This window comes from Streptomyces sp. NPDC002467, assembly GCF_042889825.1.
Lineage (GTDB): Bacteria > Actinomycetota > Actinomycetes > Streptomycetales > Streptomycetaceae > Streptomyces.
This window is the reverse complement of the sequence record NZ_JBIARJ010000005.1, coordinates 234,718-292,388: the sequence shown is the minus strand read 5'-3', so window position 1 is coordinate 292,388 and position 57,671 is coordinate 234,718. Positions and strand designations below refer to the sequence as shown.

Annotated in this window: 46 protein-coding genes, 2 tRNA genes and 1 pseudogene (2 of these 49 only partly in view); 43 read left to right on the top strand and 6 right to left on the bottom strand. The window is 71.9% G+C overall.

The genetic code is table 11. From position 1 onward, the window contains the following. Positions 1–74, top strand: the end of a protein-coding gene (locus ACFYYJ_RS13860; protein ID WP_385122534.1) for a valine--tRNA ligase. 2,548 nt of this gene lie to the left of the window's left edge; only the last 74 of its 2,622 coding nucleotides appear in the window; the start codon falls outside the window, past its left edge; it ends in the stop codon at positions 72–74. Between the two features lie 397 nt (positions 75–471). Continuing rightward, entirely contained in the window at positions 472–1,623 is a 1,152-nt protein-coding gene (locus ACFYYJ_RS13855; RefSeq protein ID WP_385122531.1) for a sensor histidine kinase, read from the top strand. A gap of 16 nt (positions 1,624–1,639) precedes the next feature. On the opposite strand, the gene ACFYYJ_RS13850 is transcribed toward ACFYYJ_RS13855, so the two are convergent. Continuing rightward, positions 1,640–2,689: a rod shape-determining protein gene (locus ACFYYJ_RS13850; RefSeq protein ID WP_389131927.1), complete on the bottom strand. Its 1,050-nt coding sequence runs from the start codon at positions 2,687–2,689 to the stop codon at positions 1,640–1,642. Between the two features lie 117 nt (positions 2,690–2,806). Between ACFYYJ_RS13850 and ACFYYJ_RS13845 the strand changes: the two genes are divergently transcribed. The 18 genes from ACFYYJ_RS13845 to galE all read left to right on the top strand — a co-directional run bounded on the left by ACFYYJ_RS13845 (position 2,807) and on the right by galE (position 27,631). Beyond that, the gene (locus ACFYYJ_RS13845) at positions 2,807–4,324 is read left to right on the top strand and encodes a bifunctional folylpolyglutamate synthase/dihydrofolate synthase (RefSeq protein ID WP_385122527.1); all 1,518 of its coding nucleotides are present in this window, start codon (positions 2,807–2,809) and stop codon (positions 4,322–4,324) included. A gap of 3 nt (positions 4,325–4,327) precedes the next feature. Then, positions 4,328–4,675 carry a DUF4233 domain-containing protein gene (locus ACFYYJ_RS13840; RefSeq protein ID WP_385122525.1) on the top strand — a complete coding sequence of 116 codons (348 nt, stop codon included), beginning with the start codon at positions 4,328–4,330 and terminating at the stop codon, positions 4,673–4,675. Between the two features lie 512 nt (positions 4,676–5,187). After that, positions 5,188–5,598: a nucleoside-diphosphate kinase gene (gene ndk, locus ACFYYJ_RS13835; RefSeq protein ID WP_384588392.1), complete on the top strand. Its 411-nt coding sequence runs from the start codon at positions 5,188–5,190 to the stop codon at positions 5,596–5,598. A gap of 296 nt (positions 5,599–5,894) precedes the next feature. Then, positions 5,895–6,914, top strand: coding sequence for a rod shape-determining protein (locus tag ACFYYJ_RS13830; RefSeq protein ID WP_008738981.1), 1,020 nt, complete (start codon positions 5,895–5,897; stop codon positions 6,912–6,914). Positions 6,915–7,060: 146 nt separating this feature from the next. Continuing rightward, complete coding sequence (gene mreC, locus ACFYYJ_RS13825) at positions 7,061–8,002, top strand: rod shape-determining protein MreC (RefSeq protein WP_376661165.1); 942 nt, start codon at positions 7,061–7,063, stop codon at positions 8,000–8,002. An 11-nt stretch (positions 8,003–8,013) separates the two neighbouring features. After that, positions 8,014–8,721, top strand: a complete 708-nt coding sequence (gene mreD, locus ACFYYJ_RS13820) for a rod shape-determining protein MreD (RefSeq protein WP_385363565.1) — start codon at positions 8,014–8,016, stop codon at positions 8,719–8,721. Positions 8,722–8,733: 12 nt separating this feature from the next. Beyond that, entirely contained in the window at positions 8,734–10,914 is a 2,181-nt protein-coding gene (gene mrdA, locus ACFYYJ_RS13815; RefSeq protein WP_385122520.1) for a penicillin-binding protein 2, read from the top strand. 12 nt (positions 10,915–10,926) lie between these two features. Continuing rightward, complete coding sequence (rodA, locus tag ACFYYJ_RS13810) at positions 10,927–12,126, top strand: rod shape-determining protein RodA (RefSeq protein ID WP_385122518.1); 1,200 nt, start codon at positions 10,927–10,929, stop codon at positions 12,124–12,126. A 101-nt stretch (positions 12,127–12,227) separates the two neighbouring features. Beyond that, entirely contained in the window at positions 12,228–13,751 is a 1,524-nt protein-coding gene (locus ACFYYJ_RS13805) for a CHAD domain-containing protein (RefSeq protein WP_385122515.1), read from the top strand. Between the two features lie 72 nt (positions 13,752–13,823). Next, positions 13,824–15,749: a TIGR03960 family B12-binding radical SAM protein gene (locus ACFYYJ_RS13800; RefSeq protein WP_385122513.1), complete on the top strand. Its 1,926-nt coding sequence runs from the start codon at positions 13,824–13,826 to the stop codon at positions 15,747–15,749. A gap of 63 nt (positions 15,750–15,812) precedes the next feature. Next, positions 15,813–17,135, top strand: a complete 1,323-nt coding sequence (locus ACFYYJ_RS13795; protein WP_389131920.1) for a hypothetical protein — start codon at positions 15,813–15,815, stop codon at positions 17,133–17,135. A gap of 110 nt (positions 17,136–17,245) precedes the next feature. Further along, a complete protein-coding gene (locus tag ACFYYJ_RS13790) occupies positions 17,246–18,025 on the top strand; it encodes a TIGR03936 family radical SAM-associated protein (RefSeq protein ID WP_385122689.1) in 780 nt (259 codons plus the stop codon). 234 nt (positions 18,026–18,259) lie between these two features. Next, positions 18,260–22,264 carry a ribonuclease E/G gene (locus ACFYYJ_RS13785; protein ID WP_389131916.1) on the top strand — a complete coding sequence of 1,335 codons (4,005 nt, stop codon included), beginning with the start codon at positions 18,260–18,262 and terminating at the stop codon, positions 22,262–22,264. Positions 22,265–22,641: 377 nt separating this feature from the next. Then, a complete protein-coding gene (gene rplU, locus ACFYYJ_RS13780; RefSeq protein WP_015033583.1) occupies positions 22,642–22,962 on the top strand; it encodes a 50S ribosomal protein L21 in 321 nt (106 codons plus the stop codon). 13 nt (positions 22,963–22,975) lie between these two features. Beyond that, on the top strand, positions 22,976–23,230 hold the full coding sequence (gene rpmA / locus ACFYYJ_RS13775) for a 50S ribosomal protein L27 (protein ID WP_030840805.1): 255 nt from the start codon (positions 22,976–22,978) through the stop codon (positions 23,228–23,230). A 197-nt stretch (positions 23,231–23,427) separates the two neighbouring features. Next, positions 23,428–24,873: a GTPase ObgE gene (gene obgE, locus ACFYYJ_RS13770; protein ID WP_385366623.1), complete on the top strand. Its 1,446-nt coding sequence runs from the start codon at positions 23,428–23,430 to the stop codon at positions 24,871–24,873. A 78-nt stretch (positions 24,874–24,951) separates the two neighbouring features. Then, positions 24,952–26,568 carry a glycosyltransferase family 2 protein gene (locus tag ACFYYJ_RS13765; protein ID WP_385122505.1) on the top strand — a complete coding sequence of 539 codons (1,617 nt, stop codon included), beginning with the start codon at positions 24,952–24,954 and terminating at the stop codon, positions 26,566–26,568. Positions 26,569–26,605: 37 nt separating this feature from the next. Continuing rightward, positions 26,606–27,631 (top strand): UDP-glucose 4-epimerase GalE, encoded by a 1,026-nt coding sequence (gene galE / locus ACFYYJ_RS13760; RefSeq protein ID WP_385122503.1) that lies wholly within the window; start codon positions 26,606–26,608, stop codon positions 27,629–27,631. A gap of 83 nt (positions 27,632–27,714) precedes the next feature. On the opposite strand, the gene ACFYYJ_RS13755 is transcribed toward galE, so the two are convergent. After that, positions 27,715–28,863 carry a glycosyltransferase gene (locus ACFYYJ_RS13755; RefSeq protein ID WP_389131909.1) on the bottom strand — a complete coding sequence of 383 codons (1,149 nt, stop codon included), beginning with the start codon at positions 28,861–28,863 and terminating at the stop codon, positions 27,715–27,717. Next, on the bottom strand, positions 28,860–31,748 hold the full coding sequence (locus tag ACFYYJ_RS13750) for a CDP-glycerol glycerophosphotransferase family protein (protein ID WP_389131906.1): 2,889 nt from the start codon (positions 31,746–31,748) through the stop codon (positions 28,860–28,862). The genes ACFYYJ_RS13755 and ACFYYJ_RS13750 overlap by 4 nt, the downstream gene beginning before the upstream one ends. 200 nt (positions 31,749–31,948) lie before the next feature. On the opposite strand from ACFYYJ_RS13750, the gene ACFYYJ_RS13745 reads away from it, so the two are divergent. The 7 genes from ACFYYJ_RS13745 to ACFYYJ_RS13715 all read left to right on the top strand — a co-directional run bounded on the left by ACFYYJ_RS13745 (position 31,949) and on the right by ACFYYJ_RS13715 (position 38,739). Further along, positions 31,949–32,953 (top strand): glycosyltransferase family 2 protein, encoded by a 1,005-nt coding sequence (locus tag ACFYYJ_RS13745; RefSeq protein ID WP_389131904.1) that lies wholly within the window; start codon positions 31,949–31,951, stop codon positions 32,951–32,953. Beyond that, positions 32,950–33,378, top strand: a complete 429-nt coding sequence (locus ACFYYJ_RS13740; protein ID WP_385122495.1) for a GtrA family protein — start codon at positions 32,950–32,952, stop codon at positions 33,376–33,378. Before ACFYYJ_RS13745 ends, ACFYYJ_RS13740 begins: the two co-directional genes overlap by 4 nt. Before the next feature lie 86 nt (positions 33,379–33,464). After that, the gene (proB, locus tag ACFYYJ_RS13735; RefSeq protein WP_384588496.1) at positions 33,465–34,592 is read left to right on the top strand and encodes a glutamate 5-kinase; all 1,128 of its coding nucleotides are present in this window, start codon (positions 33,465–33,467) and stop codon (positions 34,590–34,592) included. A 109-nt stretch (positions 34,593–34,701) separates the two neighbouring features. Continuing rightward, positions 34,702–35,106 (top strand): hypothetical protein, encoded by a 405-nt coding sequence (locus tag ACFYYJ_RS13730; protein WP_385364970.1) that lies wholly within the window; start codon positions 34,702–34,704, stop codon positions 35,104–35,106. Between the two features lie 504 nt (positions 35,107–35,610). Next, entirely contained in the window at positions 35,611–36,894 is a 1,284-nt protein-coding gene (locus tag ACFYYJ_RS13725; RefSeq protein WP_385122491.1) for a glutamate-5-semialdehyde dehydrogenase, read from the top strand. Between the two features lie 77 nt (positions 36,895–36,971). Continuing rightward, the gene (locus ACFYYJ_RS13720) at positions 36,972–37,526 is read left to right on the top strand and encodes a hypothetical protein (RefSeq protein WP_384757620.1); all 555 of its coding nucleotides are present in this window, start codon (positions 36,972–36,974) and stop codon (positions 37,524–37,526) included. 67 nt (positions 37,527–37,593) lie between these two features. Continuing rightward, entirely contained in the window at positions 37,594–38,739 is a 1,146-nt protein-coding gene (locus tag ACFYYJ_RS13715) for a hypothetical protein (RefSeq protein ID WP_389131901.1), read from the top strand. Here ACFYYJ_RS13715 and ACFYYJ_RS13710 read toward each other — a convergent pair. Further along, on the bottom strand, positions 38,723–39,859 hold the full coding sequence (locus ACFYYJ_RS13710) for a M48 family metallopeptidase (protein ID WP_385364962.1): 1,137 nt from the start codon (positions 39,857–39,859) through the stop codon (positions 38,723–38,725). The two genes, ACFYYJ_RS13715 and ACFYYJ_RS13710, sit on opposite strands and share 17 nt — an antisense overlap. A 140-nt stretch (positions 39,860–39,999) precedes the next feature. On the opposite strand from ACFYYJ_RS13710, the gene ACFYYJ_RS13705 reads away from it, so the two are divergent. From ACFYYJ_RS13705 to ACFYYJ_RS13640, 14 genes and pseudogenes are all read left to right on the top strand, one after another. Next, entirely contained in the window at positions 40,000–40,167 is a 168-nt protein-coding gene (locus ACFYYJ_RS13705) for a hypothetical protein (RefSeq protein ID WP_384757629.1), read from the top strand. A 41-nt stretch (positions 40,168–40,208) separates the two neighbouring features. Further along, positions 40,209–40,826: a nicotinate-nucleotide adenylyltransferase gene (gene nadD, locus ACFYYJ_RS13700; protein WP_365172146.1), complete on the top strand. Its 618-nt coding sequence runs from the start codon at positions 40,209–40,211 to the stop codon at positions 40,824–40,826. Between the two features lie 24 nt (positions 40,827–40,850). Next, positions 40,851–42,569: a LytR C-terminal domain-containing protein gene (locus ACFYYJ_RS13695; RefSeq protein WP_389131898.1), complete on the top strand. Its 1,719-nt coding sequence runs from the start codon at positions 40,851–40,853 to the stop codon at positions 42,567–42,569. Between the two features lie 108 nt (positions 42,570–42,677). Further along, positions 42,678–43,124: a ribosome silencing factor gene (gene rsfS, locus ACFYYJ_RS13690; protein ID WP_328925687.1), complete on the top strand. Its 447-nt coding sequence runs from the start codon at positions 42,678–42,680 to the stop codon at positions 43,122–43,124. Then, complete coding sequence (locus ACFYYJ_RS13685; protein WP_389132112.1) at positions 43,121–43,777, top strand: histidine phosphatase family protein; 657 nt, start codon at positions 43,121–43,123, stop codon at positions 43,775–43,777. Before rsfS ends, ACFYYJ_RS13685 begins: the two co-directional genes overlap by 4 nt. Positions 43,778–43,903: 126 nt before the next feature. Further along, positions 43,904–43,976, top strand: a tRNA-Ala gene (locus ACFYYJ_RS13680). A gap of 143 nt (positions 43,977–44,119) precedes the next feature. Further along, positions 44,120–44,353 (top strand): hypothetical protein, encoded by a 234-nt coding sequence (locus tag ACFYYJ_RS13675; RefSeq protein ID WP_384588474.1) that lies wholly within the window; start codon positions 44,120–44,122, stop codon positions 44,351–44,353. A gap of 131 nt (positions 44,354–44,484) precedes the next feature. Further along, a tRNA-Ala gene (locus ACFYYJ_RS13670) sits at positions 44,485–44,557 on the top strand. A gap of 295 nt (positions 44,558–44,852) precedes the next feature. After that, complete coding sequence (leuS, locus tag ACFYYJ_RS13665) at positions 44,853–47,717, top strand: leucine--tRNA ligase (protein ID WP_389131894.1); 2,865 nt, start codon at positions 44,853–44,855, stop codon at positions 47,715–47,717. Positions 47,718–47,846: 129 nt separating this feature from the next. Next, positions 47,847–48,566, top strand: a complete 720-nt coding sequence (locus ACFYYJ_RS13660) for a hypothetical protein (protein ID WP_385364931.1) — start codon at positions 47,847–47,849, stop codon at positions 48,564–48,566. Positions 48,567–48,945: 379 nt separating this feature from the next. Then, a complete protein-coding gene (locus ACFYYJ_RS13655) occupies positions 48,946–49,791 on the top strand; it encodes a DegV family protein (protein ID WP_385122476.1) in 846 nt (281 codons plus the stop codon). Positions 49,792–49,889: 98 nt separating this feature from the next. Continuing rightward, positions 49,890–50,849 carry a helix-hairpin-helix domain-containing protein gene (locus tag ACFYYJ_RS13650; protein ID WP_389131891.1) on the top strand — a complete coding sequence of 320 codons (960 nt, stop codon included), beginning with the start codon at positions 49,890–49,892 and terminating at the stop codon, positions 50,847–50,849. Positions 50,850–50,872: 23 nt separating this feature from the next. Beyond that, a pseudogene (locus tag ACFYYJ_RS13645) lies at positions 50,873–53,278 on the top strand (ComEC/Rec2 family competence protein); the annotation flags it as partial. A gap of 136 nt (positions 53,279–53,414) precedes the next feature. After that, positions 53,415–54,296, top strand: a complete 882-nt coding sequence (locus tag ACFYYJ_RS13640) for a YceI family protein (RefSeq protein WP_385122471.1) — start codon at positions 53,415–53,417, stop codon at positions 54,294–54,296. A gap of 23 nt (positions 54,297–54,319) precedes the next feature. Here the strand turns inward: ACFYYJ_RS13640 and ACFYYJ_RS13635 are convergent, their stop codons facing one another. Further along, positions 54,320–54,580, bottom strand: a complete 261-nt coding sequence (locus tag ACFYYJ_RS13635; RefSeq protein ID WP_385122468.1) for a hypothetical protein — start codon at positions 54,578–54,580, stop codon at positions 54,320–54,322. Between the two features lie 58 nt (positions 54,581–54,638). Here ACFYYJ_RS13635 and holA point away from each other — a divergent pair, with 58 nt between their 5' ends. After that, a complete protein-coding gene (gene holA, locus ACFYYJ_RS13630; RefSeq protein ID WP_385122466.1) occupies positions 54,639–55,634 on the top strand; it encodes a DNA polymerase III subunit delta in 996 nt (331 codons plus the stop codon). 277 nt (positions 55,635–55,911) lie between these two features. Here the strand turns inward: holA and rpsT are convergent, their stop codons facing one another. Beyond that, positions 55,912–56,178: a 30S ribosomal protein S20 gene (gene rpsT, locus ACFYYJ_RS13625; RefSeq protein ID WP_266788134.1), complete on the bottom strand. Its 267-nt coding sequence runs from the start codon at positions 56,176–56,178 to the stop codon at positions 55,912–55,914. Between the two features lie 198 nt (positions 56,179–56,376). Between rpsT and lepA the strand changes: the two genes are divergently transcribed. Then, positions 56,377–57,671 carry the 5' portion of a translation elongation factor 4 gene (gene lepA / locus ACFYYJ_RS13620; protein ID WP_385122463.1) on the top strand. Its footprint extends 571 nt past the window's final position, so only the first 1,295 of its 1,866 coding nucleotides appear in the window; its start codon is at positions 56,377–56,379; its stop codon lies beyond the right edge, outside the window.

Below are 57,671 nucleotides of genomic sequence, written 5' to 3'. Positions count from 1 at the left end.
AGGGCCGGCTGGCCAAGGCCGAGGCGGACATCGCCCGGCTCCAGGCCCAGCTGGACGGGCTGCCGGCCGCGTAACACCCCGTACGGCGCAAGGCGCGAAAGGAAGGGCCCCCGCACCACGGTGCGGGGGCCCTTCCCCGTTCACCCCGCCAGGCCCGGGCCGAAGCGGGTCAGGACCAGCACCGCCACCACCGCGTACCCGGTCAGCGGGACCAGCCGGTGGGGGAGTGCCCGCAGCCGGGAGCCCGGCGCCGACAGGTGCCGGGTGAGCCCCGGCCGGCAGCGCCGCGCCCAGCCCCGACAGGGCCGCGAAGCCCGGGATGCCGAGCAGCTACGGGCGCCTCACCGGGCCGGGGCAGGGCGCAAGGTCATCGGCGCAGGGACCTCCGACCTGTCCGAAGTGCCCTAGATCACGCCATGCGCGGCCCTCGTGGATCATCACCGGCGCCGGCCAGCACGGATGATGGAGGGCATGCACGCGAAGCCCGCCCTCTCGGCGCTCCACCGGGTCACGGCCCGCGGCGCCCGGCTCACGCGGGGCTGGTCCGCTTCGCCGCGTGCCATGGACGTGCTCACGGCACTGAGCTGCCTGGGCCTGACGGCCATCGACCTGCCGGGCCTGGCGGCCGCCGACAACTCGCTGACCGGCCGTTCCGCGGCCGTCGTCCTCGCGCTCGGCTGCTCCACCCTGCTGGTGCGGCGCCGGATGCCCTGGATCTCGTACCTCGCCGCGCTGCTCTTCATCGGTTGGCTGCACGAACTCACCCTGATCCAGTTCGCCCTGTACTCGGTGGGCCGCTACCGGGGGCGCCGGGCCGGTGTCCTCGCCACCCTCGGCTACCTCGCCTTCGCGCTGTTCCTCTTCTGTTGCGTGCCGGGGTGGCCCGAGACCGACCACGAGTCGCTCACCGGCTTCCTCGGCATCGTCGTGCCCATCGGGGTGCTCGCCTCGGCCGTCGGCATCGCCGCCTACCGGCACGACCTGGTCGCGGAGCTGACCGCGCGCCGGGCGGAGGCCGCCGTGCTCCAGGCCGTGCAGCAGGAACGCACCTCGGTCGCCCGGGACGTCCACGACTTCGTCGGGCGGGAGCTGACCCTGCTGACGGTGCGCTCCGAGGTGCTGTCGGTGCGCTCGCGCGAGACCTCGTACGCCAAGGACTTCGAGGAGCTCGCGGACACCGCGCGCCGGGCCCATCTGGTGCTGAACGAGATCATCGTGCAGCGCGGTGAACGGGCCTCGACCCCGGGGGTGGAGGGGCTGGCGGCGCTCGCGGAGGAGAGCGGGCGCGCGGGTTCTCCCGTACGCCTCGCCATGGACCCGGAGGTGAACGGGCTGTCGCCGCTGCGGCAGGCGGCGGTCTACCGGGTGGTGCAGGAGTGCCTGACCAACGCGGCCAAGCACGCGCGCGGCGAGACCGTCGAGGTGTCGATCGCGGCGGACGGGCCACGGCTGCGGATCGCCGTCAGCAACGCGCTGCCCGCCCGCACCCCGGGCCGGGCCCCGGTCTCGGCGGGCTCGGGGACGGCGAGCATGTCCGAGCGCGTGCGCAGCCTGGGCGGCACCCTGACGGCGACGCGCACGGAGGACTCGTACGAGGTCGTCGCGACGCTCCCGCGCGGGTAGTTCCCCTTCGTCCGGTCTAGGCCTTCGCCGGGGTGAGGAGGTCGCTCAGGGTGTCGAGGTCCTCGACGCAGCGGCCGGAGCCGAGGGCCACGCAGTCCAGCGGGTCGTCGGCGACGAAGACCGGGATGCCGGTCGCGGAGGCCATCCGCAGGTCCAGGCCGGGCAGGAGCGCGCCGCCGCCGGTCAGGACGATGCCGTGTTCCATCACGTCGCCGGAGAGCTCGGGCGGGCATTCCTCCAGGGTGGTGCGGACGGCGGCGATGATCGCCTCGACCGGTTCGTCGAGCGCGGCCCGTACGTCCGGGGCGCCGAGGACGAGGGTCCGCGGCATCCCGCCGACCTTCTCGCGGCCCCGCACGGTGAAGGTGAGCGTCTCCAGCTCGGGGCGGTCAGGCACGGGCCAGGCGGAGCCGATGGCGACCTTGACGTCCTCGGCGGTGCGCTCGCCGACCAGGAGGGCGTGCTCCTTGCGCACCCAGTCCATGATCGCCGCGTCGAGCCGGTCCCCGCCGACCCGCAACGACCGGGAGGTGACGATCCCGCCGAGCGAGATCACGGCGACCTCGGAAGTGCCGCCGCCGATGTCGACGACCATCGAGCCGCGCGGTTCGGCCACCGGTAGCCCGGCGCCGATCGCGGCGGCCATCGGCTCCTCGATCAGGTGCACGCTCCTGGCGCCGGCCCGGGTCGAGGCGTGGACGATGGCCCGCCGCTCCACCGGGGTGACGCCCGACGGTACGCAGATCACCATCCGGGTGCGGGGCCGGCGGCCGGGGACGGCCTTGCGGACGAAGTGCCGGATCATCTCCTCCGCGGCCTCGTAGTCGCAGATCACCCCGCCCCTCAGGGGGCGGATGGCGGTGATGGAGCCGGGGGTGCGGCCGATGGTCTCCTTGGCCTCCGCCCCGACGGCCAGGGCCGTGGTCGTGCCCGCCTTCACGGCGACCACGGACGGCTCATTGAGGACGATCCCGTGCCCCCGTGCGTAGACCAGGGTGTTCGCGGTCCCCAGGTCTATCCCTATGTCGCGGCTGGATCCTGTCGATTTGCTGCTGGCCTGCGGCATTTGTTCCCCTATCTGCTGTCCGCAAGGCTTGCATGACGATCACGTCGCTCCCGCCGTCGAAGGTCCCGAAACGCCCGGGTCGAAAGTCCCGGGGGTCGGCGTCCGTAGACTGGGCGTGTGAGTGAGCAGCAGCCCGAGAGCCACGACCGCGACAAGTTCGACGAGTTCGACCAGATCGTGGCGGAAGAGTCCGACCGCGACCCCGACCTGGCGGTGATCGAGGCCGGCAGCCGCACCCTGCGCACCCAGGCCGGACCGCCCTCGGGCGACCCGGTACCCGCCCGGCCCACCGACCCGGAGGTCGCCAAGGCGCTGCTGGAGGTGGAGCAGGAGCTCTCCACCCGCTGGGGCGAGACCAAGCTGGAGCCGTCGGTGACGCGCATCGCGGCGCTGATGGACGTACTGGGCGAGCCGCAGCGCGCGTACCCGACGATCCACGTCACCGGGACCAACGGCAAGACCAGCACGGCCCGCATGATCGAGTGCCTGCTGAACGCCTTCGAGCTGCGCACCGGCCGCTACACCAGCCCGCACGTGCAGTCGATCACCGAGCGGATCAGCCTCGACGGCGCGCCGATCGACGCCGAGCGGTTCGTCGAGACGTACCACGACATCAAGCCGTACGTGGAGATGGTCGACGCCAGCGAGGACTTCCGGCTGTCGTTCTTCGAGGTGCTGACCGCAATGGCCTACGCGGCCTTCGCGGACGCCCCCGTCGACGCCGCCGTCATCGAGGTCGGCATGGGCGGCACCTGGGACGCGACCAACGTCATCGACGCCGCGGTCGCGGTCATCACCCCGATCAGCCTCGACCACACCGACCGGCTCGGCAACACGCCCGGCGAGATCGCCCTGGAGAAGGGCGGCGTCATCAAGCAGGACGCGACCGTGATCCTGGCCCAGCAGCCGGTGGACGCGGCGCAGGCGCTGCTGAAGAAGGCCGTCGAGGTCGACGCGACCGTCGCCCGCGAGGGCATGGAGTTCGGCGTCGTCTCCCGCGAGGTCGCGGTGGGCGGGCAGCAGCTGACGCTGCGCGGAATGGGCGGCGAGTACGACGGCATCTTCCTGCCGCTGTACGGCGCGCACATGGCGCACAACGCGGCGGTGGCGCTGGCCGCCGTCGAGGCCTTCTTCGGGGTCGGCCAGGAGGGCGCGCGCGTCCTGGACCTGGAGACCGTGCAGCGGGCCTTCGCCTCGGTGACCTCGCCGGGCCGCATGGAGGTCGTCCGGCGCAGCCCGACGGTGGTCCTGGACGCGGCGCACAACCCGGCGGGCGCGGTGGCCACCGCGGAGGCGGTCACCGAATCGTTCGGCTTCAGCCGGCTGATCGGTGTCGTGGCCGCGAGCGGGGACAAGGACGTGCGCGGGGTGCTGGAGGCCTTCGAGCCGATCTTCGCGGAGGTCGTGGTCACCCAGAACTCCAGCCACCGCTCGATGGACGCCGACGAACTGGCCGCCATCGCGGTCGAGGTCTTCGGCGGCGACCGGGTGCAGGTGGAGCCGCGGCTGGACGACGCCCTGGAGGCGGCGATCACCCTGGCGGAGGAAGAGGCCGAGTTCGGAGGGGCCGGGGTCCTGGTGACCGGTTCCGTGATCACGGTGGGCGAGGCCCGCCTGCTGCTGAAGAGGGGCTGAGGAATGCGCACGCTGTGTGCCTCGACGCTGATCGGCGAGTTCTTCGTGATCGGTTTCGCGGGCCTTGTGGCCATGAAGGACCCGGACCTGACGCAGGCCACGGTCTGGACGGTCTGCGGGGTCGCGATGCTGCTGTCGGTGCTGCTGTGCGGGATGCTGTCGCGTCCCGGGGCGGTCCAGCTGGGCTGGGCGCTGCAGATCGGCCTGATCGTGAGCGGGTTCGTCGTACCGACCATGTTCTTCCTCGGCGCGGTGTTCGCCGGGCTGTGGTGGTGCTCGGTGCACTACGGCCGCAAGGTCGACGCGGCCAAGGCCCGCTGGGCGGCGATGGCGGAGGAGTCCGCCGGCTGACCTGCGGTCCGCACACCCACCCGCCCCCGTGAGCCCCGGCCTCCCAGCCCGGCGGCGCGCGGTGGGTCGGGCCCTGGGAAGCCCCGGCGGGCCCTTCCGGCCTCCGGCCCGCCCCGGCTGTCGGCCCGCCAGGCTTGCCCGCCCGACCCTCCGGGCCCGTCGGCCTTCCCAGGCCTGGCGGCCCGCCTGACCATCTCCGCGAGCCGCGCGAGGTGCGGGGGCGGGGAGCCGCCGGGCCCGGCTCGGCTGCCTGGGGCACCCGAGGGCCGGCCCGCCCGGGGGCCCGGCTCGTCCGTCCGGCCGCCCGCCCGCCCGAGGGCCCGGCTCGTCCGTCCGGCCGCCCGCCCGAGGGCCTGGCTCGTCCGTCCGGCCGCCCGCCCGGGGGCCCGGCCTGCCCGGGAGGGGCCCGGTGGAGCGGGGTCGGTTCGCCGCAGCGGGCTCAGCGGCCCGGCGGGGCCGAACGGCCCTGTAGATTCGTCCCACCGCACCCGTTTGCCGCAAGGAGCCCCAACATGACCCAGCGCACCCTCGTCATCCTCAAGCCCGACGCCGTCCGTCGCGGCCTGATCGGCGAGATCATCGGCCGCATCGAGCGGAAGGCCGGCTGGACCATTCCCGCACTGGAGCTGCGCACGCTGGACCAGGACACCCTGGAGGCCCACTACGGCGAGCACAAGGGCAAGCCGTTCTACGAGCCCCTGATGGGCTTCATGGCGAGCGGCCCCGTCGTCGTCCTGGTGGTGGAAGGGGAACGCGCGATCGAGGGTGTCCGCCAGTTGGCCGGACCCACCGACCCGATCGCCGCGGCGCCCGGCTCCATCCGGGGGGACTTCGGCAGCATCGTGCGCGAGAACCTCATCCACGCCTCGGACTCCGAGGAGTCCGCCGAGCGCGAGCTGAAGCTGTTCTTCCCCGCTCTCTGAGCCTCCTTTCCTGACGAGACATCAGCCGAATAGCGCTCTCGACCTGGGGCGACCGAAGTAATTTCGGTCGCCCTTCGGTATTTCGGGGCGGAAGCGGGAACGCCTGGGCAAGACCCGTCGTCACACCTAAGGGGGCGGGTTTCCGACCCGGCGGGATTGCCGGGGTCCCGTCGCGCGGTCTGCGTACTTGCGGCACTACGATGGGGCCTCCACCCACACACCCACCTCGCCGACCTGACAGCAGCCGCTATCAACTGGAAGGCCAGACGCTCCTCATGGGGAACAAGGGGAACAACATGTCGTTCATCGGCCGTGACATGGCGATCGACCTCGGGACCGCCAACACGCTGGTGTACGTGAGGGGCCGGGGGATCGTCCTGAACGAGCCGTCCGTGGTCGCCATCAACACGAACACCGGCGGCATCCTGGCGGTCGGCTCCGAGGCGAAGAAGATGATCGGGCGCACGCCCGGCAACATCGTCGCCGTACGGCCCCTCAAGGACGGCGTGATCGCCGACTTCGAGATCACGGAGCGGATGCTCCGCTACTTCATCCTCAAGATCCACAAGCGCCGCTACCTGGCTCGTCCGCGCGTCGTGGTCTGCGTACCCTCCGGCATCACCGGAGTCGAGCGGCGCGCCGTCATCGAGGCGTCCACGCAGGCCGGCGCCCGCCAGGTGCACATCATCGAAGAGCCCATGGCCGCCGCCATCGGCTCGGGCCTGCCCGTCCACGAGGCCACCGGCAACATGGTCGTGGACATCGGCGGCGGCACCACCGAGGTGGCCGTCATCTCCCTCGGCGGAATCGTCACGGCACAGTCCATCAGGGTGGCCGGCGACGAGCTCGACAACGCGATCATCCAGCACATCAAGAAGGAGTACTCGCTCCTCCTCGGTGAGCGGACCGCGGAGCAAATCAAGATCACCATCGGGTCGGCGTACGACCTCGACAAGGACGAGCACACCGAGATCCGCGGCCGCGACCTGGTCTCCGGCCTGCCCAAGACCGTGGTCATCTCGGCCGCCGAGGTCCGCAAGGCCATCGAGGAGCCCGTCAACGCCATCGTCGACGCCGTCAAGACCACCCTGGACAAGTGCCCGCCGGAACTCTCCGGCGACATCATGGACCGGGGCATCGTCCTGACCGGCGGAGGCGCCCTGCTGCGCGGGCTCGACGAGCGGCTGCGCCGCGAGACGGGCATGCCGATCCACATCGCCGAGGACCCGCTCGACTCCGTGGCGCTCGGTTCCGGCAAGTGCGTCGAGGAGTTCGAGGCACTCCAGCAGGTCCTGGACGCCCAGCCCCGTCGCTGACCCGTCGCGGAAACAACCCCTCCCCTGCCGGAGGGAGCATGCGGAACACACAGGGATCCGCCGTACGGGTGCTACCGGGCCCGTGCGGCGGATCGTTGATATACAGGCAAAAGAGAATTCCGACGAGGAAGGCACGGCCGCCGCACGTGAGGGACACACGAGAGAGCCGGCTGCTCCTGGTGCTTCTGATCGCCATCGCGTTCGCACTGATCACGGTGGACATCAGGGCAGGCGAGGAGTCACCGGTCGACGGTGCCCGACAGGCCGCCGCGGCGGTCTTCGGACCCGTCGAAAAGGGCGTGGCGACGGCCGTCGACCCGGTCGCCAACGCCATAGGGGCCGTAAGGGACTCCGGGAGCCGCCACAACCGCATCGCCACGCTGGAGCGGGAGAACGCGGCCCTGAAGGCCAAGCTCGGAAGCGACGACCAGACCCGCAGCCGCATCCGCGAACTCGACGAGATGCTCAAGCGCGCCGGCGCCGGACAGTACGGCATCAAGGGCGCCGAGGTCATCGCCATAGGAGCGGCCCAGGGCTTCTCCTGGACCGTCACCATCGACGCCGGCAGCAAGGACGGCATCGAGCGCGACATGACCGTCCTCAACGGGGACGGCCTCGTCGGCCGCGTCACCACCGTCGGCCCCGACACCGCCACCGTCGTCCTCGCCAACGACCCCGACTTCACCGTCGGCACCCGCCTGGAGAAGACCGGCGAACTCGGCTTCGCCACCGGCCAGGGCGACCGCGCCCTGTCCGTCCAGATGCTCAACGGCAAGGCCAAGGTCGGCCCCGGCGACCGACTCGTCACCTTCGGCTCGCGCGGCAACAAGCCCTTCGTGCCCGGCGTGCCGATCGGCGAGGTCGTCAAGGTCGACGACGCCCGCGGCGACCTGACGCGCACCGTCTGGGTGCGTCCGTTCGTCGGCTTCTCGCGCCTGGACATCGTCGGCGTCGTCGTGATGCCGCCCCGCGAGGACCCGCGCGACGCCGTCCTGCCGCCCAAGCCCGAAGCCCCCAAGCCCACCCCGACCGTCACCGTCACGGTCACCCCGTCGGCGAACGCCACCGGCAAGCCGGCCGACGAGTAGGAGCAGCCCCCATGCCCTTCAACCGGATCCTGCTCTCCGCCACCCTCGTCGTGGTGGCCCTCGTCGTCCAGGTCTCCGTCCTGGGCCGGCTCCAACTGCCCGGCGCCGTACCCGACCTGATGCTGCTCACCGTCGTCTCCCTCGCACTCGTGTACGGGCACGTCAGCGGTGCGCTCATCGGCTTCACCGCGGGCCTCCTCGCCGACCTCGCCCCGCCCGCCGACCACGCCGCCGGGCGGTACGCGCTCGTCCTGTGCGTCATCGGCTACCTGGTCGGCCTGGTCCGCCCCGACAGCGGCCGGTTCCGCTCGGCCTGGGGCCCCATGCTCACCGTCGTGGCCGCCGCGATCGGCTCCACCCTGCTCTACGCGGGCGTCGGCGCCCTCGTCGGCGACACCGCCGCCCGCCACGTGGGCCTGGTCGGGCTGCTGTTCACCGCGACCCTCTACGACCTGCTCCTCGCGCCCTTCACGGTGCCGTTCGTCATGGCGCTGGCCCGGCGCGCCGAGAGCGACCCGATGGCCGTCGAGGCCGGCGGCGGTCCCGCCAACAAGGCCGCCGACGTCTCCGCCGGCTGGCTGGCCGGCGGCACCGGCCTGCGCATCGGCAGCCAGCGCGGCGGCCTGCGCCTGAAGACCGCGCGCTTCCGCGCCGACAAGGCCGTCCGCATAAAGGGAGTCAAGGCGGCCAAGGGCGTGAAGAGCATCAAAAAGCTGTAGGGAGGAGCAGGCGTGACGAACGTTCCCGAGACCGGCCGCACCTCCCGGGTGCAGATCCGGCTCATCATGGTCCAAGTGCTCGTCTTCTCCATGTTCATCACCCTCGGCGGACGCCTCTGGTACCTCCAGATCCGCAACGGCGACGAGTACTACCACGAGGCGAAGAGCAACCACGTGCAGCGGGTCGTCCGGCCCGCCGTACGCGGACAGGTCCTCGACGCCCGCGGGGTCGCGCTCGCCGACAACGAGACCCGCCTGGTCGTCTCGGCCAGCCGCACCGCCCTGATGAAGATGCAGGACAAGGGCAAGGGCGTCATGACCCGCCTCGCCGGTGTCCTCGACATGACCCCCAAGGCGGTCATGGACAAGGTCCGGCTCTGCGACTCCAAGACGCCCAAGCCCTGCTGGAACGGTTCCCCCTACCAGCCGATCCCCGTCACCCTCGAAGCCACCACCCAGCAGGCCCTGACGATCCGCGAACGCCCCGAGGACTTCCCCGGCATCACCGCCGAACCCACCGCCGTGCGCCGCTACCCGGCGCCCGGCGGGGCCCGCACCTCCCAGGTGCTCGGCTACCTCTCGCCCGTCACCGACGACGAGATCCAGAAGGCCAAGGACACCGACTCGCCCCACCTGCGCTCCGACCAGGTCGGGCGCTCCGGCATCGAACGCACCTACGACCGACAGCTGCGCGGCAAGGCGATGGTCACCTCCTACGAGGTCGACAACCTCGGCCGGGTCATGCACCAGACCCAGTCCGACAACGGCGTCCCCGGCTCCACCCTCGTCACCAGCATCGACGCCCGGGTCCAGGCCGTCGCCGAATACGAGCTCCAGCAGGCGATGAAGACCGTCCGCCACGAGGTCGACAACATCACCAACCGCCCGTACGAGGCCGACTCGGGCGCCGTCGTCGTCATGGAGGCCAAGACCGGCCGCGTCGTCGCCATGGCCTCCCAGCCCGACTACGACCCCAACGCCTGGGTCGGCGGCATCAACGCCAAGGACTACGCCAACCTCACCAGCAAGAGCTCCAACTACCCGCTCCTCAACCGGGCCATCCAGGGCCAGGCCCCCGCCGGCTCCATCTTCAAGGTGGTCTCCGCGAGCGCGGCCGTACGCGCCGGCTACGACTTCGACGGCAAGTACAACTGCAGCGCCTCCTACGACATGGGCGGCCGCAGCTTCGCGAACTTCGAGTCCAAGGGCCACGGGCCCATCACCCTCGGCGAGGCCCTCAAGTTCTCCTGCAACACCGTCTTCTACGCCCTCGGGCACAAGGAATGGAAGAAGGACGGCGGCCTGACCCCCAAGAAGGACGCCCACGACTGGTTCTACCGGACCGCCCGCGAATTCGGACTCGGTGCCGAGACCCACATCGACCTGCCGAACGAGGTCACCGGCCGCATCCCCGACCGCCAGTGGAAGCAGAACTTCTGGAAGGCCAACAAGGGCGCCTGGTGCAAGCAGGGCAAGAAGGGCGGCACCTACGTCGAGCAGATCGCGTACGAGAGCTGCCTCGAAGGCAACCAGCTGAAGGCCTACGACAGCATCAACTTCGCCATCGGCCAGGGCGACGTACTCGTCACCCCCATCCAGATGGCCACCGCCTACGCCGCCATCAGCAACGGCGGCACCCTCTACAACCCCACCGTCGGCAAGGCCGTGATCAGCGCCAACGGCAAGCACGTCGAGATGATCCAGCCCCAGTCCCACGGCCGGCTGCCGATCGGTGCGAAGACCATCGCCGACCTCGACAAGGGCCTGCGCATGGTCGTCGAGCCCGGCGGCACCGCCGCCTGGCGGTTCACCGGCTGGCCCATGGACAAGATCCCGATGCACGCCAAGACCGGCACCGCCCAGGTCTACGGCAAGCAGACCACCTCCTGGCTGGCGACCTACACCAAGGACTTCGTCATCGTCATGACGATCTCCCAGGGCGGCACCGGCTCCGGAGCCTCCGGACCCGCCGTCCGCAACCTCTACAACGCCATCTACGGCCTCGACATGGAGGGCAAGCAGGACCTGAAGAAGGCCCTTCTGCTCCAGCCCGAGGCCAAACTGCCCAAGATCCGCCCCGACGGCTCCATCGACGCCCCCGAGATCCGGCCGTACGTGCCGCCGTCCCCGGAGGTACCGGAACCGCCCGCACTCGCCGGGCCGCCTGCCGCGCGCCCCGCGCGGCACGACTGAGGACCGAAAGACATGCACACCGCCAACAAGTTCTCCGTCTCGCGGTACGCGCCCGAGCGCGGGGCGCTGGCCAAGCTCACCGCCCGCGACTCCGTGGTGCGCCGGCTCGACTGGCCGATACTCCTGTCCGCCGTCGCCCTGTCCTTCATCGGCGCGCTCCTGGTGTGGTCGGCGACCCGCAACAGGACCACGCTGAACCAGGGCGACCCGTACTACTTCCTGGCCCGGCACGCCTTGAACACCGGCATCGGCCTCGTGCTGATGATCGGCACGATCTGGCTCGGCCACCGCACCCTGCGCGGCGCCGTGCCGATCCTGTACGGGATCTCGCTCGTGCTGATCCTCGCCGTGCTCACCCCGCTCGGCGCCACCATCAACGGCGCCCACGCGTGGATCGTCATCGGCGGCGGCTTCTCCCTCCAGCCCTCCGAGTTCGTGAAGATCACGATCATCCTGGTCATGGCGGTACTGCTGGCCGCCCGGGTGGACGCGGGCGACCTCGTCCACCCCGACCACCGCACCGTCGTCAAGGCGCTCTGCCTGGCCGCCGCCCCGATGGGCATCGTCATGCTGATGCCCGACCTCGGCTCCGTGATGGTCATGGTCGTCATCGTGCTCGGCGTCCTGCTCGCCTCCGGCGCCTCCAACCGCTGGGTGCTCGGCCTCATCGGCGCCGGCGCGGCCGGGGCCATCCTGATCTGGCAGCTCGGCGTCCTCGACGAGTACCAGATCAACCGCTTCGCGGCCTTCGCCAACCCCGAGCTCGACCCCGCGGGCGTCGGCTACAACACCAACCAGGCGCGCATCGCGATCGGCTCCGGCGGACTGATGGGATCCGGGCTCTTCAAGGGCTCGCAGACCACCGGCCAGTTCGTCCCCGAGCAGCAGACCGACTTCGTCTTCACCGTCGCGGGGGAGGAGCTGGGATTCGTCGGGGCAGGACTGATCCTCGTACTCCTCGGCATCATCCTCTGGCGGGCCTGCATGATCGCCCGCGAGACCACCGAGCTGTACGGGACGATCGTCTGCGCCGGGATCATCGCCTGGTTCGCCTTCCAGTCCTTCGAGAACATCGGCATGACCCTCGGGATCATGCCCGTGGCCGGACTCCCACTGCCGTTCGTCTCCTACGGAGGGTCCTCGATGTTCGCGGTCTGGGTGGCCATCGGACTCCTCCAATCGATCAAGGTGCAACGACCCCTGTCGGCGTGATCCGGCCTGATCGGTCCGGATCCGGACCGATCCGGGCCGGATGTCGCCCGAATCCGCCGTTCACCCTGCCGACGTGATCCGTTCAGGACTACCGTCGATCCATGGCGGACACGAAGCGCGAGATCGAGCGGAAATTCGAGTTTTCCAAGGCCAAGAGCGCCCGGCGCGGGGTGCCGGACCTGACGGGGACGGCCGCCATCGCGGCCGTCACCGACCAGGGCACCGTCGACCTCGACGCCGTCTACTACGACACCCCCGACCAGCGGCTCGCCGCCGACGGGCTCACCCTGCGCCGCCGCACCGGTGGCGCCGACGAGGGCTGGCACCTCAAACTGCCCGTCTCCCCGGGCGTCCGCGACGAGATCGGCGCCCCCCTCGGCGACACCGTCCCGCGCCCCCTCGCGGCCCTCCTGCGCTCCCGCGTACGCGACTCCGACCTCGAACCGCAGGTCAGACTCCTCTCCTCGCGCAAGGTCAGCCACCTCCTCGACGCCGACGGGGCCCTCCTCGCCGAACTCAGCACCGACCAGGTCCGCGCCGAGCGCGGCGAGGCCACCGCCGCCTGGACCGAGGTCGAGGTGGAACTCGCCGACGGCATCGACCCCGCCCTCCTCGACGCCGTCGAGGAAACCTTCCGCAAGGGCGGCCTGAAGGTCTCCGACGCCCCCTCGAAGCTCTCCCGCGCCCTCACCGAGACCGGCACCGCACCCCCGTCCCGGCCCGACGCGGGCACCCCCGGCGACGACACGGCGGGCGCGCACCTGCTCGCGTACCTGCGCGAACAGCGCGACGCCCTGATCGCCCAGGACCCGGCCGTCCGCAGGAACCTCCCGGACTCCGTCCACCAGATGCGCGTCGCCTCCCGCCGCATGCGCAGCGCCTTCAAGACCCACCGCAAGGTCCTCGACCGCGCCGTCACCGACCCCATCGGCGAGGAACTGCGCTGGCTCGCCGGCGAACTGGGCGTCGACCGCGACCAGGAAGTACTGCTGGAGCGCATCCGCACCCACCTCGACGAGCTCCCGCGCACCCTCCAGCTCGGCCCCGTCCGCGCCCGGCTGCGCGTGTGGAACACCGCCCGCCGCTCGGCATCGCGCCGCCGCGCCGTCGCCGTGCTCGACACCCCGCGCTACCTGGCCCTGCTCGACGCGGTGGACGCCCTGCTGGCCGAGCCGCCCCTGCGCAAGGCCGCCGCCGACCCCGCCCGCACGGTCTTTCCGAAGGCGATCCTGCGCGACTACGAACGCCTCGCCGGCCGGGTCGACTCCGCCCTCGCCCTGGAGCCCGGGCACGAACGGGACCTCGCCCTGCACGAGGCCCGCAAGGCCGCCAAGCGCGCCCGCTACGCGGCGGAGGCCGCGGTACCCGCCCTCGGCAAACCGGCCGAGCGCATGGCCAAGGCCGTCAAGAAGGTCCAGGGCCTGCTCGGCGACCACCAGGACGGCGTGGTGGCCCGCGAAGCCCTGCGCGGCATCGGCGCCCAGGCGGCGGGCGGCGGCGAGTCGGCCTTCACCTGGGGCGTTCTGTACGCCCGCGAGGAAACCCTGGCCGAGCGGCGGGAGCGGGAACTCGTCGACGTGTGGGCCGCCGCCTCGAAGCCGGGGCTGCGGGCCGCCCTGAGGTGATCATGTGAGTGGGGGCGGTCGGGGCTCGGGGTACGCTAGATAGCTGCCCCCTGCCCGCTTCACGAAAGTCGCGTGATGGCCGAGTCGGTCTTCCCTCAGCTTGAGGCCCTGCTTCCGCATGTGCAGAAGCCCATCCAGTACGTCGGCGGTGAGCTCAACTCCACCGTGAAGCCGTGGGAGTCCTGCGACGTCCGCTGGGCTCTCATGTACCCGGACGCGTACGAAGTCGGGCTGCCCAACCAGGGCGTCATGATCCTCTACGAAGTGCTGAACGAGCGCGAGGGCGTGCTCGCCGAGCGCACCTACAGCGTCTGGCCCGACCTCGAAGAACTGATGCGCAAGCACGACGTGCCGCAGTTCACCGTGGACAGCCACCGCCCCGTCTCGGCCTTCGACGTGTTCGGCCTGTCCTTCTCCACGGAGCTGGGCTACACGAACATGCTCGCGGCCCTGGACCTGGCGGGCATCCCGCTGGAGGCCAGGAACCGCACGGTCGACCACCCGATCGTCCTCGCGGGCGGCCACGCGGCCTTCAACCCCGAGCCGATCGCGGAGTTCATCGACTGCGCGGTCATCGGCGACGGCGAGCAGGCCGTCCTCGACATGACCGAGATCATCCGCACGTGGAAGGCCGAGGGCCGTCCGGGCGGGCGCGAAGAGGTCCTCTTCCGCCTGGCCAAGACCGGCCAGGTCTACGTGCCGGGCTTCTACGACGTCGACTACCTCCCGGACGGCCGCATCGCGCGCGTCGCCCCGAACAAGTCCGGCGTCCCCTACCGCGTGTCCAAGCACACGGTCATGGACCTCGACGAGTGGCCGTACCCCAAGCAGCCGCTCGTCCCGCTCGCCGAGACCGTCCACGAGCGGATGTCCGTGGAGATCTTCCGCGGTTGCACCCGCGGCTGCCGTTTCTGCCAGGCCGGCATGATCACGCGCCCCGTGCGGGAGCGAAGCATCACCGGCATCGGCGAGATGGTGGAGAAGGGCCTGAAGGCCACCGGCTTCGAAGAAGTCGGCCTGCTCTCCCTCTCCTCCGCGGACCACACCGAGATCGCGGACATCGCCAAGGGCCTCGCGGACCGCTACACGGACGACAAGGTGGGCCTGTCCCTCCCGTCGACCCGCGTGGACGCGTTCAACGTGGACCTGGCCAACGAACTGACCCGCAACGGCCGCCGGTCGGGCCTCACCTTCGCCCCCGAGGGCGGCTCCGAGCGCATGCGCAAGGTCATCAACAAGATGGTCTCGGAAGAGGACCTGATCCGCACCGTCTCCACCGCGTACGGCAACGGCTGGCGCCAGGTGAAGCTGTACTTCATGTGCGGTCTGCCGACCGAGACCGACGAGGACGTGCTCCAGATCGGCGACATGGCGGTCAACGTCATCGCCAAGGGCCGCGAGGTCTCGGGCCAGAACGACATCCGCTGCACCGTCTCCATCGGCGGCTTCGTCCCCAAGCCGCACACCCCCTTCCAGTGGGCCCCGCAGCTGTCGGCCGAGGAGACGGACGCCCGCCTGGGCAAGCTCCGCGACAAGATCCGCGGCGACAAGAAGTACGGCCGCTCCATCGGCTTCCGCTACCACGACGGCAAGCCGGGCATCGTCGAGGGCCTGCTCTCCCGCGGTGACCGCCGCATCGGCGACGTGATCCGCGCGGTGTACGAGTCGGGCGGCCGCTTCGACGGCTGGCGCGAGCACTTCTCGTACGACCGCTGGATGGAGGCGGCGGAGAAGACGCTGCCCGCGTACGGCGTGGACGTGGCCTGGTACACGACGCGCGAGCGCACCTACGAGGAGGTCCTGCCCTGGGACCACCTGGACTCCGGTCTCGACAAGGACTGGCTCTGGGAGGACTGGCAGGACGCCCTCGACGAGACCGAGGTCGACGACTGCCGCTGGACCCCGTGCTTCGACTGTGGCGTCTGTCCTCAGATGCAGACCGAGATCCAGATCGGCCCCACCGGCAAGAAGCTGCTGCCGCTGTCGGTCGTGAAGTAACCCTTGGGTCACGACAGGCCCCCGCCCGCAACGGGTGGGGGCCTTCGTCGTGTCCCTGGTGGCATGGACACGGACAAGCAGCACCCCGCCGGCGGCGCTGACGGTGGTGACGGGTGCCTGGTGGGCGTCATCAGGGTCCCCGTGAAGATCGTCGCCGTACTCGTCGTGTTGCCCGTACGAGTGGTTTGGGAACTGCTCGTCGCCCTGGGCCGGGCCCTGCACCGGCACGTGCTCGGGCCGCTGTACGTCCACGTCGTCGAGCCGGCGTTCCGGGCGGTGGGATGGCTGCTGGGCACCCTGCTCAAGCTGGTTTTCGTCTGGCCGTGGGTCGGGCTGTGGCGGTACGCGCTCGTGCCCGTCGGGCGGGGCGTCGCGTGGCTGGGGCGGGCCGTGTACGAGCACGTGCTCGCGCCGATCGGTCGGATCCTGGTCGCCTACGTGTTCCGACCGCTCGGCGAAGCCCTGGCGTGGGCGGGCCGTGGCGGGCTGAAGTACCTGCTCTCCCCGCTCGCCAAGGGGGGCATCTGGGTCGGGTGGGCCCTGGGCATGACCCTGTTCGTGTGGCCGTGGGTCGCGCTGTGGCGGTACGTGCTCGTGCCGGTCGGACAGGGCGTCGGATGGCTGGCCGCGGTCGTGTACCGGTACACGCTGACGCCGGTCGGGCGGGGTTTCGTGTGGTTGGTGGGGGCGGTCCACCGGTATGTGCTGACGCCGGTCGGGCAGGGTTTCGTGTGGTTGGTGGGGGCGGTCCACCGGTATGTGCTGACGCCCGTCGGGCAGGGCTTCGTGTGGCTCGTGGGGGCGGTTTACGAGTACGTGTTGACGCCGGTCGGGCGGGGTTTCGTGTGGCTGGTGGGGGCGGTCCACGGGTATGTGTTGACGCCCCTCGGGCACGGGCTCGTGTGGCTCGTCGTGGCAGTGTTCCGGTACGGCCTGCGGCCCCTCGGGCTGGGGGTCGCGTGGCTCGTGGTGGCGCTGTGGCGGTACGGGCTGCGGCCGGTGGGGATCGCCGTCGGGTGGGTGGCCGGCTTCCTGTACCGGTACGTGCTCACACCGCTCGGGCAGCTGCTCGCGTGGGCCTGGCACGTGGCCGGGGTGATCGTCGGTGCGCTGTGGCGCGGGCTCAAGTGGGCCGGCTGGGTGCTGGTCGGATGGCCCGCGTCCTGGGCGTACCGGCACGTGCTCACCCCCGTCGGGCACGCCGCGCGCGAGGTGTGGCGGACCGGGCGGGAGGCGGTGCGCGAGGCGCGGGCCGCCGTCCGTCAGGCGCTCTTCGGTACTCCTCCCCGGGAACCGGCGAGGTCACGGGCGCGTACTCTGGGTAGTACGACAGCCGCCGACGCGGCACCCGCTGCCGAGATCTCCCTGAGCAAACGCCAGGGGTGAGCCGCAGCGGGTCGACAGACCTCAGGGCGACGCGCGAGCCGCGGAGCCCCGCACAAGGAGAAGAACCACTGGGCAAGCGACAGCCCGAAGGCCCGCCCCCCGCACCGGTGGTGCAGCGCATCCGACTGCGCTACACCAAGCGCGGCCGCCTCCGGTTCACCAGCCACCGTGACTTCCAGCGCGCGTTCGAGCGGGCCCTGCGCCGCGCCGAGGTGCCGATGGCGTACTCGGCCGGCTTCACCCCGCACCCCCGCGTCTCGTACGCGAACGCCGCGCCCACCGGCACCGGCAGCGAGGCCGAGTACCTGGAGATCGGCCTCGCCGCGCCCCGCGACCCCGAGAAGCTCCGTGAGCTGCTCGACGAATCGATGCCCGTCGGCCTCGACATCATCGAAGCCGTCGAGGCCCGTACCTCCGGCCTCGCCGACCGGCTGACCGCCTCCGTGTGGGAGCTGCGCCTGGACGGCGTGGAGCCCGCCGACGCCGAGCGGGCCGTGGAGGTCTTCCTCGCAGCCGAGACGGTGGAGGTGCAGCGACGTACCAAGAACGGCATGCGCACTTTCGACACCCGTGGTGCCGTGGTGAGCCTTGAAGCGCTTCCTGCCGCTGGTGATAGGCCCGTGGACAATGCCTGTGCGATACTGCGGCTGGTTGTTCGGCATTTGACACCTGCCGTGCGACCCGACGACGTCCTGTCCGGTCTCCGAGCTGTGGCCGACCTGGCGCCGCCGGTCCCCTCTGCGGTGACCAGGCTGGCGCAGGGGCTCTTCGACGAGGAGTCCGGCACGGTGACCGACCCGCTCGCGCCCGACCGCGAGGCTGTCACGGCCGCCCCACCCACGGCCGCCGTAGCCGCCGACGCGAAGGCGCCGGAAGGTCCCGCCGCGTAAGGATCGTCGTCGTAGCGCAGCCCTGGTACTCGGGAGCCACCTGGGTCGGGCCGCGCACTGACCTGAAGACTTCCGCCAGGCCGTACGGAGAACACGTGCGGAACCGGCGGCCATGAACTGAGCTCCCGTGTGGCGAACGCGCCCCGGAGGCCGGCTCCGCGCACGTCGCGCGGGGCCGTGCCGGACCGGATGTCAGCCGCGGCGCCCGGGAGCGTGACGGGAGAACCGCCCGCAATGCTCAACAACGAAAACGACACCACCAACAACAGCCCGAGCGACAACCTGCCCCCGCGCAGGCGTCGCCGCGCCGCTTCCCGGCCCGCCGGTCCGCCCGGCGGTGCCGCCGAGACGACCCCGGTGACCGAGGCCGCCCCGGCCGCAGCCGCCCCCGAGGCCGCTGCGGACGCCGCCCCCGCCCCCCGCGCCCGCCGCCGTGCCACCCGCGCCGTTGCCGCGCCGGTGGCCGAGGCCGCGCCGATCGTGGTGGAGGAGCCGGCCGCCGTCGTCGCCGAGGAGCCCGCCGCTCCCGCGCCGCGCACCCGTCGCCGTGCCACCCGCGCCGCCACCGCGCCCGAGGCCCCGGCCGCTCCCGCCGCCGAGGCCGCGCCCGTGGTCGAGGAGGAGGCTCCGGCCGCTCCCGCCCCCCGCGCCCGCCGCCGTGCGACCCGCGCCGTGACCGCGCCGGCCGCCGAGGCCGCCCCGGCCGTGGAGACCGCCCCCGCCGTCGTGGAGGAGCCGGCCGCCGTCGTCGCCGAGGAGCCCGCCGCTCCCGCGCCGCGCACCCGCCGTCGTGCCACCCGCGCCGCCACCGCCCCGGTCGCCCCGGTCGTGGAGGCCGTCGAGGTCGAAGAGCCCGCCGTCGAGGAGGCTCCGGCCGCCGTCGTCGCCGAGGAGCCTGCCGCTCCGGCCCCGCGCGCCCGTCGCCGTGCGACCCGCGCCGCCACCGCGCCGGAGGCCCCGGCCGCTCCCGCCGCCGAGGTCGAGGTCGAGCCCGTCGCGGAGGAGGCCCCCAAGGCCGCCGCCCGGACCTTCACCGTCGCCGACGCGCTGGACTCCCCGAAGCGCGGCGGCCGTCGTCGCGCCACCCGCTCCACCACCGCGGCCGCCCCCGCGCAGCCAGCCGCCCCCGCGCAGCCGGTCGCCGAGAGCGCCGAGCCCGCCGCTCCGAACCGGGCGTCCCGCCGTGCCGCGCGTCCCGCCGTGGCCACCTTCCAGGCCCCGGTCTTCGCCGAGCCGATGTTCCAGACGCCGGAGACCGCCGCCATGGCCGCGGCCGCCGCGCGTGCCGCCGCCCCGGCCGAGGAGGTCGAGGAGGACGAGGAGCTCGAAGCCGAGGCCGTCGTCGCCGAGGCCCCCGCCGCCCCGCAGCCGGCCGGCCGTCGCCGCCGCCGCGGCCGTGGCGCCGCCGAGGCCGCGCCCGTCGCCGAGGCCGGCCCGGTCTCCGTCGCCGACGTGCTCGCCGAGGAGGAGCCGGAAGCGGAGCTGGAGGAAGAGGCCGCCGAGTTCGACGAGGGCGACGAGTCGGGCGAGCGCCCGTCGCGCCGTCGCCGTCGCGGTGGCCGTCGCCGTCGCCGCGGTGAGGCCGCGGAGCTCGACGAGGCCGCCGAGGAAGAGGCCGAGGCCGCCGAGCAGGAGGCCGAGGGCGAGGAGGAGGGCGCCGAGTTCGACGAGGCCGACGAGGCCGCTCTCGGTTCCAGCTCCAGCCGTCGCCGTCGTCGCCGTCGCCGTCGCAGCGGTGAGCCCGCCGACGTCACCGGCGAAGCGGCCGACGAGGAGGGCGTGCGCACCGTCGTCAAGGTCCGCGAGCCCCGCCCGGCCCGCAAGGAGGCCGAGCCGTCCGACGAGGTCCAGTCCATCAAGGGCTCGACCCGTCTGGAGGCGAAGAAGCAGCGCCGCCGCGAGGGTCGCGAGCAGGGCCGTCGCCGCGTGCCGATCATCACGGAGGCCGAGTTCCTGGCCCGCCGCGAGGCCGTCGAGCGCGTGATGGTCGTCCGCCAGTCCGGTGAGCGCACCCAGATCGGCGTCCTGGAAGACAACGTGCTCGTCGAGCACTACGTCAACAAGGAAGAGGCCACTTCGTACGTCGGCAACGTCTACCTGGGCAAGGTCCAGAACGTGCTGCCGTCCATGGAGGCCGCCTTCATCGACATCGGCAAGGGCCGCAACGCCGTCCTGTACGCCGGTGAGGTCAACTTCGAGGCGCTCGGCATGGCCAACGGGCCGCGCCGCATCGAGTCCGCCCTGAAGTCCGGCCAGTCCGTGCTGGTCCAGGTCACCAAGGACCCGATCGGCCACAAGGGCGCCCGCCTGACCTCGCAGGTCTCGCTGCCCGGCCGCTACCTGGTCTACGTGCCCGAGGGCTCGATGACCGGCATCAGCCGCAAGCTGCCCGACACCGAGCGCGCGCGCCTGAAGACCATCCTCAAGAAGATCGTCCCCGAGGACGCGGGCGTCATCGTGCGCACCGCCGCCGAGGGCGCGAGCGAGGACGAGCTGCGCCGCGACGTCGAGCGTCTGCAGGCCCAGTGGGAGGACATCCAGAAGAAGTCGAAGCAGATCTCGACCTCTTCCCCGAGCCTCCTGTACGGCGAGCCGGACATGACCGTCCGCGTCGTGCGCGACATCTTCAACGAGGACTTCTCGAAGGTCATCGTCAGCGGTGACGGCGCCTGGGAGACCATCCACGGTTACGTCTCGCACGTGGCCCCGGACCTGGCCGACCGGCTGTCGCGCTGGACCTCCGAGGTGGACGTCTTCGCGACGTACCGGATCGACGAGCAGCTCGCCAAGGCGCTCGACCGCAAGGTGTGGCTGCCCTCGGGCGGTTCCCTCGTGATCGACAAGACCGAGGCGATGATCGTCATCGACGTCAACACCGGCAAGTTCACCGGTCAGGGCGGCAACCTCGAAGAGACGGTCACCAGGAACAACCTGGAGGCGGCCGAGGAGATCGTGCGCCAGCTGCGGCTGCGCGACCTCGGCGGCATCGTCGTCATCGACTTCATCGACATGGTCCTGGAGTCCAACCGCGACCTGGTCCTGCGGCGCATGCTGGAGTGCCTGGGCCGTGACCGTACGAAGCACCAGGTCGCCGAGGTGACCTCGCTGGGCCTGGTCCAGATGACCCGCAAGCGGGTGGGCCAGGGTCTGCTGGAGTCCTTCTCCGAGACCTGCGTCCACTGCAACGGCCGCGGTGTGATCGTGCACATGGAGAGCCCGACCTCGATCGGCGGCGGTGGCAACGGCGGCAAGCGCGCCAAGCGCCGCGGCGGCCGGGCGGAGTCCGACCACCACGAGCACGAGCACGAGGCCGCCCTGACCGTCGAGGCGGAGGTCTTCGAGACCGAGGCCGAGGTGGCCGCGGAGATCGCGGCGCCGGTGGCGCTGCCCGAGCCGGAGTTCGTCGCGGGCGAGGAGCTGTACGGCAGCCCGGCCGAGGCCGAGGCCGCCGCGGGTCTGAGCGGCCGTCGCAACCGGCGCCGTGCCACCCGCAAGGCGACCGCTCCTGCGGGTGCCCCGCGCGGTGCGGCCGTCCAGGCCCCGGCCCCCGTGGTCGAGGCCGAGCCGGTGACCGAGCCCGCCGACACCGTGCCGGCGCCCGCCGCCGAGGTCGTCGCCCAGGTCGAGGACGTGGCCGAGGTCCCGGTCGAGGTCGTCGCGGAGCCGGTGGCGGAGGAGGCCCCCAAGGGTCGGACCCGTCGCCGTGCGACCCGTAAGGCCACCGCCCCGGCGGGTGCCCCGGCCCCCGCGGCCGAGGTGGCCCCGGAGCCCGAGCCGGCGCCGGTCGTCGAGGCCGTGGTCGAGGCCCCGGTCGAGGCCGTCGTCGAGCCGGAGCCGGTCGTCGAGCCCGTGGTCGAAGCCGAGCCCGTGGTCGAGGCCGCGCCGGCCCGTCCGCGCCGCCGTGCCACCCGCAAGGCCACCGCACCCGCCGGTTCCCCGGCGGGCGCGACCGAGGCCGCCGTGGTGGTCGTCGAGGCCCCGGTGACCGAGGCGCAGCCGGAGCCGGAGGCCCCGGTCGAGGAGGCCGCCCCGGCGAAGAAGGCCGCCAAGAAGGCTCCGGCCAAGAAGGCGACCGCGGCGAAGAAGGCCACCACCGCCAAGAAGGCGACGGCGGCCAAGAAGACCGTGGCCAAGAAGGCGGCCACGACGAAGAAGACCGTGGCGAAGCGGGCGACGAAGAAGACCGCGGCGGCCGAGCAGCAGACGCCGCCGTCCGTCTCGGCTCCGACCGAAGCCTGACCTGCGGTTCCTGCTCCATCCGGCCCCGCCCGGCACCGAAAGGTGCCGGGCGGGGCCGTTTTCGGCGGGTGGGGGGATGGGCTGACGGCCGCGCTCGGACCCGCACACCGCCGTCGCCGTCTCGGCAGGACACTCCGCCGAGTAGCGGCACAGGTGCCGTGAGTGGGTTTCACGGCACGAAGGACCCCGGTTTGACCTCGTCGAGCCGGGGCCCGTAATCTTGACCGTCGGCGTGTCTTAGACGTGCCGCGCTCCTGAGCACCTTCCTCCAGGCTCTGCCCGGAGAGGCCGCTCGTCCATTCCGGATCAGTTCGGGCCCCGGCCCGCCTGAGCGGCTGGCTTCAGGAGCATCCGTCCCGAGTGAGAGAGAGATCCGCGTGTACGCCATCGTGCGCAGCGGTGGTCGCCAGCACAAGGTTGCTGTCGGCGACATCGTTGAGGTTGACAAGATTTCCACTGCCAAGGTTGGCGACACGGTCGAGCTCTCGACCCTGCTCGTTGTCGACGGCGACGCCGTGACCAGCGACCCGTGGGTCCTGGCCGGCATCAAGGTCACGGCCGAGGTCGTGGACCACCACAAGGGCGCCAAGATCGACATCCTGCGCTACAAGAACAAGACCGGCTACCGCCGTCGCCAGGGTCACCGCCAGCAGTACACGGCGATCAAGGTCACCGGTATCCCCGCGGCTGCGAAGTAAGAGGGACTGAGACATGGCACACAAGAAGGGCGCATCGTCCACCCGGAACGGGCGCGACTCCAATGCCCAGCGGCTCGGCGTGAAGCGCTTCGGCGGTCAGGTCGTTTCCGCCGGCGAGATCCTCGTCCGCCAGCGCGGCACCCACTTCCACCCGGGTTCGGGTGTCGGTCGTGGTGGCGACGACACGCTGTTCGCGCTGCAGGCCGGTTCGGTCCAGTTCGGCACGCACCGTGGCCGCAAGGTCGTGAACATCGTTCCGGCCGCCTGATCCAGCTTCTGCTGATCGAGCGTTCGTAACATCCCGAGGGCGGATCTCAGCTCTTTCCGGCGTCAGCCGGGAAGAGAGGTCCGCCCTCGGCGCGTTGTCACTGAGACACGCCCCGCCCCACCCGGGCACGTTTAATGGGCAGCAAGGTCTGCCACCGGACATTCCGGACCATCCCCGCTGTATCTGGAGGAACAACCATGACCACCTTCGTGGACCGCGTCGAGCTGCACGTCGCCGCGGGTAACGGAGGCCACGGCTGCGCCTCCGTTCACCGGGAGAAGTTCAAGCCGCTCGGCGGCCCCGACGGCGGCAACGGCGGCCGTGGCGGTGACGTGATCCTGGTGGTGGAGCAGGCGATCACCACCCTGCTCGACTACCACCACAGCCCGCACCGCAAGGCCACCAACGGCAAGCCCGGCGAGGGCGGCAACCGCTCCGGCAAGGACGGCCAGGACCTGATCCTGCCCGTGCCGGACGGCACCGTCGTCCTCGACAAGGAGGGCAACGTCCTCGCCGACCTCGTCGGCCAGGGCACCACCTACGTCGCCGCCGAAGGCGGCCGCGGCGGTCTCGGCAACGCCGCGCTCGCCTCCGCCCGCCGCAAGGCCCCCGGCTTCGCGCTCCTCGGCGTCCCCGGCACCACCGGCGACATCGTCCTGGAGCTCAAGACCGTCGCCGACGTGGCGCTGGTCGGCTTCCCGAGCGCCGGCAAGTCCTCGCTGATCTCGGTGCTCTCCGCCGCCAAGCCGAAGATCGCGGACTACCCGTTCACGACGCTGGTCCCGAACCTGGGCGTCGTCACCGCCGGCTCGACGGTCTACACGATCGCCGACGTCCCCGGCCTGATCCCCGGCGCCAGCCAGGGCAAGGGCCTCGGTCTGGAGTTCCTGCGCCACGTCGAGCGCTGCTCCGTGCTGGTGCACGTCCTGGACACCGCCACCCTGGAGTCCGACCGCGACCCGGTCGCCGACCTCGACGTCATCGAGGAAGAGCTCAAGATCTACGGCGGCGGCCTGGAGAAGCGCCCGCGCCTGGTGGTGCTCAACAAGGTCGACATCCCCGACGGCCAGGACCTCGCCGAGATGGTCCGCCCGGACCTGGAGGCCCGCGGCTACAAGGTCTTCGAGGTCTCCGCGGTCGCCCGCACCGGCCTGAAGGAGCTCTCCTACTTCCTCGCCGAGGTCGTCGCCAAGGCCCGCGCCCGCAAGCCCAAGCAGGAGGCGACCCGTATCGTCATCCGCCCGAAGGCCGTGGACGACGCCGGCTTCACCGTCGCCTACGACGAGGTCGAGGACGTGTACGTGGTGCGCGGCGAGAAGCCGGAGCGCTGGGTCCGCCAGACCGACTTCAACAACGACGAGGCCGTCGGTTACCTCGCCGACCGCCTCAACCGCCTCGGTGTCGAGGACGCGCTGAGGAAGGCCGGCGCCCGCGCCGGCGACGGCGTGGCCATCGGCTCCGACGACAACGCGGTCGTCTTCGACTGGGAGCCGACCATGATGGCCGGCGCCGAGATGCTGGGCCGCCGCGGCGAGGACCACCGCATGGAGGCTCCGCGCCCGGCCACGCAGCGCCGCAAGGAGAAGGAAGCCAAGCGCGGGGACACGGCGCAGCAGGAGTACGACGAGTTCAGGCCGTTCTGAGCCTGATCGCCGCCGGCGCTACCCGGGCGTTGGCCTGCCTTGAGGTCCTGTTTACCCGGGTCGCCTAGGATCCACCGGGTGAGCAGCACGAACCCCCCCTCCGTTTCCGTTGTGGTGATCGCGTACAACGACGCCGGGCTCGTGGGCGAAGCCGTCGAATCGGCTCTCGCCCAGGGCCCGGTGGTCGCCGAGGTCATCGCCGTGAACGACGCCTCGTCCGACGGCACCGCGCGGGTGCTGGACGAGCTGGCCGCCCGGCACCCCCGTCTGAAGGTCGTGCACCGCACGGAGAACAGCGGCGGGTGCGGCACCCCGCGCAACGACGGGATCGCCGCCGCGACCTCCCCGTACGTCCTGTTCCTGGACAGCGACGACGTGCTGCCCCCGGGGGCGGCCGACGCCCTGGTGCGGGCCGCGGAGGAGCACCGGGCCCCGGTCACGGTCGGCGCGTGCGTGCGCCGCGAGCTCCCGCTCCACCACGACGTGCCGTGGATGCCGGGGCTGTACACCGCGGGCGACGTGATCGAACAGCCCGCGGACCGGCCCGATCTGGTCCGCGACACGCTCTGCGTCAACAAGCTGTACGACCGGTCATTCCTGAATAAGCATTCGATCCGCTTTCCCGACGGTCGCTTCGTCTACGAGGACTTCGTCTTCACCTCGCGCGTCCTGGCGGCCGCCCCCCGCGTCGCGGTGATCGACGACCTGGTCTACGTGTGGCACGTGCGCCGCGACGCCGCACAGGTGTCGATCTCCCTCGACCGCAAGGACGTCGGCAACTGGCGCGCCCGCATCGAGGCCCACCGCACCGCCGCCCGGACGCTCGCCGCCGCCTCCCCGGAGCTGGGCCACGCCTGCCACGTCAAGTTCATCGAGTACGACCTGCGCATGTACCTGCGCGAGCTCGGCAAGGACCCCGAGTACCAGGCCGCCTGGTGGACGATGACCCGCGAGTACCTCGACACCTTCGACGGGGCCGCCGTCGAGGCCGCGGCCCCGCACGCGCGCTGGATCGTACGCGTGCTGCGCGCCACCGCCACCCCGCCCGCCGACGTCGAGCGGCTGACCCGCTTCGCCGCCGAGCCGCCGCGCCTGCTGCCCCCGTACGCGACCGGCCCCGACGGGGTGCCGGTGTGGAGCGAGGAACTCCCGGTCGAGCTGGACGGCCTGCGCGAGCTGCCGACGCCCGCGCTGCCGGTGACCATCGACGCCGAACCCGCGGGCAACGGCGCCGTGCGGCTGCGGCTGCACGACCTGTACGGGCGGCTCGCCGAGGCCGGCCCGCGGACCGTGCGGCTGCGCTTCCTGCCCCGCGCCGGTGGCGATCCCGTACTGGCGAAGGCCGTGGAGCTGACCCCGGACGAGGACGGCGGCTGGTCGGTGGTGCTTCCGTTCCGCCTCGGAGACCTGGCCGCCACGGGCCGCAGGATGGGCCTGCGCCGACTCCAGGCGTGGCACGTCGAAGCGGTCGTGGAGTGCGCGGACGGGAGCTCCCTGAAGACCTCCCTGCGCCCCCGGGGCGGCCTGCTGCGCCGCCGCGCCCTGCCCAGCAGCCGGTACGGTGTTCTGCTGACGCAGCCGTACCGCACGGGTTCGGGCTCGCTCGCCCTGCGCCTCGCGCCGGGCGCCGCGGGCGCGATGTTCCTCGTACGGAACCGGTTCGACCGCGCCAGGGCAGCGTGCGCGTCGCACTGAGCACCGCTCACGGAAACGACAGGACCAGGAGCAACACATGACCTTTCTGATCACCGGTGGCGCCGGATACATCGGGTCGCACGTCGTCCGCGCGATGGTGCTCGCGGGGCAGAAGGTCGTCGTCTTCGACGACCTCTCCACGGGCAACGAGGACCGTGTGCCGGAAGGCGTCCCGCTGGTGGTCGGCTCGGTCCTGGACCGCCTGGCCGTGGACGCGGTCATCCGCGCGCACAAGATCACCGGTGTGGTGCACCTCGCGGGCAAGAAGCAGGTCGGCGAGTCCGTCGAGAAGCCGCTGTACTACTACCACGAGAACCTGCAGGGCCTCACGGTCCTGCTCCAGTCCGTGGCCGACGCGGGCGTCCGCAACTTCCTCTTCTCCTCCTCCGCCTCCGTCTACGGCACGCCCGACGTGGACCTGGTCACCGAGGACACCCCGTGCCTGCCGCTGAGCCCCTACGGCGAGACGAAGCTGGCCGGCGAGTGGCTGGTGCGCTCCGCGGGCCGGGCGCACGGCATCTCCACCGCCTGCCTGCGCTACTTCAACGTGGCGGGCGCCGCGACCCCCGAACTCGCCGACACGGGCGTGTTCAACCTCGTCCCGATGGTCTTCGAGCGGTTCGACAAGGGCGAGGGCGCGCTCATCTTCGGCGACGACTACCCGACGCCGGACGGCACCTGCATCCGTGACTACATCCACGTCGAGGACCTCGCGGAGGCCCACGTGGCGGCGGCCCGCAAGCTCGCCGAGTGGGCCGCGGCCGGGGAGTACAAGGACCTCACCGTCAACATCGGCCGTGGTGAGGGCGTCTCCGTCGCGGAGATGGTCGACCTCCTGAACAAGGGCACGGGACACACCCACGCCCCGGTGATCAGCCCCCGCCGCCCCGGTGACCCGGCGAAGGTCGTGGCCTCGGCCGACAGGATCGCCGACGTGCTCGGCTGGAAGGCCCGGCGCGACGTCCGGGAGATGGTCAGCTCCGCCTGGGCGGGCTGGCAGGCCAACAAGGAGGCGGCGAAGGCCGGGCACAAGGACCGCCACAAGGACGTCCACGCGCTCTGACCGGGCCGATACCCCTTCATACGCGAAGCCGCCCGCCCCGGATTCCTCCGGGGCGGGCGGCTTCCCGCGTACGGGGGGCGGTGTCAGCGCTCCAGGAAGGAGAACAGCTCCTCCCACCGGTCGGTGATCTCGGCGCTGGAGTAGCGCTTCACCGAACGGAACGCCGTGTCCCCGAGCCGGTCGCGCAGCTCGCCGTCGCTCATCAGCGCGTCGAGGTGCCCGGCCAGCTCCATCGTGTTGCCCAGCCGGGCGAGCAGCCCGTCCTCGCCGTGGCGGACGATCTCCCGCACACCCGGCGCGCAGTCGAAGGCCGCGACCGGCAGGCCCGCCGCCATCGCCTCCAGCAGAGTGATCGGGAAGCCCTCGGCCCGCGAGGCCTGTGCGAAGACCGAGGCCCCGCGCAGCGCGCCCAGCACGTCGTCGGTGCTGCCCATCCACTCCACGGACTCGTCCAGCCCCAGCGAGGCGCAGTGCGCCCGCAGCGCCGGCTCCTCCACGCCCGCCCCGTAGATCCGCAAGGTCCAGTCGGGGTGCTGCGGAGAGGCCTCGGCCCAGGCGTCGAGCAGCAGGTCGACGCCCTTCTCGAAGGCGAGGCGACCGACGCAGGCCACGACCTTCCCGGTGCGCGGGGCGGGGGAGTCCGGCATGAAGGGCAGCGGGTTCGGCATGCTGCCCACGTTCTCCATGCCCGACCGGATCCAGAGGTCCGCGTCCTCCGGGGTCAGCACCAGCAGCCGGTCGACCTCCGGGTAGTGCCGGCGCACGCGCGCACCACGGGTGGACTTCTGGCTGGCCTCGAAGGACTCGTGGCTCATCCCGATGACGGTGAGCCCCTTGGTGTCGGCGAGGGCCACCCACTCCATCGCCCAGACCTGGGTGACGATGACCACGCTGCCGGGGCGGGCCGCCCGGAACAGCTCGCCGAGCCGCTCCGCCTTGACCCGCATCTTCGCCCGCCGGGCCGCCTGCCGGCGCCGCTCGGGCGCGTTCAGCCGGCCCTTGATCCCGTGCAGCCTGCGCGCCGCCGGCGGGTGGGCGTCGTACAGGGTGGTCGTCCCGTACGGCAGGTCCTGCGGCAGCTTCTGGCGGATCTCCTCGGCGACCGGGGCGATGCCGACGATGTGCACCTGGTGCCCGCGCTCCGTGAACAGCCGGGCCATCTGGTGGGACCAGGTGGTCACACCGCCGAGCTCGTCGACGCTGTTGGAGACGATGAAGATGTCCCGGCTCACTTGCCGCTCCCGGTGAAGAACTTCTCGACGATCTGGCGTGCGGCGTCCCCACGGTCGTACTCGCCGAACTCGGTCAGGAAACGCTGCCGGGACTCCGCGAACTTCGCGTCCGCCTCCTCGAAGGCCGACAGCGCCTGCAGGAGCTCGTCCGCCGTGGACACCACCGGGCCCGGCGCCTTCTCCTTCAGGTCGAAGTAGGTGCCGCGGATGTCGTTGGCGTACTTCTCGTAGTCGTACGCGAAGAACACCATCGGCCGGTCCAGCACGGCGTAGTCGAACATCACGGACGAGTAGTCCGTGATCAGCCCGTCCGCGAGGGCCAGCAGCGGAGTGATGTCGTGGTGCCGGGACACGTCGATGACGCGACCCTCGACCGACGGCGGCAGCGAGACGCTGTTGAGGTAGTGCGTGCGCACCAGCAGCGTGAAGCGGTCACCGAGCCGCTCCGCGAACTCCTCCACGTCGAAGGGGAACGCGAAGCCCTCGACCGTGCCGTCGGCCGCCGCCCGGAAGGTCGGCGCGTACAGCAGCACCTTCTTCTCCGGGTCGATGCCGAGTTCGGCCGCCAGCGGCCCGCGCACCCGCTCACCGCTCTGCGCCTCGCTCAGCTGCGCCTCGACGAGGGCGTCGTTGCGCGGGTAGCCGCTGCGCAGCAGGACCTCGTCGCGCAGCCGGAAGCCCTTGGCGAGGGTACGGGCGTCGTGCTCGGACCGGATCAGGAAGTGGTCGAAGCGGTCGACGGCCGCCTGGAACTTGTCCTGACCGGCCTTGCCCTGCGCCTTGGTGCGGGGCTCGTGGAAGCCCATCCGCTTGAGCGCGGAACCGTGCCAGGTCTGGATGTACGTGGTGCCCGCGCGCTTGGTCAGCGCCAGCGGGAAGCCCTGGTTGTCCACCCAGTACTCGGCCTGGGCCAGCGCCCGCAGGTACGCCCAGCTCCAGCGGCGCACCAGCGTGGCCTCCTTGGGGAAGCCGGTCGGCTTGCCGCCCGCGTACGACCAGATCGCCTCGAACGGCACGCCCTGGCGCACCATCTCCTCGTAGATCGCCTTCGGGCTGTCGCTGTACTGCTTGCCCATGTGGCTCTCGAAGACGACCGTGCCCTTCTTGACGGGCAGCTTCGAGAAGACCTCGTGGTAGACCTTCACCTTCTGCTCGCCGGAGCCGATGTTCCGGCGCACCCGCAGGGCCTTGCGCAGGCCCCGCTTGACCACGTTGGCCGCCTTGCCCTGTATGGCGTTGTCGATCAGCGACCGGGTGCGGACCGCGGCGGCGCCCTCGGCGGTGAGGACGTACGACAGGTTGCCCTTCTTGGTCACCTCCGGCTCGAAGCGGTCGGAGACCAGCCGCGTCAGCCGCGGCCGCACGCGCAGCCGGGCCGCCTTCTCCAGGTCGACCCCGCCGACCGAGACCCGGGTGGTGATCTTGTCGCCGCCCGCGGTCAGCTTGAGGCGGACGTCCCAGACGGCGTCGATGATGCCCAGCGGACGGACCGTCGAGCCGATGTCGGCGCTGCCGCTCCACTCGATCGTGTCACCGGCGTGTCGCACGGTTGCCACCGGGAAGCCGAAGGACCGCACCCCGATCTGCCGGCGGGCCCGGAACTCCAGTGAGCCCTTCAGTTCGGCGTCGGCCGGGATCCGCCCCAGCGGGTTCACGACGGCGCCGGACAGCGTGACGGTGCCGCGCCCGTCGTCCTCGTACGAGGTGAGGCGGTTGCCCAGCTGGAGGGAGGTGAGCGGGGTGGTGTGGAAGCCCTGCTCGGTGACGTCCAGTATCCGCCGGGCCTCCGCGGCCTCGGCCCCGTCGGCGTCGTCGATGTGCTGCGCGCACCAGTAGACGCGGCCGTCGCGCTCCGCCAGGGGGGAGGAGAGCCGGCCCTTGTTGGTCATGGCGTCGGCGGCCGGGAGCAGGTTGTCCCAGTCCTCCTTGCCCAGCAGGTACGCGCAGATCGCCTGGAGGTGGGTGACGTTCTCGTACGCCGCCGGGTCGATGCCCGCCAAGTAGCCGTTGGCGAGGCGGGCGAACTCCTGCCGGTACTCGTCGCTGAGCAGGGGCAGGTCGCGCAGGTGCAGCACCAGGTCGTGCTTGAGGAACTTGGCGTCCTTCGCGGACTTGATGTCCGTGTGGCCCTTCGAGGCGAGCAGCTCGTCGACGCGGCGGTGGATCTCCATCCGGTGGATGAAGTTCGCGATCTCGTGGCGCCGGTTGCTGATCGACTTCGCCGCGGCCTTCTCGATCACGTTCCAGAAGTAGACGTGGTTCGGGATCAGCGTGATGCGGCGGGCGGCCACGTAGGCCTGCGCGGAGAACAGCAGGTCCTCGTAGTGGATCCCGACCGGGAACTCCAGGCCCTGCTCCAGGAGGAACTCGCGCCGGTAGCACTTGTTCGTGGAGAGGGTGTCGTAGACCAGCAGGTCCGGGAAGTCGGTGATCGACTCCAGCGTGCGCGTGCGCGAGTAGATCCAGGGGTACCACTCGGTGGTCTTGCCCCACCGGTTGTCGAGGTGCACGCGGACGCACATGCCCGAGACCAGGTCGGAACCGGTGCGCTCGGCCGCGTCCAGCATGTTCCGGCAGGCGTTGCGCTCCAGCACGTCGTCGCTGTCCAGGAACATGACGTACTTGCCGGTGGCCTGCCGGATCCCGTGGTTGCGGGGCGCACCGCAGCCGCCGCTGTTCTCCGGCAGACGGAAGGCGCGCACTCTCCCCGGATGCGCCGCTTCCAGTTCCTGGGCGACCGCGTACGAGCGGTCCTTGCTGCAGTCGTCGACGATCACGACTTCGACCCCGTGCAGGGTCTGGTCCAATACCGACTGGACTGCTGTCGACAGACGCTCTGCGTCGTTGTAGACGATGACGACCACGGAGACGTCGGGCACGTGCACCTCGATCCCTTCGTTTCGTTTCGTTTCGTTCAGCTCATTCCGCTTATCTCGTCAAAGCTACCGTGTGCCGCCCTCCACTCCCGCAGGCCGACCCGACGGCCGGCCGCCGGCCGACCGTCGCCGTGCATACTTCTAAGGAAGAGGTGAGTGGCGGGTCCGGTCGCCCACAATCACCCGTTCGGAGCCAGCAGGAAGTGTCCATGACGAAGCTGTCCGTAGTTGTCCCCTGCTACAACGAAGAAGCCGTGATCGACAGCTTCGACGTCGAGATCCGCAAGATCCTGGACTCCCTCCCCGTCGAGTACGAGGTCTGCTACGTCGACGACGGCAGCCGCGACGGCACCCTCGACAAGCTCCGGAAGATCGCCGCCGAACACGGCGAGCGGACCCGGTACGTCTCCTTCAGCCGCAACTTCGGCAAGGAGGCCGGCATGCTCGCGGGCCTGCGCGAGACCACCGGCGACGCCGTCGTGATCATGGACGCGGACCTCCAGCACCCGCCGGAGCTCATCGCGACCATGCTCGAATACCACCAGCGGGGCCACGACCAGATCATCGCCCGCCGCACCCGCGAAGGCGACAAGAAGCTCCGCAGCGCGCTGAGCCGCCTCTACTACCGGGGCGTGAACCGCTGGGTCGACGTCGAGCTCACCGACGGGGTCGGCGATTTCCGCATGCTGTCGCGCCCGGCCGTGGACGCCCTGCTGTCGCTGCCGGAGTACAACCGCTTCTCCAAGGGCCTCTTCTCCTGGATCGGCTTCGACACCGTCCACTTCGACTACCGCAACGCCCAGCGCGAGGCCGGCGAGACCAAGTGGAAGTTCGGCGCCCTGCTGAACTACGGCATGGACGGCCTGATCTCCTTCAACAACCGGCCGCTGCGCATCGGGATCTGGCTCGGCGTCTCCCTCGTCGCGCTGACCTGCCTGTACGCGCTGTGGATCACGGTCATGGCGATCACCAACGGGGTCGAGTCGCCGGGCTACGTCACCCTCGTCGCCATAATCACGGGCCTGGGCGGCGTACAGATGATCATGCTGGGTCTGATCGGCGAGTACATCGGACGCATCTACTACGAGACCAAGCGGCGCCCGCACTTCCTCGTGAAGGAGTCCCACGGGGTGGACGCGCTCGCCCACCCCGCCGTCGCCGCGGCGCAGCCGACGGTCGCGGAGCCGACGATCGCGGAGCGCAGCTCCCGATGAGCAGACGAGAAAAGCTGGGCCAGGTCTTTCGCTTCGCGCTGGTCGGCGGCGTCAACACGGCCACCTTCTTCGGGCTCTACCTGCTGCTGCACCCGTGGATGCCGTACTTCGCCGCCTACTCGCTCGCCTTCGTGCTGGCGATGATCGGCTCCTTCTTCATGAACACGTACTTCACGTACCGGACCCGGCCGACGTGGAAGAAGTTCCTCCTCTTCCCGCTGACGAACGTCACGAACTACGTGATCCAGTCGGTCGGCCTCTACGCCCTGGTGGCCTGGGCCGGGATGGACACGCGCATCGCCCCGCTGGTCGCGGCGGTCGTGGCCATCCCGTTCACCTTCGTCATCTCCCGCAAGATCCTCATCCCGGGGGCCGCCGGACGGGCCGACGAACGGGAGCCGGTCGGGAGCTCGTCCACGGTCTGAAACCGCTGAGCGGCGGCCCCGCGCGACCCCGTAGATTGAGACGGCATGCATTCCGTGCATTCCGGCAAGGGGCAAGGGGACAAGACGTGTCAGCGGCTAGGCAAGGTGTCGTGGACGCCCGCAGGATCGTGGTCAAGGTCGGCTCCTCCTCCCTGACCACGGCGGCCGGCGGACTCGACGCCGACCGGGTGGACGCGCTGGTCGACGTCCTGGCCAAGTCCCGCAGCGGCGGCGAGAAGGAGATCGTCCTGGTCTCCTCCGGCGCCATCGCCGCCGGACTTTCCCCGCTCGGCCTGGCCCGCCGCCCCAAGGACCTGGCCCGCCAGCAGGCCGCCGCCAGCGTGGGCCAGGGCCTGCTCGTCGCCCGCTACACCGCCTCCTTCGCCCGCTACGGCGTCCGCGTCGGCCAGGTGCTGCTCACCACCGACGACACCAGCCGCCGCGCGCACTACCGCAACGCCTACCGCACCCTCGACCAGCTCCTCGCGATGGGCGCCCTGCCCGTCGTCAACGAGAACGACACCGTGGCCACGGACGAGATCCGCTTCGGCGACAACGACCGGCTGGCCGCCCTCGTCGCCCACCTCGTCCGCGCGGACCTCCTCGTCCTCCTGTCGGACGTGGACGGCCTCTACGACGGAGACCCGTCCCTGCCCGGCACCACGCGCATCGACGAGGTCCGCGGGCCCGAGGACATCGCGCACGTCTCCATCGGCAGCGCGGGCAAGGCGGGCGTGGGAACCGGCGGCATGGTCACCAAGGTCGAGGCCGCCCGGATCGCCGCCGCGGCGGGCATCCCCGTCGTCCTCACCTCCGCCAGCCAGGCCGCCGACGCACTGGCCGGGCGGGCGACCGGCACCCACTTCCACGCCACCGGACGCCGCTCCGCGGACCGGCTGCTGTGGCTCCAGCACGCCTCGACCCCCCAGGGCCACCTCGTCCTCGACGAAGGCGCCGTCCGCGCGGTCACCGAACGCGGCAGCTCGCTGCTGCCCGCCGGCATCGCGGCCGTCGAGGGCGACTTCGCGGCCGGCGACCCGGTCGAACTGCGCTCCGCCGACGGCCGGCCGATCGCCCGGGGCCTGGTCAACTTCGACGCCAAGGAACTCCCGCAGCTCCTCGGCCGCTCCACCCGCGAGCTCGCGGCGGAACTCGGACCCGAGTACGAACGTGAGGTCGTCCACCGGGACGATCTGGTCCTGCTGCAGGGCTGAGCTTCTGCAAAACCGCCGCGCGGCGGCCCGGGGACTGGTCAACTGTGAGGGGCCCGGGCCCCGGGCGGACACGCGTGGCGGAGACAGGAGGCGACTGGTGAGACGAGCGCTGACCAGCGTCGGCACAGGGGACGGTGACGGCGGAGCCGGGAACGACGACGCGAAGGTCGAAGCCTCCCGCCTGTGGCACGTCACCCTGAGCGTCTCCGGCAAGCCGGCGCCGCTGTCCGAGGTCCGGCGCGGGCTGGAACAACTGGCCCACGACCACCCCTTCCTCCTGACCAGCCGCTACGCCGACGACCACGCGGAGATCCGCTACTGGGAGGAGGCCCGCGACCTCCACGACGCGGCGGCCGTCGCCCTGCGGCTGTGGGGCGAACACCGCTCCTCGGCGCAACTGCCGCCGTGGGAGATCGTCGGCCTGGAGGTCATCGACCGCGCCACCTACCACCAACGTGTGGCGGAGGGCTACGGCCCACCCCCGGCCCACCCGGTGGGCGTGCACCCCTACTGAACGCGCCACTCGCGCGGCTCGGCGCCTGGGCGCCTCCCCGGCTTCGTGCCGCTGCGCCGGACTCCGTCCGTCGGCCTGCCGGGCGGGGCCTCGGCCCGGGGCCGGTGGTCGGGTGGCCGCTGCGCACCCGTGCGCTCAAACGCCGCGCGGGCTGGAACTGCCCGTAGGGCAACCCCAGCCCCGCCGGCGTTTGAGGCGCGGGGTCCGGGGCGGAGCCCCGGGGAACGGTGGAAGGGCGGGTAGGGGACCGGCCCCGCGCAGCGGCACCCCGCCGGGCCGGGCCAGAGGCGGAGGCCGGGTCCCGGGGCGCCGGGGCCGACGGGGCCGTCCCTCGGGGTGGAAAGCCCGGCGGGGCCGTCTCGCGGGGTGGAAAGCCCGGCGGGGCCGTCTCGCGGGGTGGAAAGCCCGGCGGGGCCGTCCCTCGGGGTGGAAAGCCCGGCGGGGCCGTCTCGCGGGGTGGAAAGCCCGGCGGTGGAGAGCCGGTCGGGGACTACCCTGGGCGGCATGACCTCGCTCGACGACGCCACCGCCACCTCGCCCGTCCTCACCACCGCGGCAGCGGCCCGCACGGCCGCCGCCGCCATCGCCCCACTCCCGCGGTCCGCCAAGGACACGGCCCTGCTGGCGATCGCGGACGCGCTGGAGGCCCGTACGGCCGAGATCATCGCCGCCAACGCCGTCGACACCGACAAGGCCCGCGCCGCCGGCACCAGCGAGACGGTCATCGACCGACTCACCCTCACCCCGGAGCGCGTCGCGGCCATCGCCTCCGACGTGCGCGACGTCGCGGCCCTGCCCGACCCCGTCGGCGAGGTCGTCCGCGGCAGCACCCTCCCCAACGGCATCGACCTCCGCCAGATCCGCGTGCCCCTCGGCGTCGTCGGCATCATCTACGAGGCCCGCCCCAACGTCACCGTCGACGCCGCCGCGCTCTGCCTCAAGTCCGGCAACGCGGTCCTCCTGCGCGGCAGCTCCTCCGCCTACGCCTCCAACACCGCCCTCGTCGGCATCCTCCGCGACGCCGTCGAGAGCGCCGGCCTGCCCGCCGACGCGGTCCAGCTCGTCCCCGGCGAGTCCCGCGACTCCGTCCGCGAGCTGATGCGCGCCCGCGGCCTCGTCGACGTGCTCATCCCGCGCGGCGGCGCCTCGCTCATCAAGACCGTCGTCGAGGAGTCCACCGTTCCGGTCATCGAGACCGGTACCGGCAACTGCCACGTCTACGTGGACGCCCAGGCCGACCTGGACATGGCCGTGGACATCCTCATCAACTCCAAGGCCCAGCGGCCCTCCGTCTGCAACGCCGCCGAGACCCTCCTCGTGCACCGCGACATCGCCGACGCCTTCCTGCCGCGCGCCCTGGACGCACTCGCCGACGCGGGCGTGACCGTCCACGCCGACGACCGCGTCCTCGCGGCCGCCGAGAACTCCAAGGCGAAGACCCTCCCCGCGACCGACGAGGACTGGGCCGCCGAGTACCTGTCCTACGACATCGCCGCCGCCGTCGTGGACTCCCTCGACGACGCCGTCGCCCACATCCGCCGTTGGACCTCCGGCCACACCGAGGCGATCGTCACCACCTCGCAGGCCGCGGCGCGCCGCTTCACCCAGCTGGTCGACTCGACCACGGTTGCCGTGAATGCCTCCACCCGGTTCACCGACGGTGGTCAGTTCGGCTTCGGCGCCGAAATCGGGATCTCCACGCAGAAGCTGCACGCCCGAGGCCCCATGGGCCTTCCCGAGCTCACCTCCACCAAGTACATCGTCACCGGCGACGGTCACATCCGGTAACCGGGCCGCCAACACGGTGTGGCCGGATTTCGGCGCACACCCTGCCCAAAGGTGCCCCCCAGGTCTAGGCTGTTCCTGTGCCGGACGACGTGGGGGGCAAGCCGTTCCCGGACGACGGGGAGCCCGACGACGACCGCGGAGGCGCGGATCAGGACTTCGCCTCCGTGGTGTTCGACGAGGCCTTCGTCCGGAACGCCGAGATCCATGAACCGAGTGCCGCCGAGCGCCAGCGGGCGGCCGACCGGGCGCGCGCGGAGGCCGAAGCGGCCCGAGCCGTCGCCGGCGGCTGGACGGGCGACGACGACTACGACGGTTACGGCTACGGCCGCCCCGACGGGTACGACCCCGACGAGCACGGCTGGGACCACGAGCGGGACCACCTCCACCACGACGGCCCGTACGGGGCCTACGGCGGAAGCCTGCGCCCGTACCGCGGTCGCTCGCCCTGGCTGCGCCCGGTCGCCTGGGTCCTCGCCTTCGTGATGGGCCTCGGCATGATCGCGCTCGCCTTCAGCGCCGTGTACCGCAGCGCGTCCGGCGAGGCCGACCCCGCGCCCGCGCCCGCCAGCACCCCGCTCAAGGAAGTCACGGGCGTCGGCGCGTTTACGTACCCCTCCGGCCGCCAACCCTGAAGGTACGACCCCACTCGCATCTGCCGGAGCTGGGGGCTTCTCTGAAGCGGGGACAGCGGGAGAAGCGATGGCCGTTCCAGGAGATCCACCCAACGGCACCCCCGACGGCATGGGCGGGGGCGACGACGAGTTGCGCGCGGACGAATACCGCTCCGTGGTGTTCGACGAGGACTTCGTGCGGGCCGCACGGATCCAGGAGTACTCCGCCCAGGAACGCATGGGCGAGCACGCCCGGGCCGTGCGCAGCCGCTCCATCTGGTCGGGAGGCGGCTCGGCCTCGGGCACCGGCACGCCCGGCAGGGGCGCCCGGCAGGGCATGCTGCTCGTGCTGCTCATCGCCTGTGCCTTCGCGGCCGCCGTCTACATGGGGCTGCGCAATCCCTACGTCCCGCCGGCCGGCAAGACCGCGGCGGCCCTCAGCAGCACCGTCGTCCCGCTCGCGCCCGTGGCCGCCGTGCCCGGCGGCCGCCCGGCGGACCTGTACGCGAGCAGCCCCGCTGCCGACTACCGCGTCGGGGCGGCCGGCATCACCCTCCCGGCCGCGCGCCGCACGGACCACTTCACCGAGGGCGAGGTCGTCGCCGCGCTGTCCATCGCCAAGGACTACCTGGTGCAGTCCTCGCTGGACCCGGACATCCTGTCCGGCTCCGCCTCCCGGCCGGTGCGGGTGCTGCTCGACCCCGACCAGCTGGACCAGTTCGACCGCAGCATGAGCTCGCCCTCCGGTGACGGCCGCCACGCGGCCACCGGCTGGCTGGTCCGCTTCGACCCGGGCACCGCCGTCATGGCCGACTCCCGGGTCAGGGTGAACGGAACCCTCGACTTCGCGGAGGTGGCCCCCGACGTGCTGGAGGTGCTCACCGACCACACCTTCGTCTACGCCGTACGACCCGCCACCGGAGCCCCGGCCGCCGCCGAGGGCGCCTCGCTCTTCACCGTCCGGCGCGAGCTGCGGCTGCGCTTCGACCGGGAGGACCTCACGGCCCGCCGGGCGGAACTGCTCGCGGCCTACGTGATGGCCGGGCCGCAGGACTGCTCCCAGGACCCGGCGGCCGCCTTCCGCCCGGTCCTCGCCGGAGCCGGCCCCACCACGGTGGGGCCGGCCGCCAGCGACCCGTACGCCAGCGGCCGTCCGAGGCTCTCCGCCGGGCTGTGCGGCGTACTGGCGCAGCCCTCGCCCCCGGCGGTCGGCCAGGTCAGCCCCGGCCCGTAGCCCCCGGCTCGTCCTTGTCCCCGGCGTCCTTGTCGCCCGCGTCCTTGCCCTCGGCCGGCTTGCCGCCGCCGCCCGCGCCCGCGGACGAGCCGCCCCCGGCGGCCGCGGCGAACTTGTCGCGCAGCTTGCCGCCCAGGTCGCCCGCGCCGCCCGCGAGGTCGCCGACCAGCTTCATCAGGGGGTCCTTGCTGGTGCGCACCGAATCGGCGTAGTGCGAGGCGGACTGCCGGAAGGAGTCGGTCACCGAGGTGTCCTTGTCCTCCTCCCGCCGCGGGTAGTGGCCGTCCATGATCCGCTGGAAGTCGCGGTTCTCGGACCACTTCTTCAGCTCGGCCGCCCGGACCGTGGTGAAGGGGTGCGTACGGGGCAGCATGTTGAGGATCTTCAGGACGGAATCGCGCAGGTCGCCGCCCGCCTCGTACTCCTCGGCCTGGGCCAGGAAGGCGTCCACGTTCATCTCGTGGAGGTGGTTGCCGCCGGCGATCTTCATCAGCCCCCGCATCGAGGCCTGCACGTCCTGTCCCACCAGCAGCCCGGCCCGGTCCGCCGACAGCTCGGACTTGCGGAACCACTCCCGCAGACCCGTCACCAGCGCCGTGATCGCCACGTTGCCCAGCGGGATCCACGCCACCTTCAGCGCGAGGTTCGTCAGGAAGAGCAGGATCGTGCGGTAGACGGCGTGCCCGGACAGCGCGTGGCCCACCTCGTGGCCCACCACCGCCCGCATCTCCTCCTCGTCGAGCAGCTCCACCAGACCCGTGGTCACCACGATGATCGGCTCGTCGAGCCCGATGCACATCGCGTTGGGCCTCGGGTCCTGCTGGACGTACATCTGCGGGACCTTCTCCAGGTCCAGGATGTAACAGGCGTCGCGGAGCATCGCGTACAGGTGGGGGAACTGGGTCTCGCCCACCCGCACCGAATCCGACAGGAACAGCAGCCGCAGGCTCCGCTCCGGCAGCAGGGCGCTCAGGGCCTTGAAGGCCGTGTCGAAGCCGCTCAGCTTCCGCAGCGCCACCAGCGCCGAGCGGTCCGCCGGGTGCTCGTACGCCCTCGACGAGATGCCGGGGAACCTCCTGCGGTTCCTCGCCGGAGGCTGTCCGAGGCCTGTCTCCGTCATTGCGCCCTCCCCTGGGTCGACCTGACTGGCGTGGTGTCCATCCTCTCCAACGCCTGAGTCGGCGTGAGCGTGCCCCGGGCCCCCGCATACGATGTGAGCGAAGTCTCCGCCCGCTCCCCGACTCGATAGGTACCTGCCTGATGAGCCTCGCCTCCACCGCCCACAACCTGGTCCTCCTCGCCTCGGAGGAGGTCGAGCAGCACGGTGGCAACCACGACAGCCTCAGCCCGTACCTGACGGGCGGCGCCGCGCTCGGCATCCTGCTGCTCATGCTCTGGGTGACCACCCGCCTGAACCGCGACCGCTAGGCCGCTCCGGCGCGTCCGCCGGGCCAGTAGGCTCTGCGCTCATGGGAGAGCAGGAAGTGCCTACGGGCCCGGTCAAGCGCCGCCTCGGCGTGATGGGCGGGACGTTCGACCCGATCCACCACGGACACCTGGTGGCCGCCAGCGAGGTTGCCGCCCTTTTCCACCTCGACGAGGTGGTGTTCGTGCCGACGGGCGAGCCGTGGCAGAAGTCCCAGCGGGCGGTCTCGCCCGCCGAGGACCGCTACCTGATGACGGTCATCGCCACCGCGTCGAACCCCCAGTTCTCGGTGAGCCGCATCGACATCGACCGCGGCGGGCCGACGTACACGATCGACACCCTGCGCGATCTGAAGGCGCTGAACGACGACGCCGACCTGTTCTTCATCACCGGCGCCGACGCGCTCGCCCAGATCCTGACCTGGCGCAACGCCGACGAGCTGTTCTCGCTCGCCCACTTCATCGGAGTCACCCGGCCGGGCCACGTGCTCACCGACGACGGACTGCCCGAGGGCGGTGTCTCGCTCGTCGAGGTGCCCGCGCTGGCCATCTCCTCCACGGACTGCCGTGCGAGAGTGGCCCAGGGGGATCCCGTCTGGTATCTGGTGCCCGACGGTGTGGTGCGCTACATCGACAAGCGTGAGCTGTACCGGGGAGCCTGAGCTTCCGGAGAGAGGGGCCCCGCGGTGAACGACCGACAGGATCCGTACGACCCGTACGGTGTCGCCCAGGAGCAGCAGCTCATCGGCTACGACGCGTACGGGCGGCCGGTGTACGCCCAGGCGCCCGCGCACCCCGCGCAGTCCGCACCGCAGGCCCCCCAGTACGAGCAGTACGGCACGCAGTACGACACGTACGAGCAGCAGGGCTACGGCTACCAGGGCTACGCGGAGCAGCAGCAGTACTACCCGCAGCAGCAGCCCGCCCAGGACCAGGGCCGGCAGGAGTACCAGCAGCAGGCGCCCGGCTACGGGTACGACACCCGGGCGACGCAGCAGTGGATCCCGCAGCAGACCGCCCCGGAGCCCCCCTCGGCCCCCGCGCCCCAGGCCCCGCCGGCCCCCGCCGAGCGCCCGGCCGCCCAGGTCCCCGAGCCGCGCCGTCCCCACTCCGAGTCCGAGTCCGGGTCCGAGGCGGGGCGGGACTACCGCACCGAGATGTTCGCGTTCATCGACCAGCCGGACGAGGAGTCCGAGGACGTCATCGACTGGCTCAAGTTCACCGAGAGCCGGACCGAGCGCCGTGAGGAGGCCAGGCGCCGCGGCCGCAACCGCGTGGTGGCGCTGATCGTGGTCCTCGCCCTCTTCGTCGTCGCCGGTCTCGGCTACCTCTGGTACGCGGGCAAGCTGCCCTTCCTCGACGGCCCGGGGGCGAAGAACAACGCCGCTACCGCCGACGCCGGGGCGCAGAAGCGCGACATGATCGTCGTCCACCTGCACAACACCAAGAAGGGCGGCACCGCCTCCGCCCTGCTCGTCGACAACGTCACCACCAAGCAGGGCGCCACCGTCCTGCTGCCCAACACCCTCGGCGTCCCCGGCCAGGACGGCACGACCGTCCCGCTCGGCAAGTCCGTCGACGAGGGCGGCCTCGGCACCCGCGAGGCCCTCGACTCGGTGCTCGGCACCCACATCGGCGGCACGTGGCGGCTGGACACCCCCTTCCTGGAGAACCTCGTCGAGCTGGTCGGCGGCATCGAGGTCGACACCGACGCCGCGGTCCCGGCGGACGACGCGGCCAAGGCCCCGGCCGTGGCACAGGGCCAGAAGCAGAGCCTGAGCGGCCCCATGGCCGTCGCGTACGCCACGTACCGCGCCCAGGGGGAGCCGGAGACCAAGCCGCTGGAACGCATGGGCAAGGTGCTCCAGGCGGTCCTGCGCAAGATCCCGAGCGACCCGAAGGCGGCGGCCGTGACCGTCGAGAGCATGGGCCAGATCCTCGACCCGGGCCTGAACGCGCAGACGCTCGGAGCCCTGCTCTCGCGGCTCGGCGCACACGCCAAGGTGGGCGCGTACCGCACCGACCTCCTCGGGCTGAAGGCGGACGGCACCCTCACCGACGACGCCAACAAGAAGGTGGTCAAGGAGGTCCTCGGCGGCACGGTCTCGGCGGCCCAGCCCGGGGCGGCCCCGCGCGTCGGCCTCAAGGACGCCACCGGCGACGACAAGACGCAGGTTGCGGCGAAGGCGGCGCTGCTGAACGGCGGCTACACCTTCGTGGACGGCGGCAAGGCCGACAAGCCGGCCCCCACCTCGCAGATCACGTACCAGGACGACGCGGCGAAGGACCGGGCGATCGACGTAGCCAAGACGCTGGGTCTGCCGGAGACGGTCGTGAAGAAGGCGGAGAACGCGGTGAACGCCGACGTCGTGGTGATCCTGGGCAAGGACTACAAGGCGTCCTGACCCGGGCCCCCGGGGCGGTGGAGCCCGCGCGGCATATTCCGCGCGGGCGGTGGCGGCGGTACGTGAGACCCTTGTATGGATCTGCCCGCCAACCCGAAAGCATGGCCAGTGACCGCCACGGACCGCTCCATCGAACTCATCACCACCGCCGCCCAGGCGGCGGCCGACCGGCTCGCGCACGACATCATCGCCTACGACGTCAGCGACGTGCTGTCGATCACCGACGCCTTCCTGCTCGCCTCGGCCCCCAACGACCGCCAGGTCAAGTCGATCGTGGACGAGATCGAGGAGCGCCTCCTCAAGGAGCTCGGCGCCAAGCCGGTGCGCCGCGAGGGCGACCGCGACGCCCGCTGGATCCTGCTCGACTACGTCGACATCGTCGTCCACGTGCAGCACAGCGAGGAGCGGGTCTTCTACGCGCTGGAGCGCCTGTGGAAGGACTGCCCCGAGATCGAGCTGCCCGAGGACGCCAAGCTCACCATCGGCAAGGCCGAGGAGCACGCCAAGCTGCGCGAGGCCGCCGGCGACGACGATCTGGACGGTGATCTGTTCTGAGCGCGACGGAAACGGGCAAGTCCGGCCGGAAGATCGTCCTGTGGCGGCACGGCCAGACCTCGTGGAACCTGGAGCGCCGCTTCCAGGGCTCCACGGACATCGAGCTGACCGAGACGGGCATGGCGCAGGCGCGCCGCGCGGCCCGGCTGCTGGCCTCGCTGAAGCCGGACGCCATCGTCGCCTCCGACCTCATGCGGGCCTCCGACACGGCCGCCGAGCTGTCCGCCGTCACGGGCCTGCCCGTGACGCGCACCGAGGCGCTGCGCGAGACGTTCGCCGGTGAGTGGCAGGGCCTCACGCACGACGAGATCCTCGAGAAGTACGGCGAGCAGTACGCGGCGTGGAAGCGCGGCGAGCCGGTCCGCCGCGGGGGCGGGGAGCTGGAGACCGAGGTCGCCGACCGCGCCGCTCCGGTGGTGCTGGAGCACGCCGACGCGCTGCCGCGGGGCGGCACGCTCGTGGTGGTCAGCCACGGCGGCACCATCCGTACGACCATCGGCCGCCTGTTGGGCCTGGACTCGTACCACTGGGAGAGCCTGGGCGGGCTCTCCAACTGCTGCTGGTCCGTCCTCGGCGAGGGCGCCCGCGGCTGGCGTCTGCTGGAGCACAACGCCGGCACCCTGCCGGAACCCGTGCTCGGCGACGACGACTGAGAACGGCTCCCTGCCGCTTCCCGACCGGGCCCCGACCCGGATTTCACTTTCCGGCTGGTCACAGGCTAGAGTTCTTCTTGTTCGCAGCGAAGAACACCGGAAACGGGGGGAAGCGCAGCGGAGAGCGGGGCTATAGCTCAGTTGGTAGAGCGCCTGCATGGCATGCAGGAGGTCAGGAGTTCAATTCTCCTTAGCTCCACAATCAGGATCCCGTCCCCAACAGGGGGCGGGATCCTTGCTTTTGTACCCTTTGCTCTTACTGACCAGGCGCGCGCCGGCGTGGCAGAATCGGACCGCCGGAGGGGGAGTCGACGGCCCGACGCGGGAGGGAGTCGCTGACGGATGGGATCACACCGGCGGCGGTGCGACTGGTGCAACAACGGCACGCCGATCGTGCGGGACATGGAGCCGGTCAACGCCGACTACCAGTACTGGTGCGAGGAATGCGCGCGGGCGCTGATCATAAAAGGCGACCCGATCGAGACGTACCGAGAGCTGGAGGGCGAGCCGATCTACGGCCGCCTGCTCGACGAGCACTGCACGCTCAAGCGCTTCTATCAGTTCGCGACAGCGTGACAAGACGGGTCAAATCGGGCATGGCGCTTGGTCGATGGAAACCGATTTTTGGACCAGGGCCATGACCGTGTAATGTTTGGGATGTCGCCAAGGGGAACCGGCAAGGGAAACCGAAGCGGCAAGCGAGGCAAGGGGCTATAGCTCAGTTGGTAGAGCGCCTGCATGGCATGCAGGAGGTCAGGAGTTCAATTCTCCTTAGCTCCACAGTGAAGAAGCGGGCCACCCGGATCGGGTGGCCCGCTTCTCGTTGTGCCGAAGTGTCCACTCGCCCACGTACCCGCGCGTCGGCGTGTCGACGTGTGGAACGGCCGGGCACCGGCGGTGGCCCCTGCGGTACCCTGACGCCATGCGTGCCGTACGCCTTCTGCTTACCGAGCCGCGCTGATCAGCGCCGACCCACGAGACGGTCGGCATCGGCGCGGCGTCCCCTCCTGTGCGAGGGGCTTTTTCGTTTGGGCAGGCAGAGACGGCAGAGACGATCGATGGAGCTTCAGGAATCATGAGCGAGACGAACACCCCGGCCCCCGAGGCGGCCGAGGCGCACCGTTACACGGCTGCCATGGCCGCCGACATCGAGGCACGCTGGCAGGACGTATGGGACGCGCAGGGCACCTACGAGGCCCCGAACCCGACCGGTGACCTGGCCGGTGACCCGACGGTCGTCGCGCGGCCCAAGAAGTTCATCATGGACATGTTCCCGTACCCGTCCGGTGCGGGCCTGCACGTCGGTCACCCGCTCGGGTACATCGCCACCGACGTCTTCGCCCGCCACCAGCGGATGACCGGCCACAACGTCCTGCACACCCTGGGCTTCGACGCCTTCGGCCTGCCGGCCGAGCAGTACGCCGTGCAGACCGGCACGCACCCGCGCGTGTCGACCGAGGCGAACATCGAGAACATGAAGGTCCAGCTGCGCCGCCTGGGCCTGGGCCACGACAAGCGCCGGTCCTTCGCGACGATCGACCCGGACTACTACAAGTGGACCCAGTGGATCTTCCTGCAGATCTACAACTCCTTCTACGACGCCGACGCGAAGAAGGCCCGGCCGATCACCGAACTGGTCGCCGCCTTCGAGGACGGCTCCCGTGAGGTCCCCGGCGGCCGCGCCTGGGCCGAGCTGACCGCCGGCGAGCGGGCCGACGTGCTGAACGGGTTCCGCCTGGCGTACTCCTCGGACGCGCCCGTGAACTGGTGCCCCGGGCTGGGCACCGTACTGGCCAACGAGGAGGTCACCGCCGACGGCCGTTCCGAGCGCGGCAACTTCCCCGTCTTCAAGTCCCGGCTGAGCCAGTGGAACATGCGGATCACCGCGTACGCCGACCGGCTGCTGGACGACCTGGACGGGCTGGACTGGCCCGAGGCCATCAAGCTGCAGCAGCGGAACTGGATCGGCCGCAGCGAGGGCGCGCGCGTCGACTTCGCCCTGGGCGACGAGGCGATCACCGTCTTCACCACCCGTCAGGACACGCTGTTCGGCGCGACCTACATGGTGCTGGCGCCGGAGCACCCGCTGGTCGAGAAGTTCGTACCGGCCGCCTGGCCCGAGGGCACCCACGACGTGTGGACCGGCGGGCACGCCACCCCGGCCGAGGCCGTGGCCGCGTACCGCGCCTTCTCCGCCGCCAAGTCGGACGTCGAGCGGCAGGCCGACGCCAAGGAGAAGACCGGCGTCTTCACCGGCGAGTACGCGATCAACCCGGTCAGCGGCGAGAAGGTTCCCGTCTTCATCGCCGACTACGTGCTGATGGGCTACGGCACCGGCGCGATCATGGCCGTTCCGGCGCACGACAGCCGTGACTTCGAGTTCGCGCGCGCCTTCGAGCTGCCGATGCGGTGCGTCGTGCAGCCCTCCGACGGGCGCGGCACCGACCCGGCCGAGTGGGACGACGCGTTCGCCTCCTACGAGGCGAAGCTGATCAACTCGGCGAACGAGGGCATCTCCCTGGACGGCCTGGGCGTCGTCGAGGCGAAGGCCACGATCACCGACTGGCTGTCCGAGCGCGGCATCGGCGAGGGCACGGTCAACTTCCGGCTGCGCGACTGGCTGTTCAGCCGCCAGCGCTACTGGGGCGAGCCCTTCCCGATCGTCTACGACGAGGACGGCGTCGCGCACTCGCTGCCCGAGTCGATGCTGCCGCTGGAACTGCCCGAGGTCGAGGACTACTCGCCGCGCACCTTCGAGCCGGACGACGCCGCCTCCAAGCCGGAGACCCCGCTGTCCCGCAACGAGGCGTGGGTCAACGTCGAGCTGGACCTGGGCGACGGCGTGAAGTCGTACCGCCGCGAGACCAACACCATGCCGAACTGGGCCGGTTCCTGCTGGTACGAGCTGCGCTACCTGGACCCGCACAACGCGTCGGCGCTGGTGGACCCGGAGATCGAGCAGTACTGGATGGGCCCGCGCGAGGGCGCGCCGCACGGTGGCGTCGACCTGTACGTGGGCGGCGCCGAGCACGCGGTGCTGCACCTGCTGTACGCGCGCTTCTGGTCGAAGGTGCTGTTCGACCTGGGTCACGTGTCGTCGGTGGAGCCGTTCCACAAGCTGTTCAACCAGGGCATGATCCAGGCGTACGCCTACACCGACGAGCGCGGCGTCTACGTGCCGGCGGCGGAGGTCGAGGAGCGCGACGGCGGGTACTTCTACGACGGCAAGCCGGTCAAGCGCGAGCACGGCAAGATGGGCAAGTCCCTGAAGAACGCCGTCACGCCCGACGAGATCTGCGAGGAGTACGGCGCCGACACGCTGCGCCTGTACGAGATGGCGATGGGCCCGCTGGACGTGTCGCGTCCGTGGGACACCCGCGCCGTCGTCGGCCAGTACCGGCTGCTGCAGCGCCTGTGGCGCAACGTCGTCGACGAGTCGACGGGCGCCGTCACCGTCGTCGACGCCGAACCGGGCGAGGACACGCTGCGTGCGCTGCACAAGGCGATCGACGGGGCGGGCTCGGACATGGCGGGGCTGCGCTTCAACACCGCCATCGCCAAGATCACCGAGCTGAACAACTTCCTGACGAAGGCCGGCCGCCCGCTGGAGCGCTCGGTCGCGGAGCGGCTGGTCCTGCTGATCGCCCCGCTGGCCCCGCACATCGCGGAGGAGCTGTGGCAGCGCCTGGGCCACGGAGAGTCGGTCGTCCACCAGGACTTCCCGGTCGCGGACCCGGCGTACGTGGTGGACGAGACCGTGACGTGCGTGGTGCAGGTCAAGGGCAAGGTCAAGGCGCGGCTGGAGGTGCCGCCGACGATCTCGGACGCGGACCTGGAGAAGCTGGCCGTCACGGACGAGGGCGTCGTCGCGGCGCTGGCGGGCGCCGAGATCCGCAAGGTGATCGTGCGCGCGCCGAAGCTGGTGAACATCGTCATCTGAGTCGTCCGACTCATCTGAGGGTGATCCCGTACGGGCAGGTTGGGGGTTCGAATGGAACCCCTGGCCTGCCCGTGGCGTTTACGGTGGAGGGGACGGAAAACAACTGCGGGGACCGGGGAAGGGACACTCATGGAGGCCGCGTTGATCATCTTCGCGCTGATGGTGCTTTTCACCTTCCTGGGCCTGGGGACGTACGTCACCGTCAAGGTGGTGCAGGCGGCGAAGCGCGGTGTGGACCGTACGATCACGCAGGCGCGACGGACGGTCGAGGACACCACCCTGCGGGCCAAGAGCCTGGGGCAGGTCGGGGTCACGGCGTCGTTGGCGCAGCTGCGCATCGACCTGCGGACGTCGATGAGGTCGACGCAGCAGGCGCTGTACGACGGGGTCCGGACGGACGCCTCGCTCAAGGAGTCGATCGGGCTGTTCGAGCGGCTGAGCGCGCACGGACACGAGCTGGACGACGAGCTGAAGAGGCTGGAGCAGGAGCCCGACCGCAAGCGGATCTCGGGGCTCCTGCCCGACCTGCGGGAACGCACGGCCAAGATCACCGAGGCCGCGGACTCGTTGCGGTGGGCGGCGCGGGACCGGGCGCGGCGGTTCGCGGAGGACGATCTGTCCGTGCTCTCGGAGCAGATCGAGGTCGAGTCCGGGGCGCTGCGGGACTGGTCCCACCCGCCGGTGGACGACCTGGCGGCCACGGCGGCGGCCTGGGACGCGGCACAGGCCCGGTCGGCGACGCCTGACGCCGCCCCGGCCCCGACTCCCACCCCGGCGGCCCTGAACCCGGCGGCGCCGGCGACCGCGTACCCCTGGCAGAAGACGCGACGCCCGGAGAGCACTACGTAGCCACGGGCCCTTCCCTTCGGGCGCCGGGAGCCGAGCGCCGGGTGTTTCAGCCCGTCCGGCGTTTGAGGACCGGGTCCGGGCGAAGCCCGGTTTCGGGAAGGGGCGGGGTGGGGGAGACGCCCCGCAGGGCCGCGTAAACCCCCGCAACGCCGCCACCCACCCGCGGCAGGCCGCTGAGCCCCGGTGGGGCGCCCCAGGGCCGCGCGCGAGGCTGGGCCAGGGCTCGCCTCGGCCAGGGCTCGCCTCGGCCAGGGCCCGGCTCGGTCAGGGCTCGGCTCGGTCAGGGCTCGGCTCGGTCAGGACCCGGCAGGGCCGTCGCAGACGACCGGCTTGGGGTCCAGGCTGCCGTCGCACCCCCACTGGCGGTAACCTCCGGCTCATGTCCCGCCATGTCGCCATCGTCACCGATTCCACGGCCTACCTGCCCCAACCGGCCATGGCGCGGCACGGAATCACCTCCGTCCCGCTCACCGTCGTACTGGGCGGCGAGGCGCTTGTGGAAGGCACCGAGATCTCGGCGCGCAGCCTGGCCCTGGCCCTGCAGAAGCGCCGCTCGGTCACCACCTCGCGCCCCAGCCCGGAGGAATTCGTCCGGGCCTACCAGGCGGCCGCCGACGCCGGGGCGGCCGGGATCGTCAGCCTGCACCTGTCCGCCGAGTTCTCGGGCACCTACGACGCCGCCGTGGTCGCCTCGCGGTCCGCGCCCGTGCCGGTGCGCGTCGTCGACACCGGGATGGTCGCGATGGCGCTCGGCTTCTGCGCGCTCGCCGCCGCCGAGGCGGCCGAGGCGGGCGGTTCCGTGGACGAGGCCGTGGCCGCCGCGGAGAAGCGGGCGGCGGACATGGCCGCGTACTTCTACGTCGACACCCTCGACTACCTCCGGCGCGGTGGCCGGATCGGGGCCGCGCAGGCCCTCCTCGGCTCGGCGCTCGCGGTGAAGCCGCTGCTGACGCTGGACGGCGGGCGGATCGAGATGCTGGAGAAGGTGCGCACGGCCTCCAAGGCCATCGCCAGGCTGGAGGAGCTGGCCGTCGAGCGCGCCGGGTCGGGCAGCGTCGACGTGGCGGTGCACCACCTGGCGGCTCCGGAGCGGGCCGACAAGCTCGCCCAGCGGCTGCGCGAACGGATCCCGGGCCTGGTCGAGCTGCACGTCAGCGAGGTCGGCGCGGTGATCGGCGCGCACACCGGACCGGGGCTGCTGGCGGCGGTCGTATCACCCCGCTGATCACCGGTTCGGGTGACGCGGATATCCACAAAGGGTCGACCATCCACCGGAATTGAGGGTTCCGAACGGGATTCCGGGCGGGCTCCTACGGTCGTGGCATGACTCTTCGAACGCGCATCCCGCACCGGTCGGGCGCCGCCGGCGGCCCGGGCCGCACCCGTCTCTCCGACACCCGTCTCTCCGACCCCCGACGTTCCGGCGGCCGTATCCGCCACCGCCGGCGCGGCGATCGCCATCGCCGGGCCCGAGTCCCGCAGGTGGATCCGGAGGTGGTGCGCCGCCGGGCGGAGGCCCTGCTGGGCGGCAGCGGCCCGCCGTCGGCCGAGGCGGTGCCACCGGAGCCGGCCGCCGAACTGCCCGACGAGGCCGCGCCGCGCGATCCGACGATGCGCGGCCTGGCCGTGCGGGAGCGGCTGCCGGTGTGGCTCCAGGCCCGCTGCGGGGTGGAGCCGCGGACGGTGGGCGCCGTCGCGGTGGTGCTGGTGGTGGCCGTCGGCTTCGCCGCGCAGCAGTACTGGTCGGCCCGGCCGCGTCCGGTGACCGCTCCGGCGGTGGTCGCCCCGGCGGCGGCGCCCGCGGCCGCCACGGCTCCTGCGGGGGGCGCCGCGCGGATCGTGGTGGACGTCGGCGGGAAGGTCCGGGATCCGGGGGTGCGGCGGCTGCCCGCCGGTTCGCGGGTGGAGGACGCACTGGCCGCCGCCGGGGGTGTGCGGCCGGGTACGGACACCACCGGGCTGAACCGCGCCCGGGTGCTGGTGGACGGTGAGCAGGTGCTGGTGGGCGCTCCGGCGCCGCCCCAGGGCGCGGGCGCCGGACCGGGGGTGGCAGGGGGCTCGGGCTCCGGTCCGGGTACGGGCTCGGCTGCCGGTCCGCTGAGTCTCGGCTCGGCGACCGTCGACCAACTGGACGGGTTGCCCGGGGTGGGGCCGGTGCTGGCGCGGCACATCGTGGACTTCCGCACCGCTCGCGGTGGCTTCCGTTCCGTGGAGGACCTCCGCCAGGTCAACGGCATCGGTGAACGTCGTTTCGCCGACCTGCGCGCCCTGGTGCGGCTGTGAACCGCCCCGGTGGGCGGGGTGCCGTGGACCAGGGCGCGGAGGTTCCGGGCGTGGACGTGGACCCTGCCGCGAAGCGGCCGGCGGATCTGCGGCTCGTGGTGCCGGCGCTGGCCGCGTGGGGAGCGGCCGCCCTCGCGCTGGGCGCGCCGCCGACGCTGACCGCCGCCGCGGTGGTGGTGTCGGCGGTGGTCGGCGCGGGGCTGCTGGTCCTCGCCGGGTCTCGGCGCGCGGGGCGGCGGTGGAGGCTCGCCCCGGCCGTGGCCGTCGCCCTGCTGTGCGCGGCCGCGGGGGCCGGGGTGGCCGGGCTCCAGCGGGCCGAGGCGCGGGCCGGGCCGGTCGAAGGGCTGGCCCGGGAGCACGCCCGGGTCCTCGCGGAGTTGAGGGTCGGCTCCGATCCGCAGGTCTCCCGGGGTGGCAGCGGGCCGCCGATGGTGGTGCTGGACGCGGTGGTGACCCGGGTGACGGGGCCGGACGGGGCGCGTACTCGGGTCGAGACCCCCGTGCGGGTCCTCGCCGGACATCCGGGATGGGCCCGGCTGCTGCCCTCCACCAGGGTGGAGGTCGTCGCGCGGCTGGCTCCGGCGCGGGGCGGCGAGCGGGCCGTGGCGGTGCTGCGTCCGGCCGGTGACACCCCGCCCGGGGTCACCGGTGGCCCGGATGCCGCGCAGCGGATCGCGGGGCGGTTGAGGGAGGGGCTGCGGGAGGCGAGCGAGGGGCTCCCTCCGGACGCTCGGGCCCTGCTGCCCGGGCTGGTCGTGGGGGACACCTCCCGGGTGCCGGACGACCTCAGCGAGGCCTTCCGGGCCACCGACCTGCTGCACCTGCTCGCCGTCTCGGGGTCCAACCTGACGGTGGTGCTGTTCCTGCTCATCGGGCCCCCGGCCCGCGCGCAGCGGGCCGAGCGGCGGGGGCTGGCGCCCCGGCTCGGGCTCTCGCTGCGGGGGACCGCGGTGTGCGGTGCCGTGCTGACGCTCGGGTTCGTGGTGGTGTGCAGGCCGGAGCCGAGCGTGCTGCGGGCCGCGGCCTGCGGGGCCGTGACCCTGCTGGCCCTCGCCACGGGGCGGCGCAGGTCCCTCCTGCCGGCGCTGGCCGCCGCCGTCCTGCTGCTGGTGCTCTACGACCCGTGGCTGGCCCGCGGTTACGGGTTCCTGCTCTCCGTCCTGGCCACCGGGGCGCTGCTGACCCTGGCACCTCGGTGGAGCGAGGCGCTGCGGCGGCGCGGGATGCCGGCGAGGCTCGCCGAGGCGCTGGCGGCCGCCGCTGCCGCCCAGGCGGTGTGCGCGCCGGTGGTCGCCGTGCTCTCGGCCCGGGTCGGCCTCGTGGCCGTGCCGTGCAACCTGCTGGCCGGTCCGGCGGCCGGTCCGGCGACGGTGCTCGGCTTCGCCGCCCTCGCGATGGCCCGGCTGTGGATGCCCGGCGCGGAGCTGTTGGCCCGATGCGCGGGGGTGCCCGCGGGGTGGATCGCCGCGGTGGCCCGGGCGGGGGAGCGGATGCCCGGGGCGGAGTTGGCCTGGCCCGGTGGGCTCGCCGGAGGTGTGCTGCTCGCCGTGGTGACGTTCGCGTGTGTGGCGCTCGCCGCCCGGTTCGGCCGCCGGCGGCGGGTCGTCTGCGTCCTGGTCGTGGTGCTGCTCCTGGCCGTGCTGCGGCCGCCGCAGTTGACCCGTACCGTCACGGGCTGGCCGCCTCCCGACTGGAGCTACGTCCAGTGCGCCGTGGGCCAGGGGGACGCCGCCGTGCTCGCCGTGGGCCCGGGGGAGGCCCTCGTGGTGGACGCCGGTCCGGAGCCCGGCCCGATGGACGCGTGCCTGCGCGCCCTGGGGGTCCGGCGGGTGCCGATGCTGTTGCTGACGCACTTTCACGCCGACCACGTGGCGGGCCTGGCCGGGGTGCTGCGGGGCAGGTCCGTGGGGGTGATCCAGACCACCGGGTTCGAAGAGCCGCCCGGACAGGCCGAGTTCGTGCGCAGGACGGCCGCCGCCGCCGGGGTGCCCGTCGTGCGGGCGGTGGCGGGGGAGCGGCGCCGGGCGGGCCCGCTGGAGTGGCAGGTGCTGTGGCCGCCCCCGGCCGGACCGCCGCCGGAGGGGCCCAACGACGCGAGCGTGGCCCTGCTGGTGCGCGGTGCTGGACTGACCCTGCTCCTGCTGGGCGACCTGGAACCACCGGCTCAGCGTGCCCTCCTGACGGGCCATCCGGAGTTGGGGCCGGTGGACGTCCTCAAGGTGGCCCACCACGGGTCCGCGCACCAGGACCCGGGGCTGCAGGCCCGGATCCGGCCGCGGTTCGCGGTCGTCCCGGTCGGCGCCGGCAACCGCTACGGGCACCCCGCGCCCCGTACGCTCGACAGGCTGCGGCAGTTGGGAGCGACCGTGTTGCGGACCGACACCGACGGCTCCGTCGCGGTCACCGGATCGGGAGCGGGCTTGCGAGCGTTTCCGGCCATTCGGAGGCGGATCCGCCGGGTCCATAATGGGCGCGACCATTCTGTTTGCCCACAACCCGACAGCATGATCGAATGCGTCTTCGCCAACACGGACACAGTCCACACAGCACGGGGGTGTATCAGCCATGTTCGGTCGCCGACGGGGGATGGAGACGGCGGGGGGTTCCAGCCCGCAGACATCCGCGACGCTGACGCTGCCGCCGACGGCGCGGCTGCTCAGCTGCCGCGTGCTCGACAGCGTCCACCAGCCCATCCGGCAGGCGAAGTTCGAGGTCACCGACCCGATCGGGCGGCGGATCGTGAGCGGCGAGACCGACCCGTACGGCGGGATCACGGCGACCGTGCCGGAGGGGGAGTACCGGCTCTCGGTCAGCGCCGAGGGGTACGCGCCGTTCCACGGGGCGACGCTGGTGGGCGGTCCCGCGCAGCCCGGCACCGGGGAGATCGTCCTGGACGTCGTGGAACCGCCGCTGCTGCCGCAGCCCGGCCACTGGGAGCTCGACCCGGCGCACTCGACGATCGGCTTCACGGCCCGTCACATCGGGATGGCGCGGATCCGCGGCCGGTTCAACACGTTCGCCGGCGCGGTCCGGATCGCCGAGCGCATGGAGGACTCCTCCATGCACGTGAGGATCGACGCGGCGAGCATCGACACCGCACTGCGGATGCGGGACGACCACCTGCGTTCGGCGGACTTCCTGGACGCGGCCCGCTACCCGACGGTCGAGTTCTACAGCGAGCGGTTCATCCACCGCAGCGGCAGGCGCTGGGCCGTCGCGGGCGCCCTCACCCTGCACGGGGTGAGCCGTTCCGTCACGCTGGACACCGAGTACCTGGGTCTCGGCACGGGCCTGGAGGGCGAACCGCGGGCCGCCTGCCGGGCCACTGCGGAACTGCAGCGCGAGGACTTCACCCTCAACTGGCAGTCGGTGCTGGCGCACGGGATCGCGGCGATCGGATCGAGCGTCGAGGTGACGCTGGACGTCCAGGCCGTCCACAAGGCCTGAACGGCCGAGGGGACGGGCAGGCCCTACGGGGCCTCCAGCCAGCCCTCGTACTCGTCGGCGAGGGCGTCCAGCGCGGTGGGGTCGAGCCGTTCCCGCGGGTCCTCGACGACCACCAGCCACTGGGCGTCCTCGGCGTCGTCCTCGCCGGCCAGGGCGTCACGGACCAACTGCGGCTCCTCCGTCAGGCCGAAGCGGTCGACGACCTCCCGCGCCACCTCCTCGGCGGCGTCGCGGTCGGGCAGGACGAGTACATGTCGCACGTTCACGCGACCATTGTCGAGCATCGGGTCACAGGGCCCGTGCGGCGGTGGGCTGTCAGTGCGGCGTGGGATGCTGGAGGCGATGGCCACCAGGAAGAACTCAACCGACGATCCGCTCGCCCCGATCACCCTCGCGGTGGGGCAGGAGGACCTGCTCCTCGACCGTGCCGTACGGGAGGTGGTGGCGGCCGCCCGCGCCGCCGATGCCGACACGGACGTGCGCGACCTGTCCTCCGAGCAGCTCCAGCCCGGCACGCTCGCCGAGCTGACGAGCCCCTCGCTCTTCTCCGAGCGCAAGGTACTGGTCGTGCGCAACGCCCAGGACCTGTCCGCGGACACCGTCAAGGAGGTCAAGGCCTACCTCGACGCGCCCTACGAGGAGATCGTCCTCGTCCTCGTCCATGCCGGCGGGGTCAAGGGCAAGGGCCTGCTCGACGCGGCACGCAAGGTGGGCGCCCGGGAGGTGGCCTGCCCGAAGATGACCAAGGCGGCCGACCGTCTGGCGTTCGTACGGGGAGAGTTCCGCACCCTGGGGCGCTCGGCGACCCCGGACGCCTGCCAGAACCTGGTCGACGCGATCGGGAGCGACCTGCGGGAGCTGGCGAGCGCGGCGGCGCAGCTGTGCGCGGACGTCGAGGGGACGATCGACGAAGCCGTGGTGGGCCGCTACTACACCGGCCGCGCCGAGGCCTCCAGCTTCACGGTCGCCGACCGGGCGGTCGAGGGGCGGGCCGCGGAAGCCCTCGAAGCCCTGCGGTGGTCCCTGTCCACGGGGGTGGCGCCGGTCCTGATCACCAGCGCCCTGGCCCAGGCCGTGCGCGCGATCGGGAAGCTGGCCTCCGCCCCGCGCGGAGCCCGACCGGGCGATCTCGCCCGCGACCTGGGCATGCCGCCCTGGAAGATCGACCGGGTCCGCCAGCAGATGCGCGGCTGGTCGGCGGACGGCGTCGCGGACGCCCTGCGCGCCGTGGCCGTCGCCGACGCGGGCGTCAAGGGTGGCGGCGACGACCCCGAGTACGCCCTGGAGAAGGCGGTGGTGGCGGTCGCCCGCGCGGCCCGCCCCCAGCGTCGCCAGTAGGGACAGCCGTTTCCCGCTTCCCGTCCCCTTGCCCTGCCCTGCCCTGCCCTGGCCCTTGCCGTGACCCCTCTCCCTGATGGGCCACGGCAAGGGCGGGCAACGCGAAGGCCCCGGCCGCCGCCCTGGGGAAGGGTGGTGGTCGGGGCCTTCGGTCACTGCATGAAGATGCTTGCGCCGCACCCGCGTGGCGAACGCAGGCCGCGTGCGGCGCGGTGTGCCGGTGAGGGAGCGGAAGAGAGGGCCCGCTGGGTCCCTACCGGCGATTCACATCGAGAGCTCAGCCCTGGAGGGTGGCGACCTTGGAGGCCAGCGCCGACTTCTTGTTGGCGGCGGCGTTCTTGTGGATGACACCCTTCGAGACAGCCTTGTCGAGCGCACGCGCGGCGGCGCGGGAAGCCACGGTGGCCTTCTCGACGTCACCGGCGAGGACGGCCTCGCGGGCCTTGCGGATCGCGGTCTTGAGCGAGGACTTGACGGCCTTGTTGCGCAGGCGCGCCTTCTCGTTCGTCTTGTTCCGCTTGATCTGGGACTTGATGTTCGCCACGAAAGAGCCTTTTCAGGTTCAGAGTTTGATCTTCGGATTGTGTCCCGACAGCTGAGAGGGCATACGAGACACAGCTGCCCAGGCTACCAGGCACGCTCCTGGCGGCCCAAACCGAGCGCACTGCCCCGTCCATGGGACCATGGGAGGACTTCAGACTTCGTTCCGCGTTCCGACTGCGACCGAGAATCAGGACACTGCGTGCCCGCGATCCCCAGCCACGTGCCCGAGCCGAGCCGTACCGACCCGGCGCTGATCCGCAATTTCTGCATCATCGCGCACATCGACCACGGCAAGTCGACCCTTGCCGACCGGATGCTCCAGCTCACCGGTGTGGTCGACCAGCGGCAGATGCGCGCCCAGTACCTCGACCGCATGGACATCGAGCGCGAGCGCGGCATCACCATCAAGTCCCAGGCGGTCCGTCTGCCCTGGGCCCCCACCGTGGGCGAGGGGCAGGGCAAGACCCACATCCTCAACATGATCGACACCCCGGGGCACGTCGACTTCACCTACGAGGTCTCGCGCTCCCTCGCCGCGTGCGAGGGCACCGTCCTCCTCGTGGACGCCGCCCAGGGCATCGAGGCGCAGACCCTCGCCAACCTGTACCTGGCGATGGAGAACGACCTCGCGATCGTCCCGGTCCTGAACAAGATCGACCTGCCGGCCGCCCAGCCGGAGAAGTTCGCCGAGGAGCTCGCGAACCTGGTCGGCTGCGACCCCGACGACGTGCTGCGCGTCTCGGCCAAGACCGGCCTGGGCGTCGACGCGCTGCTGGACAAGGTCGTCGCCACCGTCCCGGCCCCGGTCGGCGTCAAGGACGCCCCGGCCCGCGCCATGATCTTCGACTCGGTCTACGACTCGTACCGCGGTGTCGTCACCTACGTCCGTGTGGTCGACGGCCAGCTCAACAAGCGCGAGCGCATCCGGATGATGTCGACGGGCGCCACCCACGAGCTGCTGGAGATCGGCGTCTCCTCGCCCGAGATGACCCCGGCCGACGGCATCGGCGTCGGCGAGGTGGGCTACATCATCACCGGCGTGAAGGACGTCCGTCAGTCCAAGGTCGGTGACACCATCACCAGCCTGCACAACGGCGCGACCGAGGCCCTCGGCGGCTACAAGGACCCGCGCCCGATGGTCTTCTCGGGTCTGTACCCGCTCGACGGCTCGGACTACCCGGACCTGCGCGAGGCCCTGGACAAGCTCCAGCTCAACGACGCCGCGCTCGTCTACGAGCCGGAGACCTCGGCGGCGCTCGGCTTCGGCTTCCGCGTCGGCTTCCTCGGCCTGCTCCACCTGGACGTGGTCCGCGAGCGCCTGGAGCGCGAGTTCGGCCTCGACCTGATCGCCACCGCGCCCAACGTGGTCTACCGGGTCGTCCTGGAGGACGGCAAGGAAGTCACCGTCACCAACCCGAGCGAGTTCCCCGAGGGCAAGATCTCGGACGTGTTCGAGCCGGTCGTCCGGGCCACGATCCTCGCGCCCAGCGAGTT

Excerpts from the sequence above, each read along its gene's own strand:
- rpmA (WP_030840805.1), top strand. The coding sequence starts at position 22,976 with ATGGCACACAAGAAGGGCGCATCGTCCACCCGGAACGGGCGCGACTCC.
- ACFYYJ_RS13640 (WP_385122471.1), top strand. The coding sequence starts at position 53,415 with ATGTTCGGTCGCCGACGGGGGATGGAGACGGCGGGGGGTTCCAGCCCG.
- rodA (WP_385122518.1), top strand. The coding sequence starts at position 10,927 with ATGCACACCGCCAACAAGTTCTCCGTCTCGCGGTACGCGCCCGAGCGC.
- ACFYYJ_RS13805 (WP_385122515.1), top strand. The coding sequence starts at position 12,228 with ATGGCGGACACGAAGCGCGAGATCGAGCGGAAATTCGAGTTTTCCAAG.
- ACFYYJ_RS13655 (WP_385122476.1), top strand. The coding sequence starts at position 48,946 with ATGTCCCGCCATGTCGCCATCGTCACCGATTCCACGGCCTACCTGCCC.
- ndk (WP_384588392.1), top strand. The coding sequence starts at position 5,188 with ATGACCCAGCGCACCCTCGTCATCCTCAAGCCCGACGCCGTCCGTCGC.
- ACFYYJ_RS13705 (WP_384757629.1), top strand. The coding sequence starts at position 40,000 with ATGAGCCTCGCCTCCACCGCCCACAACCTGGTCCTCCTCGCCTCGGAG.
- galE (WP_385122503.1), top strand. The coding sequence starts at position 26,606 with ATGACCTTTCTGATCACCGGTGGCGCCGGATACATCGGGTCGCACGTC.
- ACFYYJ_RS13710 (WP_385364962.1), bottom strand. The coding sequence starts at position 39,859 with ATGACGGAGACAGGCCTCGGACAGCCTCCGGCGAGGAACCGCAGGAGG.
- obgE (WP_385366623.1), top strand. The coding sequence starts at position 23,428 with ATGACCACCTTCGTGGACCGCGTCGAGCTGCACGTCGCCGCGGGTAAC.
- ACFYYJ_RS13660 (WP_385364931.1), top strand. The coding sequence starts at position 47,847 with ATGGAGGCCGCGTTGATCATCTTCGCGCTGATGGTGCTTTTCACCTTC.
- ACFYYJ_RS13840 (WP_385122525.1), top strand. The coding sequence starts at position 4,328 with ATGCGCACGCTGTGTGCCTCGACGCTGATCGGCGAGTTCTTCGTGATC.
- ACFYYJ_RS13740 (WP_385122495.1), top strand. The coding sequence starts at position 32,950 with ATGAGCAGACGAGAAAAGCTGGGCCAGGTCTTTCGCTTCGCGCTGGTC.
- ACFYYJ_RS13855 (WP_385122531.1), top strand. The coding sequence starts at position 472 with ATGCACGCGAAGCCCGCCCTCTCGGCGCTCCACCGGGTCACGGCCCGC.
- ACFYYJ_RS13675 (WP_384588474.1), top strand. The coding sequence starts at position 44,120 with ATGGGATCACACCGGCGGCGGTGCGACTGGTGCAACAACGGCACGCCG.
- holA (WP_385122466.1), top strand. The coding sequence starts at position 54,639 with ATGGCCACCAGGAAGAACTCAACCGACGATCCGCTCGCCCCGATCACC.
- mreD (WP_385363565.1), top strand. The coding sequence starts at position 8,014 with ATGCCCTTCAACCGGATCCTGCTCTCCGCCACCCTCGTCGTGGTGGCC.
- nadD (WP_365172146.1), top strand. The coding sequence starts at position 40,209 with ATGGGAGAGCAGGAAGTGCCTACGGGCCCGGTCAAGCGCCGCCTCGGC.
- ACFYYJ_RS13850 (WP_389131927.1), bottom strand. The coding sequence starts at position 2,689 with ATGCCGCAGGCCAGCAGCAAATCGACAGGATCCAGCCGCGACATAGGG.
- ACFYYJ_RS13650 (WP_389131891.1), top strand. The coding sequence starts at position 49,890 with ATGACTCTTCGAACGCGCATCCCGCACCGGTCGGGCGCCGCCGGCGGC.
- ACFYYJ_RS13795 (WP_389131920.1), top strand. The coding sequence starts at position 15,813 with ATGGACACGGACAAGCAGCACCCCGCCGGCGGCGCTGACGGTGGTGAC.
- ACFYYJ_RS13635 (WP_385122468.1), bottom strand. The coding sequence starts at position 54,580 with ATGCTCGACAATGGTCGCGTGAACGTGCGACATGTACTCGTCCTGCCC.
- ACFYYJ_RS13830 (WP_008738981.1), top strand. The coding sequence starts at position 5,895 with ATGTCGTTCATCGGCCGTGACATGGCGATCGACCTCGGGACCGCCAAC.
- leuS (WP_389131894.1), top strand. The coding sequence starts at position 44,853 with ATGAGCGAGACGAACACCCCGGCCCCCGAGGCGGCCGAGGCGCACCGT.
- ACFYYJ_RS13715 (WP_389131901.1), top strand. The coding sequence starts at position 37,594 with ATGGCCGTTCCAGGAGATCCACCCAACGGCACCCCCGACGGCATGGGC.
- ACFYYJ_RS13785 (WP_389131916.1), top strand. The coding sequence starts at position 18,260 with ATGCTCAACAACGAAAACGACACCACCAACAACAGCCCGAGCGACAAC.
- ACFYYJ_RS13725 (WP_385122491.1), top strand. The coding sequence starts at position 35,611 with ATGACCTCGCTCGACGACGCCACCGCCACCTCGCCCGTCCTCACCACC.
- ACFYYJ_RS13745 (WP_389131904.1), top strand. The coding sequence starts at position 31,949 with ATGACGAAGCTGTCCGTAGTTGTCCCCTGCTACAACGAAGAAGCCGTG.